The organism is Bradyrhizobium genosp. SA-3, assembly GCF_004212635.1.
Classification (GTDB): Bacteria; Pseudomonadota; Alphaproteobacteria; order Rhizobiales; family Xanthobacteraceae; genus Bradyrhizobium.
On sequence record NZ_PSRT01000080.1, the window covers coordinates 1 to 41,163 of the forward strand.

Genomic DNA, 41,163 nt, shown 5'->3' on the forward strand with positions numbered 1-41,163 from the left:
TCTGGTTCGGATCGAAGGCATCGCCGCGGCGGCGCGTGCCGGGGGCGCCGGGCGCCGGCTGCTCCTGAGCGATCGGCGCGGGAGCGGCGATCTGCGGCTGCTCGTAATTCGGCTGCACGGCCTGCTGCTGCGGCTGCTGCTGGCGATAGCCCGGCGCGACCTGGCTTGGCGCGATCTGGGCGGGCGGCATCGCCGCGACGTTGGGCGCCTGTCCGGCTTGCGCGCCGCCTTCGAGCGCCCGCAGCCGCTCCTCGAGCTGGCGGTTGCGATATTGCAGCTCTTCGTTCTGGCCGGTGAGCTGGCGCAGCTGGTTCTCCAGCCGCTCGATCCGCATCTCGGGGTCGGCATCATCCGACTGCGCGACGATCGATTGCGCAAGTGCGGGCGAGCACAAAGAGAGCAGCGCGGCGATCGCCGCGGTGCCGGTAAAGACCTTAAATCTGGATGACATCTTGCCCTGACGACAACAGCGAAATGGCCTGCGACGGAACATTCGACGCGCCACACATTGAAGTGGAGTACGCCAAAAATGTGACTGGTACCAAGGGGTTTCTGTCACAGAATGCTGAAACGAAACCGGCGCCCGAGAGGGCGCCGGCATCATCCAGTTCTGAAGCTGAACGGCACCTGACTGAACGTCAGGAGCTCGCGTTCAGGACGGTGACGGCGCGCCGGTTTTGCGACCAGCAGGAGATGTCGTTACAGACGGCGACCGGCCGCTCCTTGCCGTAGGAGATCGTGCGCATGCGGTTCGGATCGATGCCGCGCGAGGCGAGGAACGAACGCACCGACTGGGCGCGGCGGGCGCCGAGCGCGATGTTGTATTCGCGGGTGCCGCGCTCGTCGGCATGACCTTCGATGGTGAAGCTGTAGCGCGGATAGGTCTGGAGCCACTGCGCCTGCTTCTCCAGGGTCACGATCGCCTGCGGGGTCAGATCGGTCTGGTCGCTTTCGAAGAACACGCGGTCACCCACGTTGACGACGAAGTCCTGCTGGCTGCCCGGCGTCGCCGCGTTGGCCATCGCATCCGTCGCAGCATTCTTGTTGGCGCAGGCGCCCATCGACAGCGCGACGGCAAGCACCGCGGCCAGCTTCAATCCCTGGAGGATACGCATAGGATGTTTCATTCCGGAGCCTCCACGCTCGCGTTAGTCCACTGCTGTCCGGTCTACAGGGGGTTGGTTAAGCGAACGTTCCGTCAACCTTGACGGAACCTTGCCTCAGCCGATCAAATGCCCCCAACCAGCGAAAAGCACCCATGATGGTTAATGGGTTGTAAATGTGGCGCGAGGGTGAAGGCAAGCCGCGCCAGCTAGCAGAAGCACTGTTTTTTGCTGGGGATTCTAGGCCGAAAGGCGTACGGCGGCCCGAGACGTCGCTTCGGAATCAGGCGTGAACGGCGTCCGCCACGAACACCGGCCGCTGCGGAACGGACCGTTGCGGCGCCTGGCGCTGGCCACCGCGCCCGAACAGCATCCGCCGCTCGAAGGCGGTCGACCGCATGATCGGATAGCGCTCGAACACCTTCTTGCGGAAGGTCGGGAAGTCCGCCGCCATCAGCCCGAACGGCTTGGTGAGACCGGGAACCAGCCGGGGCTCGGCGATGGTCTGGTGCAGGAACACCCGGCGGTAGAAGGCCTGATGCTCGGGGCGCACGATCGCAAGGCCGAGATCGGCATTGAAATGCTCGCAGGCCATGTAGGCGAGGCGCGTCGTCAGATAGGGCAATTCCGGGACGCGTTTGACCTGGTCGGGATCGGCGACGAAGCGGGTCGGGTCGATCATGACCTCGCCGCGATCGAGCCGCGGCAGCAGGATCTCGGGGAAGACGTCGGCCGAGGTGGACTCGCGCCATTCAGAGGTCAGCACGCTGATACGTACGGAGCTACAGAGCTCGCCATTGAGATAGACGCCGAAGGTCCACGCGTTCGGCAGCTCATCGTAGCGGTCGGTGACCCGTGCGTCCGCCGATTCCTTGACGGCGCCCTCGCGCCGATAGGCGCGGTAGCGGAGATTGTAGATCTCCTCCTTCTCGTCTGCCGTCTCTGCGAGATGATAGTCGAGGTCGGTGAGGAGTTCTGCCCCTCGCCCAACAGCCGAAATGACCGCTTTGGCCGAGGACTGCATCCCAACTCCTTACCCACACCGCTCACTGCAAACGCGCGCAAGAAAGGAGGATTTCACCAGAACAACTTCCACGCGCGTGATGAATTATTAACAGCTTCTTAACGTCTATGCAAAGCAATCGAACGGTTAGGGTTAACCGCCGTAGCACTACGGTGGCGGCAACAGACTGAAACGACAGGAAATTTTTTGAGAGGCGGTCTTAAGCGAAGGAGCGCGAGAAGGCGACCTGGAGCGCGCTGTCACCCCGGCGTCCATGCGAGGCGTTGAGGAGCTGGCGCATCCGCACCGCGGGCACCGGACGGCTGAACAGATAGCCCTGCCCCTCGGAGACGGTGCCGTCGGCGCTGATCAGCTCGAGCTGCTCGTTGGTCTCGATGCCCTCGACCACGACGGCCATGCCGAGGTCGGCGGACAGCCGCGCCACGCCGCGCAGCAGCGTCAGCGGCCGGTCGGTGTCGATGCCTTCGAGGAAGGAGCGGTCGATCTTCACCTTCTGCATCGGGAAATTGTGCAGATAGCTGAGGCTGGAATAGCCGGTGCCGAAATCGTCGAGCGAGATGCGCACGCCGAGCGCATGCAGTTGCGACAGGATGTCGTGCGTGAGCTGGGTGTTGCGCAGCAGCGAGGATTCCGTGATCTCGATCTCCAGGCGATGGGCCGGAAGCCCCGAGACTTCGAGCGCGTAGCGGATTTCGCTCAGCACGTCGCGCTGGTGGAATTGCTGCGGCGAGAAGTTGACGGCGACGCTGACGGCCTCCGGCCACTTCATGCATTCCATGCAGGCGCGGCGCAGGATCCAGCGGCCGAGATCGACGATCAGGCCCATGTCCTCGGCGACCGGGATGATGTCGACCGGCGAGACCGTGCCGCGCACCGGATGATTCCAGCGCAGCAGCGCCTCGCAGGTGGTGATCTTGCCGGACTTCAGATTGACCAGCGGCTGATAGAACAGCTCGAACTCCTCGTTGGCGAGCGCCTTGCGCAGGTCGAGCTCGAGGATACGGCGGGCCTCGACGGTCGCCGCCATCTCGTCGCGGAAGAAGCAGAAGGTGCCGCGGCCGTCGGCCTTGGCGCGGTACAGCGCCATGTCGGCGTTCTTGAGCAGCGTATCGGCGCTGGTGCCATCCGGCGAGGTCAGCGCGATGCCGACGCTGGCGCCGATCTCGACCAGATGGTTGTCGATGCGATAGCGCTCGCTCAGCCGCTCGACGATGCGGCGGGCGAGACTAGCTGCATCTTCGGGCGAGGAGATGTTCTGCTGGAACACGACGAATTCGTCACCGCCGAAGCGGGCGACGAAATCCTCCGGCCGCAGCATCTCGCGCAGGCGGTTGGCGACCGCACACAGCAGCTGGTCGCCGCAGGGATGGCCGAGCGTGTCGTTGACCTGCTTGAACTGGTCGAGGTCGACGAACAGCAGTGCGGAGAGCCGTGCGGCGCCATGCGAATTGGCCAACAGCCGCTCGATCTCGTCGCGGAAGCTGACCCGGTTGGGCAGCGCCGTAAGTTCGTCGTAGCGGGCGAGATGGCTGATCCGGGCTTCGGCGCTTGTGCGTTCGGTGATGTCTTCCAGCAGCAGCACCGTGCCGCCGCCGGTCATCGGCTGGAACGTCCAGGCCAGCGTGCGGCCGCGCGCCTGATCCGGATCGGCGGTGACGATCTCGCAGATTCGCGCCTTCTCGATCTCGGACAGGATCTGATTGCCGCTCTCCGCCGAGATCGACCCGGCCGCGACGCAGGCCGAGGCGATGTCGGCGGCCGTGGCGCCGCGCTTGACGAGGTCCTCGGGCAGCGCCATCAGCTCGCTGAAGCGATGGTTCATCACGGCGAGGCGCCGATCGGCGCGAAACATGCACAGGCCGTGCGGCATGTTGTTGAGCGCAGTGTCGAACTGGCTGGCCAGCGCGGATTCGCGGAAGCTCGAGGTCAGCGCCTTGACGAAGATCGCGTGCAGGCTGAGGTTGATGTTCTTCAGCGCGATGAAGAACAGCACGAGCAGGATCGCGAGCCCGATATAGTAGAATCCGCCGTGCAGCAGCAAGGCGAGCGACATCGGACCGCAGGCGAGCGCGACGTGCCACTGCACGACCCTGGGCTGGCCGTAATTGCGGGCGGCGCCGCCGGCGGTGTAGCCGACCGTAACGGCGACGCAGAGCATGTTCGCGACCGCGTCGTCGTTGTTGAAAATCACGACGAAGCACCACATGCCGATGACCGCGGCATAGACGAGCGCGCCGAACCAATAGCGCGGCTCCAGATGCTTGGCCTGCTGGAACGTCAGGCCCGGCACGCGGTTTTCGTAGGGCCGCATCTGAAACGCGCGCCCGGTGCCGATGGCAATGATCAGAAACGCGATCGGCCACAGCAACACGTCGCCGGTCTTCAGCGCAGTCATCACCGCGGCCACGGCCGCGGAAGCCGAGCCGAGGAAGATAGCCCAGAAATTCTGCACCATAGAGTTGATGAGAGCGGCGTAGAGTATCGGCTCCAGCTCGTCTCGATCACTCTGCTTCTGGTCGGCCAGCTGCATTGGCTAGTTACGCGTCCTGTTTGGCGCGTAGTCTTACCCAGCCCAGATGAAGCCTTTCTGAGGGAACATCGTTAAAGTCGAGTTGTTTTTCGGCAATAGCGAACCTGTTTCTGCTGATATTTCAAGCAGCTAGGTAAGTCTTGCCGAGCGCAAGGTGAAGGAAAGCTTGCTTTCCTCACCTAACGCGAAAAAATCGGCGCTTTTTTTCGACAACATCGCGCGTCTGAACACGCAGTCTATTGACCCGCCGTCGAGGACAATAGCGGCGACCATGCCGGGTCGGAGGCGAAGCCCGGCGTCGGCACCTTCAGCTCGTTGCGACCGGAGATGTCGACGGAGTACAGCGACGGCCCGCCATTGCCGCCGGGGTCGCGGAAGAACATCAGCACGCGGCCGTTGGGCGAGAAGGTCGGGCCCTCATTGTGGAAGCCGGAGGTGAGCAGCCGCTCGCCGCTGCCATCAGGCTTCATGACGCCGATCGAGAACTGCCCACCGCCCTGCCTGGTGAAGGCGATGTAATCGCCCTTCGGCGACCACACCGGAGTCGAATAGCTGGCGTTGGTGTCGTCCTTGGAGAAGGAGATGCGCTGCGCCTGTCCTCCGCCCGCGCCCATCACGTAGATCTGCGACCTGCCGCCACGATCGGACTCGAAGCAGATGCGGGTGCCGTCCGGCGAGTAGGACGGCGAGGTGTCGATCGCCGGCGTGTCGGTGAGGCGCGTGGTCGAACGCGAACGCAGATCCATCACGAACAGGTTGGAATTGCCGCCCTGCTGCAGGCTCATGATGACGCGCTGGCCGTCCGGCGAGAAGCGCGGCGCAAAGGTCATGCCGGGGAAGTTGCCGACGATCTCGCGCTGGCCGGTCTCGATGTTGAAGAGATAGACCTTCGGATCGCCCTGGCCGAACTCCATGTAGGTGATCTCTTGCGAGCTCGGCGAGAAGCGCGGCGTCAGCACGAGGTCGGAGCCGCGCGTCAGATAGCGCACATTGGCGCCGTCCTGGTCCATCATCGCGAGCCGCTTGACGCGGCGCTCCTTCGGCCCGCTCTCGTCCACGAACACCACGCGGCTGTCGAAATAGCCCTTCTCGCCGGTCATCCGCTCGTAGATCTGGTCGGAGATGATGTGGGCGATGCGCCGCCAATATTCCGGCGAGGTGAAATATTGCTGGCCGGCGAGCTGCTGACCGGAGACCACGTCCCAGAGGCGGAATTCGGCCTTGAGCCTGCCGTCCGGCTGCCGCGTCATGCGGCCCGTGACGAGGGCCTGCGCGTTGATGGTCTTCCAGTTCTGGAATTGCGGCGCGACGTCGATGTTGCTGATGCGCTCGATGAAGGCGGCCTGGTCGATCGGCGCGAACAGGCCTGAGCGCTTGAGATTGTTGGTGATGACCTGCGTGACGCCGTTGCCGACGTCGCCGTCGGACGGCGAGCCCGGCAGGAAGTTGGTGATCGCGATCGGGACCGGCTGGAATTCCGTGGGATCGATGCGAAGGCGTGGCTGCCCCTGGGCGAAACCGTGTCCACCCCCGAGCATCGCGAGTGCCGATCCGGTGACGGTCATGAAACGGCGGCGGTTCATCGAACGGGCATCATTCATCACAAAATTCTTTTGTTCGGATGTCACAACATATCTTTCAGACCGAAAGTCATCGGAATGAGCTTCCAGCTCTCGTACTGCTGCTTCGGCATGAACGAATAGACCTGGCACTGCACGATGGCGCGCTTGGCGCTCTCCGCCACCGCCTGGGCGATCGACCGCGACGGTCCTCGCACCGCGACGACGATCGGCTCGGCCGCCAGCGATCCGTCAATCTTCATGGGAATGTCGATGTCGGCTTCATACTGGTCGGCGTCTTGCCCGTTATAGGTCGGCGTGAAGCAGCGCTTGACCGCGCCCTGGAATGCACCGCGCCAGGTCGCGACGTTGTTGGCGGCAGTCCCGGTCGCCGATCCCAGCGACGCCGACGCATTCAGCGCCGAGCCGGCGAGTTCGTGCCGGGTCGCGGAACGCTTGTCGAGGTCGCGCTGGATCTGCGCGGGGTCGAAGGTGCGCTCCTTCGGTTTCGGCTGCTGCTGCGGCTGCACCGCCGCGACCTTCTGCTCGACCGGCTTGGGCGGCGGCTTCTTGGTGTCCAGCTTCTTCTGGAGCTCGGCGATCGGATCTTCCTTGGCCGGATCAGGCTTCTTTTCCTGCGGCTTCGGCTCTTCCTTCGGCTTTGCCTCGGCGACAGGCTTCGGCGGCTCGGGCTTCTTCTCGACCGGTTTCTCGACGGGTTTTGGCGGCGGCTCGGGCGTCGAGTTGGTCTTGATCAGCTCTTTCTTCTCGGTGACCTTGCCGACGGCGTCTTCCTCGGGCTTTGCTTCCGCGATCTTCTCGACCTTGGGCTTCGGCTCTTCCTTCTTGCCGGTCTTCTGCCCCGCCATCATCTTGGCGAGCTGATCGGTGGAGATGATGTCGACCGGAAGCGACTCCTCCGGCGCGATGTAGGCCTTGCTGCTAAAGGTGACGAGGCCCCATCCCAGCACGAGGACGTGGAGAGCAATCGACGCAACGAGTGTTTTGTCGACCTTCACCTTCACGGCTTACCCCTGATCCGCTTCCGTGACGAGAGCGAGCTTCTTGAAGCCCGCGCCGGACAGCAGGCCCATCACCCTGGCGACCGTCCCGTAATCGGCCTTCTTGTCGGCACGGAGATAGATGCGTTCCTCGAGCCCGCCGCGGGCGTCCGTGATCGCCTTGAGCTTCGGCACCAGCTCGTTGATCGCGATCTCGGCGTCGTTGATGAACACCTTGCCCTTGATGTCGACCGACATCTGGATCGGTTTCTGGTCGTTCTGCTCAAGGCTCTTGGCCTGGGTCTGCGGCAGATCGAGCGGCACGCCGACGGTGAGGAGCGGTGCCGACACCATGAAGATGATGAGCAGCACCAGCATCACGTCGACCATCGGGGTGACGTTGATCTCGGCCATGACCGGCTTGCGCCGGCTACGGCGCCCGCCGCCTCCGGACGAACTCGCGACGTTCATGCCCATGGTCTGATGCCCAAATTGCCCTTCACACTATACATGCCGTCATACATGCCCTCCGTCAGCCCCGCTCGTCGATCTGACGTGACAGAATGGCGGAAAATTCATCGGCGAAGCCTTCGAGCCGCTGGGCCTGCCGATTCACCTCGGACGTGAACTTATTGTAGAAGATAGTGGCAGGAATGGCGGCGATGAGACCGACGGCGGTCGCAAACAGCGCCTCCGCGATGCCGGGGGCCACCACCGCCAGAGAGGTGTTTTTCGACGCCGCGATCGACTGGAAGCTCGACATGATGCCCCAGACCGTGCCGAACAGGCCGACGAAGGGGCCGGCGGAGCCGACCGTCGCGAGCACCAGGAGCCGGCGTTCCAGCCGCTCGACCTCGCGCGCGATCGAGACGTTCATCACCTTGTCGATGCGCATCTGCAAGCCCGCGACCGAGCGGGCATGGCTCTCGAAGGAACGCTTCCATTCGCGCATCGCCGCCACGAAGCAGGCCGCCATGGAATGGGTCGGCTTGGCCGAAAGCGTGCGATAGAGCTCCTCGATCGACTCGCCGGACCAGAAGGCCTGCTCGAAACGATCCATCGAGCGCCGTGTGCGCGCGTAAAGAAAGATCTTGTCGATGGCGATCGCCCAGACCCAGACCGAACAGGACAGAAGTCCCAGCATCACCGCCTTCACGATCCAGTGAGCCTGCCAGAACAGCGCAATCAGCGACACGTCGGCGGAGGCAGCAACCGGAAGGGCTGACTGAGCCACGTCGGCCGGATTCATAAGCAGTATCCTCTCAAGGCGATCGTTACCTAATGTCCTTCGGCCAGCAAATGGCTGCCGGTGTCCTCTAACAGCCGCGCTAGAACCCGCGCGGCCGGCAAGCCCGCTCAAAGCCTTGTCTTTTTGGGGTGCAGGGCTCGTCCAAAGGCTCTCCAAAGCCGGCCGCCTGCATTCCCCGCCAAGATGTCAAAACTAAGGGCCTCGACACGGCTTCGGGCGCGACTGTCCGCAATTACCAGAGCCCGGCGTTGGTTAATGCGGGGTTACCGGCAGCGAATTTGGCCGCGGGAAAGGCAGGCAGCGCAGGGGGATGGGGGCGGCGGGGTCCGCTGCGTCCGGGACGCGAGAGTTCCGCTTCCTCCCGCAGACAGCACGAGGAGGGGCCGCTCCATGCCTGCAGGAACCAGCCCTCGCCCGGAAAAGTTGTCCCGGAAATTCATCTTTGGCGAGGTTTTGCCATGAGCATCAACCCCAAAACGACCGCCGCGATCGGCGATCACCCCCTGCACCCCATGCTGATTCCATTCCCCGTCGCCTTCCTGGTCGGCGCGCCGATCGCCGACCTGGCCTTCATCGGAACCGGCGATGCTTTCTGGGCCCGCGCTGCGATCTGGCTGATCGGGGCCGGCATCGTCATGGCGCTCGTCGCTGCCGTGGCCGGTTTTACCGACTTCTTAAGCGAGCCCCGAATCCGCAGCCTCGAAGATGCCTGGTATCACATGGTCGGCAATCTCGCGGCGGTCGTGCTGGCGCTGGTCAATTTCTATCTCCGCTACGCGCAAGGCACTGAAGCTGCGGTGAAGCCGTGGGGCGTGGTGCTGTCGCTCATCGTCGTCGGCATCCTCCTGTTCACGGGATGGAAGGGCTGGGAGATGGTGCACCGGCATCACGTCGCGGTGCTGGACGCGCCAGGCCAGACCAGCTCGGAGCCGGTCATGCCGCCTCATGGCGGCGAGAGCCACCGGCGGGCCGCCTGAGCGAGGCGCGCATCAAGCGGTCAGCGCCGCAGCGCCGCTTTCCGTGGGACTACGTGCTTGCATAGCAGGCATTCACGACCATATGCTCAATCATCGAGCTTCGGCCGACTGCTTTGGCCGGAATCTCCTGGCAAAGCATCTCGTTCACGACCCCGCGGTGGCACGCCATCAGCGGGGTTTTTCGCAGGCGGCCGACTTTAGCTCGGCCGGAGCGAATCCCGCATCCTCTTGGTTCAAGGTCCTTCCGAAAACATGTCGCCCAATACCGCCGCCGACGACCAGCACGACGACATCATGTATCCCTCCGCCCTGCCGTTTCTCCTGGTCCATCTCGGCTGTTTTGCGGCGATCTGGTCAGGCATCGATTGGCAGGCCGTCGCGATCTGCGTCTCACTTTATTGCGTACGGATGTTTGCGATCGGAGCCGGCTACCACCGTTACTTCTCACATCGGGCGTTTGCGACCAGCCGGGTGTTTCAGTTCATCCTGGCCTGCCTCGCGCAGAGCAGCGCGCAGAAGAGCGTTTTGTGGTGGGCGGCCAAGCATCGGCACCATCACCTGCATTCCGATACCGAGACCGACGTGCATTCGCCGCGTCACCGCGGCTTCCTCTACAGCCACCTCGGCTGGATTTTTTCGCGGCAACACGACACGACCGATCTCGCGAAGGTCGGCGATTTTGCCGCCTACCCGGAGCTGATGTGGCTGCATCGGCTGGAGCTGCTGCCGGCTTTCGCGCTTGCAGCGCTCTGCTTCCTGGCGGCGGGCTGGTCAGGTCTCGTCGTTGGCTTCCTCTGGAGCACGGTGCTGCTCTATCACGCGACCTTCTGCATCAATTCCCTCGCCCATGTGCATGGACGCAAGCGTTACGTGACGGGTGATGATTCCCGCAACAACTGGCTGCTGGCATTGTTCACGCTGGGTGAGGGCTGGCACAACAATCACCACGCCTACCAGAGCAGCGTGCGACAAGGCTTCCGCTGGTGGGAGATCGACGTGACCTATTACGTCCTGAAAGTCTTGTCGTGGATCGGCGTCGTCTGGAACATGAAGGCACCGCCCGAACAGGTGCTGCGCAACGAGCAGCCGCTCGGCGCACGGGTCATCAATCGGGCGGCCCGCGAGCTTGCCGGACGGTTCGATGCGCAGACGCTCGCGCACGCGATCTCCTCGGCGCGGCGCCGGGCCGACCTCGCCCAGCTGCAACTGCCGACGCTGCACGACATCCTCAATCGCGCACATGAAGGCGTCGATGCGCTGACGCATCTGCATCTGCCGAAGATACCGACCCGGGACGAGTTTCTCGCCGAGGCCAAGGCGATGTTCGCGCGAACACGATCGCTCAACGAGATCGTGGACCACGCCTACGAACACTTCCTGGCGTCGGTTCGCGCGCAGCTCGCGACCACGACCTGAACGTCGCGACTGACCGCCGCGCGCGTCCAAAACCAAACCGCCCGCCTGCGGGTTGCGCAGGCGGGCGGCTCGGGGCCATCAGGACTTTGGGGGCATGCGCCTGAAGGCTTTGAGAGGTTTCAGTTGCCGGATCAGCCCTGCTGCTGGTCAGTGGGCGGCGGGGTCGGACGCGTCTTGTGCTGCGCCATGAACTGGTCGAACTCTTCCTTGTCCTTGGCGTGACGCAGCCGGCTCAGGAAATCCTTGAACTCGCGCTGCTCTTCCTCGAGCCGCTGCAGCGTCTCGGCGCGATATTCGTCGAAGGCGCGGTTGCCGGATGACGGCGGGCCGAAGCCAAAGCCGAAGCCACGGCGCTCCATGCGATCGCGCATGCGGTCCATCTTGTACTGCATCCTCTCCATCTTGTTCTGCCAGCGATCCTGGTGGCTCCAGCACGACATTCTTCTGCTCCCGAGTGTGAAAAAGAGAAGGGCAAGTCCGATCGGCCACCAGATGATGAAGCCGAGAATGGTCACGGCGATCCAGCCGGGATGCCAGGGCGTCTCGAGCATGTGAGGACGTTGGTACTGTTGGTATTGGTCCGAGGGGCCGCGCCATCGATTGACATCAGCGGTGTAGGCCATTTCCCATCTCCATCACGGCATCAGCGCCGTTGTGAATGTAAATAACATTTACATAGCTAGAACATCCCGCGATTTTGTCAAGCCGGCCGCAAGACAGGCCCGCGGAATTATTTGCGCAACTTTATTTCGGCTTGCCCCAAGGACCGCCGGGCGGCACCCCAGAACCGGAGGACGCCTCCGGTGGCACCGGCGGCGGCTCGGCGCTCTTCGCTGGCGGACGGCGGTCGGTCGGGAAGCCGAGGCCGCGCAGATAGATTAGCACCTCGGCCTCTAACAGCTCGTCCGGCGACATCGGCAGTTTTCGTCGCGCGGCGTCGCCACGCGAGAACAGCGAGGCCACGCCATGTGCCATCGACCAGATGTGCAGCGCCATCATCATCGCGGGCGGGCGGGGCGTGCCGGGTGGCGTCAGCGCGGCGAGGCGCTCGGCGGCGGCGCGGATGACGCCGAATGCGCGTTCGCCCGCGGCCATCAAAGCCGGATTGGCATCGACCGGCAGGCCCGATTCGAACATCGCGTTGTAGAAGGCGGGCTCCTCGCGGGCGAAGGCCAGATAGGCCTTGCCGACGCGTTCGAACGCGGTGACCGTGTCGGGACGCCCGTCGTCCCAGGCCGCAGTGAGACGTGCCTCGAACTGCTCGAAGCCGCGCTGGGCGATCGAGGACAACAGCTCGTCGCGGTCGCGGAAATGCCGGTAGGGCGCCGCCGCGCTGACCCCGGCCATGCGCGCGGCATCGGCAAAGGTGAAGCCAGCCGCGCCTTTCTCGGCGATCAGCCCGAGAGCGGCCTGCAACAGGGCTTCCTTCAGATTACCGTGGTGATAGCCGCGCTCCGCGCGGCCTTGCTCCTTGCGCCAGCTCATGTGAACGGCTTTTACATGAGCCGGGCGTGAAGGTCACTAGCGGGGATGAGGCGTAATCATCCCCGTACTTCCACGGTCATGCCGGGCCGATGCATCAGCATCGAGCCCGGAAACGCGTTCGCCCGAAGCTACATCTGCGGAAGGGGCAGCACGGGCATGACTTCGATCGCCTCGCCCGGGAAGATCGCGAAGTGCGGATGGTTCTCGAACAGCTTGGCAGCTTCCTCTTGCGAGGCAGCCCGCACCACAGTGAAGCCGGTCAGCGCATTGCTGACCTCGGTGATGCCGCTCGCGTCGATCCTGCGGGTCTTGCCGAGCGGGCCGCCGATCTCGACGATGACGGCCTTGTGCTTCTCGACCCAGCCGTGCCAGGCGGCCATGCCCTCCTGTTCCCTTGTTTTCCGTTCGGCCTCGGGCAGCGCGCGCCAGGCCGCCATCTTCGGGCCGTTCATGCTGCCGAGATAGACGGCGAGGAATTTGTGTTCGGTGTTCATCGGTTCTCTCCTTGTTGATCGATTGACGTCAGCCACGATTTCATCGCGAGCCGCTGTGGCTACCTCTTCAGGTCGTCGAATCCGGCGGCGGCCTGCTGCACGTCGGGCGGAAAGTCGCCCATCTCCTGCACCTGCCGGATCTCGATGATTTCGTTCGGCGAGGCCGGGCACTTCTTCGCCCAGGCGATCGCCTCGGCGCGTGAGGCGACCTCGATCATCCAGTAACCACCCAGGACTTCCTTGGCTTCAGTGAAGGGCCCGTCGGTCACGATAGGCACGCCGGTCGCAAAAGAGACACGCGCGCCCATCGAGGGCGGATGCAGGCCGTCGAGCGTGATCAGCACGCCGGCATCCTTCAGCGCCTCGTTGTAGCGCATCATCGCGGCAACGCGTTCTGGATCGAGCTGCACATCCGGCGGCGCGCTCTCGTAACCGAGCGGGATCATGAGCATCATGAATCGCATGGTGGTTCCTTGTTGCTCCTGGTCATTGCGGGGCGCGACGAAGTCCAGCCGGCCCGCATTCCCCTGTAAGACGAACGGCCTCTCGCCGCCCCGACAGCGGCGCAGAAAATATTTGGAGGCCGCGCCAGTGCGGCTGCGGCAGGCGCATTCGGGCCGGATCGGGATCGATAGGTTCGGCCTGGGGCCTTTCTTGCCGGAACGAAAGCGAAGTAAAAGGAGCCGGCGCTCACGCGCCCCCCTTCCCCGACACAGGACAGATCAGCCAATGCCGCCAGCCCCGCAAAAAGTCGCCCTCGTCACCGGAGCCGCGCGTGGCATCGGGCTTGCGACCGCGAAGAAGTTCCTCGCCGAGGGTTGGCGCGTGGCGCTGCTCGACATCGAGGGCGAGCTGCTCGGCCGCGCGGTCGCCGAGATCGGCCAAAGCGAGGCGACGCTGGCGCTGACCTGCGACGTCTCGGACAAGGCGGCGGTCGGCGCGGCGATGACCGCGGTCGAACGGCGGTTCGGCCGGCTGGATGCGCTGGTCAACAATGCCGGCATTGCCGTGTTCGCGCCGCTGATGGAGACGTCGGAGGCTGACTGGCGCCGCGTGCTCGAGGTCAACCTCACTGGCCCGTTCCTCTGCACCAAGGCGGCGGTGCCCTTGATGCGCGACGGCAATGGCGGCGCCATCGTCAACATCACCTCGATCTCGGCGGTACGCGCCTCGACGCTGCGCTCGGCCTACGGCACCAGCAAGTCGGGGCTGGCGCACCTCACCAAGCAGCTCGCGGTCGAGCTCGCCTCACTCAATATCCGCGTCAACGCGGTCGCGCCGGGTCCTGTCGACACCGCGATGGCGAAGCAGGTGCACACCAAGGAGATCCGCGCCGACTATCACGACGCCATTCCGCTCAACCGTTACGGCCTGGAAGAAGAGCTCGCGGAAGCGATCTACTTCCTGTGCTCGGCAAATGCGAGCTACATCACCGGCCAAATTTTGGCCGTTGATGGCGGCTTCGATGCGGCGGGTATCGGCCTGCCGACGCTGCGCGGCCAGCGGCGCAACGGGTAGGCGCGGGATTTGTAGGGTGGGCAAAGGCGCGCAAGCGCCGTGCCCACCATCTCTCCCGATTTGCGCCATAGGTGGGCACGCTTTCGCTTTGCCCACCCTACGATGTCGAGAGTTCGGAGAGTGCCATGCAACGCGCTGCTTTCACCAAAGTCTTAATGCTCGCGACAGCTCTGCTCGCCTCTGCGCCCGCGGCCGCCGAGATCCGCATCATCCAGTCGCCGGGCGGAGCGGTCGGGCCGTTTCTCGACCTGTTCGAGAAGGTGCGCGAGAGCGGCGAGCGCGTGGTGATCGACGGTCCTTGCCTGTCCGCCTGCACGCTGCTCCTCAGCATCGTGCCGGGCGAGCGCATCTGTGTCACCAAACGTGCGGTGCTCGGTTTCCATGCCGCGCGCTCGGTCGACGGGCGCGGGCGCTTCTATGCCGAGCCGGAAGCATCGGTCGCGGTGCTTGCCGCCTATCCCGGCCCGGTGCGTGACTGGATCAGCCGCCGTGGCGGCCTCACCTCGCGGTTGCTCTTGCTGAAGGGGCGTGATCTCGCCGCGATCTATCCGCGCTGCCGCTGACGAATTTGGCAGCCGCCGCTCTAATGGCCCTTGGCTTAGCTGGTCCGAGGCCATACGGCGGGTTCCCGTGCGCGCACGCTATGTGCGCACCGGGGTTATTCGCCATCACGCGCTGGCTGCCTTCAAAAGAGAGTCTGGATCACCGGCACCAGCTTCATGCTGGCGCAAATGAGCATCCCCCAAAGAGCAAAGTTGATCTGTAGCGCCGTCGCCATCGGTCGCTCCCCTTCCAAGTGACGTCCATCCCAGTTTGTAGATTTTATGAATCACAAATAGCGATTCTAACGTGCAGATCACAGCCCAATATTGCGTCAATTGTTGTGCGATGCGGTCCGCATCGTTTCACGAAGCGGCCTCACTGCTCGCGCAAAGTGATGCGAATCGTGAGTTCATTGCTCGGCCATGCCGGCCAACTGGTTTGCCTTAAGTTCCATTTCACCGACGCGATGCAAGTTTTCCCACGCGGATCTTGCCCATCGCGCACCGAACTTTGGGTCCGGCATGATGCGACATGGCTTGATCTTGCTCACTTTCTGCACAACGCTGCTTGGATGTGCAGTCGCACCGGCGCAGGAGCGTCGTCCGATCGCATGGGACGGCCTCGGCCAAGACCCCAACAAAGGCCCGAACCGCCCTCATATGGCGAAGCGGCGCGCAACGAACCCCGCGCCCGCGGCAAGTGATCCCAATCAGGAGCGGGAACGAGTGCTCGGCACCTTGCGTCCGTACTCCGACGCGTGGTGGGCGGTCCATGACGAGATCGAAGCGGAGAACGACAGGCAGCTCGGCACCAAGCTCGTGATCTGCCCTCGCTGCGTGCAACCGTCGCCGCCGGACGGGGACGTGACCGGATCAACCCGGTGAGAGGGTAAACGGCCGATCCGCGCCTGACGGAAAGACTCTACACTCCCTACGACTCATTATGTGTCCCCTCTCCCGCGGCTTTGGAGAGAGGGGATCACATTTCAATCAATCATGTGAGCGGTCGCGCCCGTCACATTCCTTCCGCCGGGCAGTTCACCATCCAGGGAATGCCGAACTTGTCGACGCACATGCCAAAGCCCTTGGCCCAGAACGTCTTGCTGAAGGGCATGGTGACGCTGCCGCCGTCGGCGAGCGCATTGAACTTGCGCTCGCCATCCGCGGGGTCCTTGACCGTGATGGAGATCGAGAAGCCCTGCGGCTTGTGAAAATGCTCGGGCGGCGCATCGGAGCCCATCAATACGCTGCCGTCGGGCAGTGACATCCGCGCATGCATGATCATCTTCTCGCGACCTGGCGAGGCGGGCACCTCCGGCGGCGCATCCGATGCGCGCATCATTGCATCAATCTTGCCGCCGAGAACCTTGGCGTAATGGTTGAACGCCGCTTCGCAGGTGTCCTGATAGAACAGATAGGGATTGAGCATCGTTTCTCTCCTTTTCATTGGTAGTGAGGCCTATTGCTTCTCGGTGAGCTTCTTCAGGCTGGCGAGTCCGGCCTCGAAATCCTTGCCGATCATGCTGTCCATGTTGATGAACACTTGCATCACTTTGGACAGGAAGGGGGCCGGACCGGACATCGCCCATGTGACCAGTGTGGCATCGCCTTGCGGCACAAAGGTGAACTCGGCGCTGTTATGGCCTTCGAACGGGCGCTCGAAATCGAGCTTGATGCGGAGCCTCGAAGGCGCGTTGGCCTCGAGGATCTCCATGTGACCGGCGCCAACATTGTTGTTCCCGTCCCAGGCATATGTCGCGCCCTTGCCTTCCGCGGTTCCTCCGAAGGTCCGCTTCATGGCGGGATCGCGGCTCTCATAGGGTGACCAGGCGGTCCAGCGGCGGAAATCGGCCACCACCGGATAAATCGCATCGGCCGGCGCTTTCACGGCGAGACTGCGCTCGACGCGGAATGTGTCGGGTTTCGTCAGGGCAAAGACGAGCACGGCCGCAATTCCGGCCGCGAGGACGATGGCAATGACGGCAATGGCTTTCAGCATGGATGGCTCCCGGGATACGGGCGTAGGACGAACGAGGGAGACCTCGGCCGACAAGACCGAAACGAAATTTTTGGCGGCTTCTCTCACCGGTCATTCCGGGGCAGTCCGCAGGACTGAACCCGGAATCTCAAGATTCCGGGTTCTCTCTTCGGGCGCTCTGGAATGACGCGAAGCCGCGTCACTTCGCCTTGGCGCTTTCCTTCGGCTTCGGCTGGCTGTCCCGGATCAGGCGATCGAGATGCATGCGGATGTGGGCGGCTTCCGCGGAGGTGTTGGCGAGCGCAATGGCGCGGTCGAAGGCGATGCGGGCCTCGTCGTTGCGGCCGAGCTGCATCAGGAAGGCGCCGCGCACGCCGTAGAAATGGAAATAGTTGGCAAGCTTCGGCGCCAGCGGCTCGATCAGCTCGAGTGCGGCCTGCGGTCCGCGCACCTTGGAGACCGCGACCGCGCGGTTGAGCGTCACCACCGGCGAAGGCTGCACCACTTCGAGCGCGCCGTAGAGCAGGTCGATCTGCGTCCAGTCGGTCTCCTCCGGCGCCGATGCGCGCGCATGCAGCGCGGCGATCGCCGCCTGGATCTGATAGGGCCCGCTGCGGCGGTGGCGCATCGCCTTGTCGATCAGGGCGAGGCCCTCCGCGATCATGGTGCCGTTCCACTGCGAACGATCCTGGTCCTCCAGCAGGATCAGCGACCCGTCCGCGGCAAAGCGCGCGGCGCTGCGCGCATGTTGCAACAGGATCAGCGCCGTCAGGCCCATGATCTCCGGCTCGCTCTGGAACAGCCGCAACAGCAGCCGCGCCAGGCGGATCGCCTCCTCGCACAGCGGCTTGCGAAGCTCTGCGGTATCGCCGCTCGCCGAATAGCCTTCGTTGAAGATCAGGTAAATCATCGCCGCGACGCCGGCGAGCCGCTCGGATCGCTCGACCGCGCCGGGTGCTTCGAAGGGTACGCCGGCGTCAGCGACCTTCGCCTTGGCGCGCGTGATGCGCTGCTCCATCGCAGCTTCCGAGACCAGAAAGGCGCGCGCGATCTGCTTCACCGTGAGACCGGAGACGATGCGCAGCGCCAGCGCGATCTGCTGCGTCGCCGGCAGTTGCGGATGGCAGCAGATGAACATCAGCCGCAAAATGTCGTCGCGGTAGTGCGAGCCGTCGAGCCGCTCGGCAAGCGCCCCTTCGGCGTCGTCGAGATCGGAGATCGCCTGGTCGTCCTCCGGCAGCGGCTGCTGCTTGCGGGCGCGGCGGACCTCGTCGATCGCGACGTTGCGGCCGACCATGATCAGCCAGGCCGCGGGATCGCGCGGCGGCCCGTTCTGCGGCCAGGTTTTCAGCGCGCGCAGACAGGCGTTCTGAAAAGCCTCCTCAGCGGTGTCGAGATCGCGGAAATAGCGCAGCAGCGCGCCGACCGCCTGGGGGCGCGCCGAGGTCAGCGCTGTCTCGATCCAGGCGGTATCGGCCTCGCTCACGTCAAATTCCCTCCGGGCCTGAACACGCCGACGGGACGCACCTCATAGGCACCGCCGGGATTGGCAGCGCCGAGCTCGCGCGCGACGTCGAGCGCGTCGTCAAGGTTCTTGCAGTCGACGATATAGAAGCCGAGCAGCTGCTCCTTGGTCTCCGCATAGGGGCCATCAAGCACCAGCGGCGGGTCTTCCTTGCGCAACGTCGCCGCCGCAGTGGTCGGCAGCAGCCGCGCCACCGGCCCGAGCCGGCCCTGCTGTGTGAGCTTCTCCTGCACCACGGCGAGCTTCTTCATCACGGCCTCGTCCTGGTCCTTGCTCCAGGAGCCGACGAAGTCCTCATCGTGATAGCAAAGAATGGCGTAAAGCATGGGCGACACTTTCCTCGTCTGTTCTAAAGACGCGCCAATATGCCCCGCCCCGACAGGGCTGCGGAAAAAATTTGCAAGAAAAATCCGGCAGATCGTGCCAAGGAGGGCCTTCTCAAGCGGAACTCGATGAGGCACTTCGAATGACCAAAGGCACACTGGCCGTCCTGATCAACAGCACGCAGCAGAACTGGCTGCCGGAGCGCTGGAAGGCCCGGTTCGACGCGGTCTGCGGCGGCCGCCGCGTGGTGCTGCTGCCCGATTCCGCCCTTGATCCGGCCGAGGTGCACTATGCCGCCGTGTGGAAGCCGGTGCCGGGCGATCTCGGTGCGTTCCCCAATCTGCGTGCGATCTTCAATCTCGGCGCCGGCGTCGACGCGCTGATGGCCGACGAGAGCCTGCCCGATGTGCCGCTGGTGCGCGTCGCCGTGCCCGACCTGACCAACCGCATGACCGAATATGTCGTGCTGCATGTGCTGATGCACCATCGCCAGGAGCTCTATTTGCGCCAGTGCCAGCGCGAGAAGCGCTGGGAGCCGACATATCAATGGCCGGCGAGCGCGGTCACCGTTGGCGTCATGGGGCTCGGCACGCTGGGCACTGATGCGGCCGATGTACTGCGCCGGCTCGGCTTCCGCGTCACCGGCTGGAGCCGCAGCCCGCGCACGATCGAGGGCGTCGAATGCTTCCACGGCACGGACGGAATCGACGCGTTCCTGCGCGCGACCGACATCCTGGTCTGCCTGCTGCCGCTGACGCCGGACACGCATGGCATCCTCAACCGCGACGCCTTCACCAAGCTCAACCGCAACAGCCCGCTCGGCGCGCCGGTGCTGATCAATGCCGGCCGCGGCGGCTTGCAGAACGAAGCCGACATCCTGGCCTGCCTCGACGACGGCACGCTGGGCGCCGCCTCGCTCGACGTCTTCGTCCAGGAGCCGCAGCCGGCAGACAGCCGATTCTGGACCCATCCCAAGGTGCTGCTGACCCCGCACAATGCGGCCGACACCGACGCGGACGCGATCTCGGCCTACGTCGCCGAGCAGATCGCGCGGTTCGAGGCGGGCGGCGTGCTGGAGAACGTGGTGGATCGGGTCAGGGGGTATTAGGGCTCGCCTGGTTGGAAGAGGCACGACCGCGCCTCACCCTTGATGTCGTCCTGGCGAAAGCCAGGACCCAATTACCCCACGGAGAAGTTGCGGCGTACTTCCTGGGCTAATGGGTCCTGGATCTGCGCTCCGCCCTGGACAACGCTACGCGTTGCCAAGAGCTGCGCTTGTCCAGGACGACGCAAACATACTCGGATGTCGTCCCGGCCTAGTGCGCAATTGCGCACGGGGGGCTGGGACCCATACCGCGGCATCTATCGATTGTGGTCGGTATCAGTACCAACACCGAGTCTTCGCCAAACGACGGCCTGTGGTTATGGGTCCCGGCCTCCGCCGGGACGACACCGTTGGTTTGGCAATCGCCCGCACACCGCAACCACCATCCTCCTCCCCCGTTCACCCTCTCTTAGCGAGAAGTTGATAGGCGTTGTTAATCAACGCTCAACGAATGAGTCGGACATGCGGGCAAACCTCGGCCTCAGGATGCGGATCACGGTTGCGCTGGCGGTGACGGCGGCGGCGACCGCCCTGTTTGCCGTGCTCGGGGCGATGTGGATCATCGCCGGGATCATCGACCGGGCCGACCAGCGCGAGCTGCGCAGCCATTACGATGCGCTGCAATCGCGCATCGCCGAGGAATCGCATCGCGCCGCCGCGATGAGCGCCGTAGTCGCGTCGATGCCGGCGACGCAAGAGGCCATGGCGAAGCAGGATCGCGAGGCGCTGGTGCGCCTGTTCGGACCGGTCTTTGCCGCGACCAAGTCGGACTACGGCGTCGATCAGTTCCAGTTCCATGTGGCGCCGGCGACCTCGTTCCTGCGGGTACACCAGCCGCCGAAATTCGGCGACGACCTCTCCGGCTTTCGCAAGACGGTCGTCGTCGCCAACCAGGACCGCAAGGTCGTGGTCGGTCTCGAGGGCGGTGTGGCCGGCCTCGGCATCCGCGGCGTGGTGCCGATCGCGCAAGCCGGCAAGCATCTCGGCACGGTCGAATTCGGTCTGACCTTCGGCCAACCTTTCTTCGACGACTTCAAGGCCAACCGCCATGTCGACGTCGCCTTCCATCTCGCCGACGGTTCAAGCTTCAAGCTGTTCGGTGGCACGCTGAAGGGCAAGAGCTTCTTCGATGCGGCCGATTACGGCCGCGCCACCGGCGGCGACTTCACGGTGCGGCAGGCCAAGCTCGACACGACGCCGGTCGCCGCGTTGCTCGGACCGATCAAGGATTTTTCCGGCAAACCGCTCGGCGCGGTCGAGCTGGTGATGGACAATGCCGACTACGAGGCCTCGGCCGACCGCGCCTGGATGCTCGCAATCGGGATCGCCGCGCTCGGGCTCGTGCTGGCCGCGATCGTCGGCTATCTCATCGCTCGCAGCATTTCGCGCCCGATCATCTCGATCACGAGCGTGATGCGCGAGCTCGCGGACGGGCGTCTCGACGTTACCATTCCAGCCAGCAAAGCGAATGACGAGGTCGGCGCAATGGTGAAGGCCGTCGCGGTGTTCCGCGACAATGCCGTAAGCTTTAGCAAACTCCAGGCCGAGCAGCTCGAGGCCAAGGCACAGTCCGAAGCGGAGAAGCGGCGCGCTTTCGGAGCGCTCGCCGACAATTTCGAAGCCAGCATCCGCGACGTCGTCACCACGGTATCCTCGGCCGCAGTCGAGATGGAGCACACCGCGCGCTCGATGTCCGAGATCGTCGAGCAGTCACGGCAACAGACCCGCACGGTGTCTTCGGCCTCGGCGCTGGCCTCAGAGAACGTCCAGACGGTTGCGGCCGCCGCGGAAGAATTGTCCTCGTCCATGACCGAGATCAGCCGCCGCCTCGCCCATGCGACCGAGGTCGTCGGCAGGGCTGCGAGCGACGGGGAGCGGTCGAATGCACGCGTGCAGAGCCTTGCCGACGCCGCGCAAAAGATCGGCGACGTCGTCTCCTTCATCAACGGCATTGCGGGACAGACCAATCTGCTCGCGCTGAACGCGACGATCGAGGCGGCGCGCGCGGGCGAAGCCGGCCGCGGCTTTGCCGTGGTCGCCTCCGAGGTGAAAGCGCTGGCGACCCAGACCGCGAAGGCGACGGAGGAGATCGGCGCGCAGGTGACAGCGGTACAGGGAGAGACCATCGGTGCTGTCGACGGCATCCAGTCGATCTGTGCGACGATCCGCGAGGTCGACGAAATCTCGGCCGCGATTGCGGCGGCCGTCGGTCAGCAAGGCACGGCGACACAGGAGATCGCCCAGAACGTCCAGCAGGCCGCGGCTCGCACCGGCGAGGTCTCGCAAACATCTCCGGCGTCACCGCCGGTATCGCGGCGACCGGCACCGCGGCTGAGGAAGTGCTGGGATCGGCGATCGAGCTGTCAAAGCAGTCGCAGCGGCTGCGGGACGAAGTGGACCGCTTCCTCGCGCATATCCGCGCGGCGTAGCTGGGCGCGGGATTGCGCCACAACAATAGTGTCGTCCTGGCGAAAGCCAGGACCCATTACCCCAAGAGGAAGTTGCGAGTGACGGCGGCAACTCCGAGTCTTCACCAAACCACATGCGGTGGCTATGGGTCCTGGATCTGCGCTCCGCTTCGCTGTGCCTGTCCAGGACGACGTCGGGGAAGTAGCTCGCGTTACAAACTCCGTGTCATCCCGGCGGAGGCCGGGACCCATACCGCGTGATTCATCGATTGGGCGCGGTGAGAGTAGACTCGTCATCAAAAGTCTTCGCCTAACCACTCCCTGTGGCTCTGGGTCCCGGCCTCCGCCGGGACGACGTCGGAGAGAGATGGTACTGCTTCACGCGCACCGCGGCGGCTTAGCCCTTGGCCCCCACCATCACGTCGATCGCGCCGCTGACGATCGCCTCCAGCTCCTTGCGCGGGACGCGGGCGCGGGAACGGATGGCGATCGTGTGCACGGTCGCGGATGCGACTTGCGCCAGCACCGACGGGTCGGCGCTATCAGGCAGCTCGCCTTTCTCCTTGGCGCGGTGGAAGCAATTGGCAAAGGCCTTGTCGAGCTCGGTGAAACCTTCGAGCACCATGGCGCGGATCTCAGGATCACTCACCGCCTCGGAGGCCGCAGTCACCACCGTGAAGCAGCCGCGCGGACCAGTGTCGCCCGAGAGATAGATGTTCAGCGCGGAAGCGAAAATGCGCTCGAGCCGCTGGCGTACCGGCATCTCCTGACGAAAGATCTCCACCATCGATGCGCGCGCTTCCTCGCGATAGCGCCGGTAGCTCTTGATGTAGAGCTCGCGCTTGTCGCCGAAGGCGCCATAGAGGCTCGGGCGGTTCATGCCGGTGGCTTCGCTGAGATCGTCGAGCGAGGTCGCGGCAAAGCCCTGCTTGCGGAACAGGTCGAGCGCTCTGCCGAGCGCGACATCGGGCTGGTATGCACGCGGCCGGCCGCGGCGCTTGGGTCCGTTGGCAGCAGCTGGCGGTTTCGATTTTTGTACCATTTCGCAAATTAATCCTTGACCTACCCCATATTATGCAAGACAGTACAAAAATCAATCTGGCCAGGTTGAGCGACACCCAAAGGAATTGCCCAAGGAGGCTACAGATGGATCTCTATTTCTCGCCGCTCGCCTGCTCGATGGCGACCCGCGTCGCGCTGTATGAAGCTGGCGCCGAGGCGAACTATCTCGAAGTCGATCCGCCGACGAAGACAGTGCTGAACGACGGCTCCGACTTCCGCACCGTGAACCCGATTGGCCTGGTGCCGACGCTGCGCACCGACGAGGGCGTGGTGCTGACCGAGAACGCCGCGATCCTGCAATATGTCGCCGACCGATTCCCGCAATCCGGCCTCGGCGCCGCCGCGGGCATCGAGCGCACGCGGCTGCATCAATGGCTCTGCTTCATCGGCACCGAGCTGCACAAGGCCCTGTTCGTGCCCGTGCTCGACCGCAAGGCGCCGCAGGAAGCCAAAGCGTATGCCTTGGAGAAGAACCTGTCGCGGCTCGACTATCTCGACAATCATCTCAAGGGACGTGAATTCCTGCTCGACCATTTCAGCGTCGCCGACGCCTATCTCGTCACGGTCATCAACTGGACCATGGCGACGCCGCCGATCGAGCTCGCGAAATGGCCGAACCTGAAGACCTATTACGAGCGCCTGCGTCAGCGGCCCTCAATCGCGAAGGCGATCGCGGAGGAGTTCGAGCTGTACAAGGCCGAGCAGGCGCGGAAGAAGGCGGCGGCGTAAGCCTGAAGCATCGAAATGCCGTTCCGGCCGCTCAGCCGGGACGGCACGAATCTATCCGTAAAGCACCCGCGGCAGGATCGTGACGATGCCGGGCCACAATGTGAGCAGCAGCACGAAGCCGATCATGATCATGAGATACGGCATCGTCACGCGCGCGATGTAGCCGAGGCCGTCTTCGGTCAGGCCCTGGATCACGAACAGATTGAAGCCGACCGGCGGGGTGATCTGCGCCATCTCGACGGCGAGCACCAGGAAGACGCCGAACCAGACCTCGTCGAAGCCCGCCGCCTTCACGATCGGCAGCACGATCGGCAGCGTCATCACGATCATCGAAAAGCCGTCGAGGAAGCAGCCGAGGACGAGATAGAAGACGACCAAAGCCACGACCAGCATGAAAGGCGACAGGCCAAGCCCCTTGACGAAGGCAGCCACCGCCTGCGGGATGCCGAGGAAGGCAGCCGCGTTGCCGAGGATCGAGGCGCCGAGCACGATCAGCGCGATCATCGAGCAGGTGACGACCGAGCCGATCAGCAGGTCCCTCATCACCTGCTGCGACATCGCTCCTTGCGCCCAGGCGACCAGCGCCGCACCGAGCACGCCGACAGCTGCAGCTTCCGACGGCGTCGCAAGCCCGCCATACATCGATCCGAGCACGCAAGCGATCAGGAACAACGCCGGCGCGAGATCCTTCAGCGCCGCGAAGCGCTCGCTCCACGGTACCTGCGAGAGCTTTGCTTCCGTCTCGGGCACCATGGTGCCGTTGAGGCTGGTGTGCAGCATCACCCAGGCCATGAAGGTGGCGGCCAGCAGCAGACCAGGCAGCACGCCGGCGGTGAACAGCTTCAGGATCGAGACGTCGCCGAGCACGCCATAGATGATCATGATGTTGGACGGCGGAATCAAAAAGCCGAGCGTGCCGGCACCGGCGAGCGAGCCGATCGCAATGTCGCGGGAATAGCCGCGGCGCAGCAGCTCGTTCAGCGACATGCGGCCGATCACCTGCGTGGTCGCGGCCGACGAGCCCGAGATCGCCGCGAAAATGGTGCAGCCGATCACGTTCACATGCAGCAGGCGGCCGGGCAAAAGCCCGGCCCAGGGCGCGAGCCCCTGAAACAGCGAGCGCGACAGGCGGGTGCGAAACAACAGTTCGCCCATCAGGATGAACAGCGGCAGCGCCAGCAGCTCCTGGGTGGTCAGGATGTTCCAGGCGTATTGCGGCAACAGCTTGTCGAGCGGGATCGAGCGGAACATCGCGAGCAGCAGCGTCGCGGTGAGCGCCAGCGTCAGGCCGATCCAGACGCCGCAGGCCAGCAGCGCGAACAGGATCGCAAACAGGGCGACGACTTCGATGGTCATGTGATCCGCTGTCCGGGGATTGGCGCGTGGGCGATCATTCGACGGGCGAGGCCTTCATGCGGTGATCCTCCAGCGGCAGGCCGAGCATGGCCTGGATCGCACGTGCCAGGAACTGAAGCGTCAGCAGCAGCATGCCGAAGGTGACGACGGCTTGCGGAAGCCACAGCGGCGTATCGCTCGAGGTCGAGACCTGGCCGCGCACATAGGCGCCAAAGGCGAACTTCGCCATCGCCGAGGTCAGGAACGCCATGAAGGCGAAGCCGGCCGCCGCCGACAGGATCTCGAGCGCACGCTGCACCAAGGCTGGCGCGTTCTTGAGCAGCAGCACGACACGGATGTGACCGCCGACGCGCAAGGTCATGGCGGCGCCGAAGGTGAAGGACGCCGCCATCAGATAGGACGAGTACTCCCAGGCGATCGAGATCGACGGTGGGAAGAATGAAAAGAAGTTCGAGAGGAAGCGCGTGGCGACCTCGCACAGCATCAGCAGTGTCAGCATCAGAAGGCAGCCGCCGCCGATCCAGCCGTCGAGCCGGCCGAGGCGGTCGATGCCGTCGAGCAGGATGCGCAGCGGCGCCGGCGCCGCTGCATTGAGACTCTGCGGAGCCTCGGGCGAGACGCTCACCACGACGCCACCCTCAGCCACGCTTCATTTCGGCGAGATAGGCCCGCACCGGCTTGTCGGCTGCCGGCACGCGCTTGAGGAACGCATCGAGCTGCGGTGCGGTCTTGCTGCGGATGGCCGTCATCATCGCGTCCGAGACCGGCACAACCTCCATCCCGCCCTCCTTGAGACGGTTGAGGCTGTCGACGTCGGCCTTGAGCGAGTTGGCCCAGAATGCCGGCTCCATCTTCGCCGCGGTATCCGTAACGAGCTTCTGTTGATCGCTGGAGAGAGCCTTCCAGGAATCGAGATTGACGGTGAGCATCTGCGACGACCAGACGTGGTTGGTCGGGTAGATGTATTTCAGGAATTCCCAGAATTTTCCGTCGACCCCCGACACCGCCGAGGTGGAAACGCCCGAGACCGCACCCGACGCCAGCGCGGGAATCGTCTCGCCCCAGGGAATCATCACCGGCGCCATGCCGACCACGGCCAGCATGTCGACGGCGTTCTTGTCGGGCACGCGGATCTTGATGTTCTTCAGGCCCTCGACGTCGGCGACCTTGACCTTGAGGTGCAGATATTGCGTCGGCCACGGCACGATGTAGAGGATCTTCTGGTTGTTGCGGCCGGCGACCTTCTCGTATTCCGGCCGCACATATTTGTGCAGCACCTTCAGCTCGTCCATCGAGCCGCACAGGAAGGGGATGCTCTCGACGCCCATGAAGGGCTCGTCGCCGACCTGCTGGATGTTGAGGACGTCGGCGAGCGGCACCAGGCCGTCGCGTACGGCGCGCAGATGCTCGGGGCCCTTGAAGCCGAGCTGGCCGCCGGCCTTCACGGTGATCGCGACCGAGCCGCTGCTCTGCTTCTTCACCTCTTCCGCGAAGGCCAAAGCGTTCTGGGTGTGGAAATTGCCGTCGGGCCAGACCGTTGACATGTCCCAGCTGACCGTCGCCGCCCGCGCGCGGGTGGAGATGTGACCAGCGGCGAGCAGCGTCGCTGCGCCCGCGGTGAAGTTTCGTCGCGTGATCATTGCTCCCCTCCGTTTACCAAGCGTACTGACGCGTCACCGCACGTACCCATAAACTGCAACTGCATTGTCTGAAGACACGAAGCCGCTCTCGACGTCGTCCTTCACCGCCGCGCGCTCGCGCTTGCCGGGATCGCCAATGCCGGCGCCGCCCGGTGTCAGCACCACCAGCCGGTCGTCCGGCGGCACCTGCTGAAAGCCTTTTCCACGCAGCTTCTTGCCGGATTTGAGGCCGACATAGCCGGCCTCGCCGTCCCGGCCGCCATCGCGCCCGCGCGGCGGATGATCGATGCGATCGAACGCCGCCAGGATGTCGAACGGCGCATCGACGCCGCTACCGACCTCGATGATCTGACCGAGCCCGCCGCGGGTGCGCCCTGCCCCGCCGGAATCCGGACGCAGCTCCTTGCGCCAGAAGATCAGCGGCGTCTGCGTCTCTGCGATCTCGACCGGCGTGCCGCGCACGCCGCTGGGATAGGCGGTGGCCGACAGCCCGTCCTTGCCGAAGCGCGCACCGGTGCCGCCATTGGAGGTCACCGCCATCGAGAACCCGTAATTGCCGCCGGCGCCGCTTCGCGTCTGTCCGCGGACGTTCAGATTCCACAAACACGAGGTACCCTCGGCCGGCACGCGCTCCGGGATGATCTGGCGCAAACAGCCGAACACGACGTCGGGCAGCATCTGGCCGATGACGTGACGCGAGGCGACCGGCGCAGGCTTCGGCGCATTGAGGATCGCACCCGCCGGCGCCGACACCGTCAGCGGCGAGAGCGAGCCGGCATTGTTCGGGATGTGCGAGGCGACAACGCAGCCGAGGCCGAACACGGTATAGGCCGTGGTGTAGGACAAGGGCACGTTGATGCCGAAATTGGAGGCAGCCGAGGTGCCGTCGAAATCGACGTGGATGCCTTCGTCCGAGATCGTCAGCGTCGCGGCGAGCGTCACCGGCGCGTCGTAGCCGTCGACCACCATAGTATTGCGCCAGCTGCCCTTCGGCAGTTTTGCGACCTCGGCAAGCACGGCCTCGCGCGAGCGGTCGCAGATGTAGTCGCCGAGCTCGTCGAGCGTGTCGATGCCGAACTCGGTCATCATCTCGACCAGGCGCTCGCAGCCGACGTCGTTGCAGCCGGCCAGCGAATAGGTGTCGCCCTCGGTATCGATCGGCAGCCGCGTGTTGGTCCGGATCATCGCCATCAGCGTCTCGTTGACGACGCCCTGGTCGATCAGCTTCAGCATAGGGATGTAGAGCCCCTCCATGAACACGTCGGTGGCATCGGGCCCGAAGCCGATGCCGCCGATGTCCATGAGATGGCTGGTGCAGGAGAACAGCGCGACAGGCTTGCCGTCCTTGAAGCAGGGCGTGGTGACGACGAAATCATTGAGATGGCCGGTGCCCATCCAGGGATCGTTGGTGATGTAGGCATCGCCCTCGTTCATCGTCTCGATCGGAAAATAGGCAATGAAATGCTTGACCGATTCCGCCATCGAGTTGACGTGGCCGGGCGTGCCGGTCACCGCCTGCGCCAGCATGCGGCCCTTGAGGTCGAACACGCCAGCGGAGAGATCGCCGCATTCGCGCACGATCGGGCTGAACGCGGTGCGGAGCAGCACCTGCGCCTGCTCCTCGACCACGGCGATCAGCCGGTGCCACATGATCTGGAGATCGATCAGGCTCGCGCCGCTTGCCTTGCTCATGATCAGGCCGCCTTTCGTTCCATGACGATGCTGCCGGCACCGTCGATATGAGCATCAAAACTGGTCGAGACGAAGGTGGAGGTCTCGTCCTCCGCGATCACGGCCGGGCCCGCAATGGTCGCGCCGGGCGCCATGTCCTCGCGGCGATAGAGCGGGATCTCGATCACCTCGCCTGCGCGGCCGTCGAAGAACTTGCGGCTGCCGACTGCCTTTCCGGCGGACTTGCGCGCGATGGCCGCGACCGCGGGTGGATTGCGCGCCTCGGTGGTCGCGAGCACCGACCAGCTCAACACCTCGATCGCGGCCCCCGGGATCGGTCGCTCGAACATCGCGGCATAATCCGCCTCGAACTTCTGGCGCAGACCGGCGAGATCGGCGGTCGCCAGCCGCCGGTTCGGCAGCTCGACCGAGATCTCATGGCCCTGACCGACATAGCGCATGAAGGCGGCGCGGCGCTCGCGCACCGGCGCACCGGCGGCGCCGGGTTCGACCAGGGCGCGCGCTTCGGTCGCCATCTCCTGCAAGAGATCGGAGACCGCCTCGGTGTCGAAATCATCGAGCCTCACGTAACGACTACGTACCAATTCATAGGCGATGGGCGCAGCCAGGAATCCGACGGCCGAGCCGACACCGGCATTCGAGGGCACGATCACGCGGGAGACGCCGATCTTCTCGGCGACGCGGGCCGCATGCAACGGCGCAGCCCCACCGAAGGCGATCAGCGTGTGCTGGCCAACCACGGCACCGCGCTCGACCGCATGCACGCGCGCCGCGCTCGCCATGTTCTCACAGACGACCTCGTGCACGGCATAGGCCGCGGTTTCCGCCGACAGGCCGAGCGGCTCGCCAACGTCGCGCAACAACGCCTGCTTCGAAAGCTCCGGATCGAGCTTGATCGTGCCCGCCGCAAACGCGTCGGGATCGATCATGCCGAGCGCAACGTCCGCATCCGTTACGGCCGGACGCTGGCCGCCGCGGCCGTAGCAGGCCGGCCCCGGCTCGGACGAGGCGCTCTCGGGCCCCACGGTGACGCGCTTCATCGCGTCGACATGCGCGATCGAGCCGCCGCCGGCGCCGATCTCGACCATCTCGATCACGGGGATGCGCACCGGCAGGCCGGAGCCTTTGAGGAAGCGCGCGGCACGGTCGACCTCGAACACGCGCGAGGTCTCGGGCTGGTACTTCTCGATGAGACAGATCTTTGCGGTGGTGCCGCCCATGTCGAAGGACAGCACCTTGCTCTCGCCAAGACGCGCCGCGATCTGCGCCGCGAAGATGGCACCGCCGGCAGGGCCGGATTCAACGAGACGCACCGGGAAGCGCCGCGCCGTCTCGATCGAGGTGACGCCGCCGCCGGAGGTGACGAGATAGATGGCGCCGCGGAACTGCTCGACCTGCAAGGCGTCCGCCATGCGGGCGAGATAGCCGTCGATCAGCGGTTGCACATAGGCGTTCGCCACCGCGGTGGAGGTGCGCTCATATTCGCGGATTTCCGGACACACTGCCGACGACACGGTCACGGAGATGCCGGGCATCTCCTCACCCAGAATCGCGGCGGCGCGCCGCTCGTGCTCGGGATTGGCGTAGGAGTGAAGGAAAGCGATCGCGACGCTCTCGACGCCTCGCTCGCGCAATTTTGGCGCGAGCGCGCGCACCGCAATCTCGTCCAGCGGGAGCCGAACGGCGCCATGTGCGTCGATGCGCTCCGGCACGGTGAAGCGCAGGCTGCGCGGCGCCAGCGGCTTCGGCTTGTCGATGCTGAGATCATATTGGTCGTAACGGCTCTCGGTGCCGATATCGAGCACGTCGCGAAAGCCATCCGTCGCGATCAGCGCCGTCCTGGCGCCGCGGCGCTCGATGATGGCATTGGTGGCGAGCGTGGTGCCGTGAATGAAGACGTCGATGTCGCTGATATGAGCGCGCGCGTCGGCGAGGATGAGGCGCATGCCCTCCAGCACTGCCTGCTCCGGCCGCTGCGGCGTCGTCAGCACCTTGCGCGTCTTGCGCGCCTCGCCCACGTCCAGCACGATGTCGGTGAATGTGCCACCGATATCGACGGCAAGCCGCACCTCGGCTCCCTCAAGCATTCCAAATTCTCCGCGCTGATCGTCATAACTCAGGGTGAAACTGAGCAATTTTCATACCAGCGAACGTGCCGGTCGAGAAGGCGGTTTTGCGTGGCACCTATGCAGCATTGCCAAGTTGGCTTGGACGACCTCCCTTGCAAATCAGGGCCGGTTGTTCGACCGGCCCTGATGACGACGCTTTGCGGAAGCCACATCGCTCAGGAGCGGCTCGGCAGTGCGCGCATGAATTCGACGAGCGCGGCGCTGACTTCGCCTGGCCGCTCCTGCTGAGTCCAATGGCCGCACCCTGGAAGCATCTGGACCTTTCGCAAGCCGGGAACGAGCGTCTTCAGATTTGCGAGTAATTGGTCCGTTCCGGGGAAAGTCAGCAGGAAGTCACGATCGCCCGCCATGTAGAGCGCGGGTATGGTGACCTGAAGGCCCGTCAAGGCACCCGTGATTTCCCAATTGCGATCGAGGTTACGGTAATAGTTTAGCGCGCCGCGAAAGCCGCTTCGTCGAAACTCCTCTCCGTAATAGTCGACGTCGCTTTCGCTAATCCAGGATGGCAACGTTGCCGGCGCACCGGGTCCTTGCAGGAAGCCGCCACCCTTCGGGACCATCGCAAGGTTCGTCGGTGTCCCGCCGGCCGCGCGAGCCGCGGCCACGCCGTCACCGGACGCGCCAAACAGCATGTTGCGAAGCGTCGCGCGCGGATCGCGTCCAAACTCAGCCTCCGCAGGACCCGACTCCTGGAAATAGAGCTGATAGAATTGCGCAGTCTCGGTGCGCGGCATGAGACTGGTAGGTGGCGCCTTGGCGCGCGGCCGGAACGGGACGCTGAGCGCGGCGATGGCCCTGAAGCGATCAGGGCGCGTGAGAGCCGCCTGCCAGGCAACGCTGGCGCCCCAATCGTGCCCAACGATGACGGCAGCCGGCACGCCCAATGCGTCGAGAATGCCGACCATGTCTCCGACGAGATGCAGGATCGTATATTGGTCGATCGCCTGCGGCGCGTCGCTCTTTCCGTAACCGCGCATGTCGGGAGCGACGACGCGGAAACCGGCGGCGGCAAGGTCGCCGATCTGATGCCGCCAAGAATACCACGTCTCAGGGAAGCCGTGGACCAGCAGCACCAGAGGCCCTTCACCCTGCTCGGCAATGTTGAGGCGGATTCCGTTGGCTTCGATGATGCGCTGCTTGATCCCAGTCATTCTTTCACCTCGTTCCGAACTTGCCGCAAAAGCGCTTGATGACATTGCGCGGGGCGCCGCCTGCAATGCGAGCGGAGCCAAGGCCGCAGCCAGAAACCGGCGTCTGTCCATGTGCATTCCCCTCGGGCTAGGCCTTCGCAGCAGGCGCAAGCAACTCGGACTGTCGCTCGCGAACGAACTGTTGAAATGTCTTCGGCTGTGCACCACCGATTTTTTCGATGGTATCCGTCGCAACGAAACGCGCAGCTTCGGCCGGGAGCCGGGCGGCCCGCAGCGATTTCCAGAGCGAGGAGAGGTGCTCGACCGCGTGCGCATTCCAGCCTCGCGACAGGACTTCGCTGCGCCACTCCGCGTCGGTGATTTCCTCGTAGTGGACGTCCCTGTCGAAGACGTGCGCGAACGCCCGGACGACGTCGCCGACGGAATTGACGCTCCCGATGATGGGATAGGCGGATCCCGCGACCTGCTTGGGGCCAACGAGGAGACCCGCGGCGACCCGCGCCACGTCTTCGGCCGAGATCAAGGGCAGAATGGTGCTCTCGTCACCTAACGGCAGGCGGATTGCACCGCGCTCCGGCAGGTTCGCGCCGACAAGACGAGCCACGTTCTCGTAGAAGACGGTGGCCCGCAAATGCAGCGGGCCGACGCCTGCCCATTCGAAAACCTGTTCGGACAGATAATTCTGCCGCATGCGCGGGGTCGGTGCATCGATCGATGACTGATACATCACGAGATTGACAAGCCGCGAAATACCATGCCGGCGTGCTGCGAAGGCCATTGCCGCGGTTGCTTCTGCCAGTCCGTCCTGGACGGGATAGGCAAAATAGATCGCTGAGACGTCCTTTGCCGCCTGTTCAACGGAGCGGACGTCGAGGAAGTCGCCGACGAAAATCTCTGCGCCGAGCGACTTGAGCCTGTCGGCACGACTGTCGATTTGGCGCACGAGCGCGCGGATCTGATGGCCGCGCCGGAGCAACATTTCGGACACGTGCCGGCCGGTCTGACCTTGGGTGCCCCCTGCGGCGGAGGTCACGAGGATTGTCTCTCTCATCGTCTCGGTCCTTTCCTGTTTCACTACATTCTGGTACGATGCGGTACCACGCGAAACGGATATGGTACCGATTGGTACCAAGTCAAGAGGAAGATTGCGTCGATGAGTCCGAAGATGGAGCCGCCCGAGGAAAACGCCGATGGACTTGAGGCCCGGAAGCGGATACTGAACGCAGCGCTTTCCGCGTTCATGGAAGGTGGCTACGCGCAGACGAGCACCCTGGAGATCGCGACGCGTGCGCGCGTTTCCAAACGCGAGCTCTACTCGCTGTTCGGCAACAAGGAGGCGATGCTGGTCGCATGCATCACCGAACGCGCCCAGCGGCTCAAGGCACCGGCGGACCTTCCCACGATCCGCAGCAGGGACATGCTGGCAAAAGTGCTTGCCGCGTTTGGGACGAAGCTATTGACGGAAACGACCGACCCGGTCGTCGTCGCCGTGTTTCGGCTGGCCATATCCGAGGCCGTACATGCACCAAGAGTTGCTCATGCGCTAGATACCGTCGCCCGCAAGCCCATCCGCGATTCACTGCGGATGATCATGGCGAACGCCAGATCAACAGGTCTTCTTGCCGGTGACCCCGACGCGACGACCGAGAAATTTCTTGGATTGTTGTGGGGAGATCTGATGACGGGCCTGCTGCTACAGGCCACCAATCGCCCGAGCACTAACGAGATCGCACGGCGAGCAAGTGAGGCGTCGACCGCGCTCCTGAAGCTCTATCCGAAGTCCGGCTAGCCTCCATCTTCAGAGCAGGAATGCGAGCGCCGCCTCGCAGCGATCCTCGACCTTCAGCGTCAGGAGATCGTCGGCACGGGTGCGGCCGAGATTGACCGCCGCGATCGGAATATTGCGCTGCGCGGCAGCCTGCACGAAGCGGAATCCCGAATAGACCATCAGCGAGGAGCCGACGATCAGCATCGCGTCGGCCTGCGCCAGATGATCCTGCGCCGTGGCGACGATGTCGCGGGGGACGTTCTCGCCGAAGAACACGACGTCGGGCTTGAGGATGCCGCCGCAGGCCTCGCAGACCGGCACTTCGAAGGACGAAAAATCCTCGTGCTCCAGATCAGCGTCGCCATCAGGTGCATCGGCGGCATCGAGCGTCAGCCAGGCCGCATTCGCGCGACCAAGCGCGTGCTGAAACTCATCGCGCGGCGTCTTGCGGTCGCAGCCCATGCAGCGGACCAGATCGAGCCGGCCGTGCAGGTCGATCACCTGCCGGTGGCCGGCGGACTGATGCAGCCGATCGACGTTCTGGGTCAGCAGCATCCCGCACCGACCGTTCGCCTCGAGCCGGGCCAGCGCATGATGCGCATCGTTCGGCTTCGCCTGGCCGAACCGCCGCCATCCAATCAGACTGCGCGCCCAATAGCGCTGGCGCGTATGCTCGTCCGACATGAAGGCCTGGAAGTTGACCGGCTGGGTCCGCTTCCAATTGCCGTGGCTGTCGCGATAGTCGGGAATGCCCGAATTGGTGCTACAGCCGGCGCCAGTCAGCACGAACAGCCGTTCGTGCCGGCCGATGAAATCCTGGAGCGGAGGGTTTGCCAGCGGAGCATTTGTCATGGCGCATGATGTAGTCCGCGCGGGCGGGTTTTGCCAGATCACGACAGTCCGCAGCGCACGGCAGCCCGGATAGGCGGCTATCTCGGGGACCGGCGCCCTGTACTATCGAGGAGACGAGTTTTCTCTTCTGCTGCAATGCGGGCGGCTTGCTGCAATGTCAGCCGAAATTCGTCCCGCTTCTCGTGCACCGAGGCGATCGCATGCCCGACCGCGACTCCGAGGCCGATCAGTGCAGCTTCGGAAAGTTGCAGGCTTGCCTCGATGGTTTCCGGCACCGCATCGGTTGCGCCGATCGCATAGAGGTGGCGGGCATGATCGGCGTCCCGCGCACGTGAGACGATCAGCACGTCCGGCCGCACCGCGCGAATCCGCTCGACCACGGCATCGATCGCGGCTCGCGACTGAATGGTAATGATCACACCGGTCGTCTGCATCAGGCCGCAGGCTTCCAGAAAGCCCGGTTCTGTCGCATCACCAAAATAGACCTTGTGACCATCGCGGCGGTCGCGCGCCACGGCGACTGCTTCGTTATCGACCGCGATGTAGTTCAGGCCGTGGCTGGTCAGCAGCGAGCAGACGACTTTTCCAACGCGGCCGTAGCCGACCACGATGGCCTGCGCCCGGTCGCCGGGCGGCCGAACCGTCAGTTCGGGATCGAGGGTGCGTTCGCTCCCCAGTTTCGCGGCCAATCGTCGTCCGAGCACGCCCAAAAGCGGCGTCAATGCCATTGTCACGGCGGTGATGGCGACGGCAAAGCTCGACGCGCGAGCTTCGATCAGGCCGAGCGCCGCCGCCATCCCGATGCTTACGAAGGCGAATTCGCCGACTGGACCCAGCAGGAAGCCGATCTCGATCGCCGACGGCCACGAGAGCCTGAAGAGGCGGCCCAGGATGATGAGCACGATCGCCTTACCGGCCAATACGCCGACAACGGCGGCCAGCAACCAACCAGGCTCGCGCATGAACACGCGGAAGTCGATGGCCATACCGACGGTGAAGAAAAAGATGCCCAGCAGCAGGCCCTTGAATGGCTCGATGGTAGCCTCAATGGCCTTGCCGTACTCCGTTTCCGCCAGCATCAGTCCTGCAACGAATGCTCCGAGCGCCATCGACAGGCCGGCTTGGTGTGCGGCAATGCCTGCGCCGACGATGACGAACAAGGTCGCCGCGACGAACAACTCCGTCGAATGGGTGCCCGCAACCATCTGGAATAGCGGACGCATCAGCAGCCGTCCGATCAGAATGAGAAAAGCGACCGCGACTGCGGCCTTCAAGACCGCACTGGAGATGTGCGTCACGACGGAGCCGCCGCTGCCTGCGCCGAGCACCGAGACGAGCACCAGAATGGGAACCACTGCAAGGTCCTGGGCCAGCAGCACCGAGAAGCTGGCGCGTCCCGCAGTGGTCGCAAGCCGTCTCTCGGCGGATAGAAGCTCAAGCACGATCGCCGTCGAGGACAGCGCAAGGCTCGCGCCGAGGATCACTGCGGTGTCGGAATTCTGCCCCGCGAGAAGCGCCGCGCCGAAAATGATCGCGGAGGTCGCCAGCACCTGCAGGCCGCCAAGCCCGAACACCAGGCGCCGCATCGTCACGAGCCGCCTGAAAGACAGCTCGAGCCCGATCAGGAATAGCAGGAACACGACGCCGAGATTGGCGATGCCTTCGACGTTCTGCGCGTCCGCCACGGTGAACCAGTACAGGAACGGGAGTTCTCGAACGAGCGAGCCGAGTCCGAGCGGGCCGAGGATGGCGCCGGCACCGAGATAGCCCAGCACCGGATTGATGCCCCAATGGCGGACGATCGGCACCACCACGCCGGCGGTGCCGAGGACCACCAGCGCGTCACTGTAGGCATTGATGTTTATGGTTGTGGTCACGAGCCCATCATGTGTCGGCGCTTGCCAATAGCGGCAGCGTCGTCCACGGTCGATAGCACACGGCGCCGCAGACCCCTACCCGGCGCCAACCGCCAATTTCTCGCTGTGCATCGGTGTCCAGGTAGGCCCGGCGAGAAGGCTTGCCTTGCGACGACGATCTGGTCGTCGCGAGCCGGGTCGGGCCGCCACCGATGCGCACGTTCCCAAGCTGACGTTCAGCTCGCCCAATTCTCCCGGAATTCGGGGAACAGCGTCAGGCCTCCGCAGGCATAGATGGTCTGCCCGGTGATGTAGCTCGCATCATCCGAGGCGAGAAAGGCGAACACGGCGGCGATCTCTTCCGGGGTGCCGACGCGGCCGAGCGGAATGTGGGACGTGACGACGCCGCGCTTCTCGGGATCGCCGGTCCAGGCCGTGTTGATCGGCGTATCGATCGCGCCGGGACCTACCGCATTGACGCGGATGCCTTGGCCCGCGAATTCCAGCGCCAGCGTTCGCGTCAGGTTGGCCATGCCGCCCTTGCTGACGGAATAAGCGAGATAGCCGGGCTTCGGAATGATCTGGTGGACGCTGGAGCAATTGATGATGCTGCCGCCTCCGCCGCGGGCGACGAAATGCGCGAGCGCCTTCTGGGCGCAAAGCACGGCGCCATTCAGATTCACGTCGATGATGCGGCGATAGGTTTCGACGTCGAGCGCTTCGCTCGGCGATTCCCGCTGGAAGCCGGCATTGTTGACGAGACAGTCGAGGCGCTTCCAGCGCGCCAGGATCGTCTCGAACATCGCGGCGATGTCCTGCTCGTTGCCGATATCGGCCTTGACGATGATGTGATCGAGCCTGCCGTGGCCACGATCGCTCGACGCCGTCCGCGCCAGCGCGAGCGTCTCCTCGGCCCTTTGGGGGTGATCGAAATAATTGATGGCGACGGTCGCGCCTTCCTGGGCGAGCCGGATGGCGACGGCGCGGCCGATGCCTTGTGAAGCGCCGGTCACCAGCGCGTATTGGCCCACGAGACGCGAGGGAAAGGAGGTTGAGCGATTGGTTTGTGGCATGAGTTCTCTCCGGGATGCCTGATCATCGACGGAACCCGCCCTTTGTTCCATCTCTCAACGCATTGCTGTGATTCATTTGGCGTGGCGGGCGACCGTCAAGGTCAGGATCTGGTAGAGGATGATGGCGCCAAAGGTTGCGGTGCCGATTCCGCCGATCGTGAACGCACCGAATTTGAGCGTGAGATCGCCGGCGCCTGCGGTGAGCGCCACCGCGACGGTAATCAGGTTCGCGGGATTTGCGAAGTCGACTTTGTTCTCGACCCAGATCCGTCCCGCCATTGCCGCGATCAACCCGAACAGCACGATCGAGAGGCCGCCGATGATAGGGCCGGGGATCGACAGGATGAGCGCGCCGAATTTAGGCGAGAAGCCGAGCAGGATCGACACCGTGGCCGCGAACGCGAACAACAAGGTGGAATAGACCTTCGTCGCCGCCATGACGCCGATGTTCTCGGCATAGGTGGTGACGCCGGTGCCGCCGCCGCAGGCCGCCACGATGGTCGCGAGGCTGTCGGCAAACAGGGCGCGGCCGAGATAGGCATCGAGGCTCCGGCCCGTCATCGCGCCGACGGCCTTGATGTGACCGAGGTTCTCGGCGACGAGAATGATCGCAACCGGCGCGATCAGGAAGATTGCATCGGCATGGAAGCTCGGCGCGGTGAAGTTGGGCAGGCCGAACCACGGCGCGGCCGAAAGTTGCGTGAAGTCGATCGGCTTGCCGAAACCGAGTCCGTTCGCGAACAGCAGGTACAAGAGATATCCGCCGATGGCACCGACAATGATCGGCAGGCGGCGCCACAGGCCTGGCGCGGCAACGGCAACCAGGCCAATGATCAGAACGGTCGCAAGCCCGATCCAGGTGTCGAACGCGCCTCCGCTCACCGCCTTCACAGCCACGGGCGCGAGATTGAGGCCGATTGCGGCGACAACGGCGCCGGTGACCGCCGGCGGCAGCAGCCTCTCGATCCAGCCAACGCCCGACCACATCACGATCAGCGCAATCAGGCCGTACAGCACTCCGGCTCCGACGATGCCGCCGAGCGCAACTGACAGGTTCGGGTTCGGCCCCTGCCCGGCATAACCGGTGGCAGCGATGACGACCGCGATGAATGCGAAGCTCGAGCCGAGATAGCTCGGCACGCGCCCCGCGACGATGACGAAGAAGATCAGCGTGCCGATGCCGGAGAACAGGACCGCAACATTGGGATCGAACCCCATCAGCAGCGGCGCGATGATCGTTGAGCCCGACATCGCGACGCAATGCTGGAGACCGGAGACAATGGTCTGGCCCCAGGACAGCCGCTCCTCCGGCATGATCACGCCCGAGGTCTTCAGTTTCCAACGCGGAAAATAGCCTTGCGTTTGCTCGTCGGAGCCTGTTGCAGTCGACATGTTTCCCCCGAATTGCGATGCAGCGGTCGATCTTCGTGCGATCCGACAAAAATGTGATTGTCGCTTCCGCAGCGGCCATCACATGATGCAAATCAAGCAAGATCAATACGTTCCGGGGCCTACAATATGACACAAGTCGCGATCCAGCCAGCCGTCCTCCGCCGGCACCAGCCCTGGTACATGATCCTCTACGTCCAGGTCCTGATCGCGATCGCGCTCGGCGTGCTCATCGGCTACTTCTATCCAAATCTCGGCAAAGCCTTGAAGCCGCTCGGCGACGGTTTCATCGCGCTGATCAAGATGATGATCGCACCGGTGATCTTCTGCACCGTGGTGCACGGCATCTCCTCGATGGGCGATCTCAAGCGCGTCGGCCGCGTCGGGCTGAAGTCGCTGATCTATTTCGAGACGGTCTCGACCGTCGCGCTCGCGGTCGGTCTGCTCGTCGGCGAGATTCTCCAGCCCGGGCACGGCTTCAACATCGATCCCGCCACGATCGATCCGAACTCGGTGGCGACCTACGTCACCAAGGCCAAGGAAGAAGGCATCGTCGCCCATCTGATGGCGATCATCCCCGACAGCTATCTGGGCGCCATCGCGCGCGGCGACCTGCTTCAGGTGCTGTTGATCTCGATCCTCTCGGGCTTCGCCATCGCTTTCCTCGGCAAGGCCGGCGAGCCCATTGCGGACGCGATCGACAAGGCCGCAAAAATGTTCTTCGGCATCATCCGCATCATCGTGCGCGTGGCGCCGATCGGCGCCTTCGGCGCGATGGCGTTCACCGTCGGCGCCTACGGGCTCGGCTCACTGCTCAACCTCGCCGCCCTGATCGGCACATTCTACCTGACCAGCATCCTGTTCGTGCTGATCGTGCTGGGCGCGATCGCCCGGCTCGCCGGTTTCTCGATCCTGCGCTTCATCGCCTACATCAAGGACGAGCTGCTGATCGTGCTCGGTACCTCGTCCTCGGAGACGGTGCTGCCGCAGATGATCCAGAAGATGGAGCATCTCGGTGCCTCGCGCTCGGTGGTCGGCCTCGTCATCCCCACCGGTTACAGCTTCAATCTCGACGGCACCAACATCTACATGACGCTCGCGACGCTGTTCCTGGCGCAGGCCACCAACACCCATCTGACGATCTGGCAGGAGCTCGGCATTTTGGGCATCGCCATGATCACCTCGAAGGGTGCGTCAGGCGTGACCGGCGCCGGCTTCATCACGCTCGCCGCGACGCTCTCGATCGTGCCTGATATCCCGATCCAGTCGATCGCGATCCTGGTCGGCATCGACAAGTTCATGAGCGAATGCCGTGCGCTGACCAATCTGATCGGCAATGGCGTCGCCTGCGTCGTCATCAGCCTCTCCGAAGGCGAGCTCGACCGCGACGCGCTGCACGAGACCATGGCCCACCCGCTGGAGATCGGCGAGGCACTGGAACCGGGCGGTGGCGCGTGAGCTCACGTAGCGTCTCGACCTCGGGAGACCGAGTGAGCAGTGCACCCGGTTCCCGTCGCGGTAGTTTCCCGGAGTAGAAAATTGGTGCCGCACGCGTCACAACAGCGGCGTTGGGATCACTGATTGATACTCATTCTTTCCACCCGACGCGCTGGGGGCAGCGCGTCGGGTTTTTGTTGTTCGCGGCAAGGAGCGACGCGCCGGGAATGGCGCGCCGCCTCTTCCGGCAACTCCGCCCGTCGCGAGACGCGATTAGCCCTTGAGCGCGGTCACCACCACCTCGATCAGCGCATTGCCGCCGAGGTCGGCGACGCCGACGGTGGCGCGGGTCGGCAGATTGTCGCCGAAGAACTCGGTCCAGGCCGCGTCCATCTCCTTCTTCTTGGACAGATCCGTGACGAAGATCGAGGTGCTGACCACGCGCGACTTGTCGGTGCCGGCTTCCTTCAGATAGCCGGCGATCTTGCCGAGGATGTTGCGGGTCTGGTCACCCATCGAGACCGAGGTGTCGTCGGCGATGGTGCCGCCGAGGAAGACGAAGCCGCCTGCCTCGACGGCGCGGTGCATGATCGGCGTGCGGATGCTGCGGGTGATGCTCATGATGTCCTCTTGTTAGAGCGTGGAAGGAGTTGAGTTCGGCTGAGGGCCACGAAGGAGGTGCGCCCCCTCTCCCGCTTGCGGGGGAGGGCCGGGGTGGGGGTGTCTCCGCATTGGGACTTTCCCCGTGTGGAGAGAGAACCCTCACCCGGCGCTCCGCGCCGACCTCTCCC

General features: G+C 64.4%; 37 protein-coding genes and 2 pseudogenes. 10 read left to right on the forward strand and 29 right to left on the reverse strand.

The annotated features are described in order from the left end of the window. The 8 genes and pseudogenes from CWO91_RS25750 to tolQ all read right to left on the reverse strand — a co-directional run. Nucleotides 1–451 (reverse strand): annotated as a pseudogene (locus CWO91_RS25750) (tol-pal system protein YbgF); the annotation flags it as partial. Between the two features lie 187 nt (nt 452–638). Further along, complete coding sequence (pal, locus tag CWO91_RS25755; protein ID WP_018641585.1) at nt 639–1,127, reverse strand: peptidoglycan-associated lipoprotein Pal; 489 nt, start codon at nt 1,125–1,127, stop codon at nt 639–641. A 259-nt stretch (nt 1,128–1,386) separates the two neighbouring features. Then, a complete protein-coding gene (locus tag CWO91_RS25760) occupies nt 1,387–2,127 on the reverse strand; it encodes an N-acyl amino acid synthase FeeM domain-containing protein (protein ID WP_128936516.1) in 741 nt (246 codons plus the stop codon). Nucleotides 2,128–2,326: 199 nt separating this feature from the next. Beyond that, on the reverse strand, nt 2,327–4,657 hold the full coding sequence (locus tag CWO91_RS25765) for a putative bifunctional diguanylate cyclase/phosphodiesterase (protein ID WP_130217425.1): 2,331 nt from the start codon (nt 4,655–4,657) through the stop codon (nt 2,327–2,329). A gap of 236 nt (nt 4,658–4,893) precedes the next feature. Next, a complete protein-coding gene (gene tolB / locus CWO91_RS25770) occupies nt 4,894–6,258 on the reverse strand; it encodes a Tol-Pal system beta propeller repeat protein TolB (protein ID WP_245471363.1) in 1,365 nt (454 codons plus the stop codon). Nucleotides 6,259–6,281: 23 nt separating this feature from the next. Further along, the gene (locus CWO91_RS25775; protein WP_130217429.1) at nt 6,282–7,241 is read right to left on the reverse strand and encodes a protein TolA; all 960 of its coding nucleotides are present in this window, start codon (nt 7,239–7,241) and stop codon (nt 6,282–6,284) included. Between the two features lie 3 nt (nt 7,242–7,244). Next, complete coding sequence (tolR, locus tag CWO91_RS25780; RefSeq protein ID WP_028173005.1) at nt 7,245–7,694, reverse strand: protein TolR; 450 nt, start codon at nt 7,692–7,694, stop codon at nt 7,245–7,247. Nucleotides 7,695–7,749: 55 nt separating this feature from the next. Then, a complete protein-coding gene (tolQ, locus tag CWO91_RS25785) occupies nt 7,750–8,466 on the reverse strand; it encodes a protein TolQ (RefSeq protein WP_028180156.1) in 717 nt (238 codons plus the stop codon). A gap of 458 nt (nt 8,467–8,924) precedes the next feature. On the opposite strand from tolQ, the gene CWO91_RS25790 reads away from it, so the two are divergent. After that, nucleotides 8,925–9,443, forward strand: coding sequence for a DUF2231 domain-containing protein (locus tag CWO91_RS25790; protein ID WP_128940115.1), 519 nt, complete (start codon nt 8,925–8,927; stop codon nt 9,441–9,443). Nucleotides 9,444–9,695: 252 nt separating this feature from the next. Then, a complete protein-coding gene (locus CWO91_RS25795; protein ID WP_130217431.1) occupies nt 9,696–10,859 on the forward strand; it encodes an acyl-CoA desaturase in 1,164 nt (387 codons plus the stop codon). A gap of 131 nt (nt 10,860–10,990) precedes the next feature. Here CWO91_RS25795 and CWO91_RS25800 read toward each other — a convergent pair whose 3' ends face one another. The 4 genes from CWO91_RS25800 to CWO91_RS25815 form a co-directional block, all read right to left on the reverse strand. Continuing rightward, entirely contained in the window at nt 10,991–11,482 is a 492-nt protein-coding gene (locus tag CWO91_RS25800) for a DUF2852 domain-containing protein (RefSeq protein WP_130217433.1), read from the reverse strand. A 121-nt stretch (nt 11,483–11,603) separates the two neighbouring features. Further along, nucleotides 11,604–12,344 (reverse strand): TetR/AcrR family transcriptional regulator, encoded by a 741-nt coding sequence (locus tag CWO91_RS25805; protein ID WP_130217435.1) that lies wholly within the window; start codon nt 12,342–12,344, stop codon nt 11,604–11,606. 128 nt (nt 12,345–12,472) lie between these two features. Beyond that, a complete protein-coding gene (locus CWO91_RS25810; protein WP_130217437.1) occupies nt 12,473–12,838 on the reverse strand; it encodes a YciI family protein in 366 nt (121 codons plus the stop codon). 59 nt (nt 12,839–12,897) lie between these two features. Next, nucleotides 12,898–13,302: a YciI family protein gene (locus tag CWO91_RS25815; protein ID WP_130217439.1), complete on the reverse strand. Its 405-nt coding sequence runs from the start codon at nt 13,300–13,302 to the stop codon at nt 12,898–12,900. Between the two features lie 265 nt (nt 13,303–13,567). On the opposite strand from CWO91_RS25815, the gene CWO91_RS25820 reads away from it, so the two are divergent. The 3 genes from CWO91_RS25820 (at nt 13,568) to CWO91_RS25830 (ending at nt 15,783) form a co-directional block, all read left to right on the forward strand. Continuing rightward, nucleotides 13,568–14,356: an SDR family NAD(P)-dependent oxidoreductase gene (locus tag CWO91_RS25820; RefSeq protein ID WP_130217441.1), complete on the forward strand. Its 789-nt coding sequence runs from the start codon at nt 13,568–13,570 to the stop codon at nt 14,354–14,356. A gap of 125 nt (nt 14,357–14,481) precedes the next feature. After that, on the forward strand, nt 14,482–14,919 hold the full coding sequence (locus tag CWO91_RS25825) for a hypothetical protein (RefSeq protein ID WP_130217443.1): 438 nt from the start codon (nt 14,482–14,484) through the stop codon (nt 14,917–14,919). 501 nt (nt 14,920–15,420) lie between these two features. After that, complete coding sequence (locus CWO91_RS25830) at nt 15,421–15,783, forward strand: hypothetical protein (RefSeq protein WP_130217479.1); 363 nt, start codon at nt 15,421–15,423, stop codon at nt 15,781–15,783. Nucleotides 15,784–15,913: 130 nt separating this feature from the next. Here the strand turns inward: CWO91_RS25830 and CWO91_RS25835 are convergent, their stop codons facing one another. The 4 genes from CWO91_RS25835 to CWO91_RS25850 all read right to left on the reverse strand — a co-directional run bounded on the left by CWO91_RS25835 (nt 15,914) and on the right by CWO91_RS25850 (nt 18,727). Continuing rightward, nucleotides 15,914–16,327, reverse strand: a complete 414-nt coding sequence (locus tag CWO91_RS25835; protein ID WP_128936529.1) for a VOC family protein — start codon at nt 16,325–16,327, stop codon at nt 15,914–15,916. Nucleotides 16,328–16,357: 30 nt separating this feature from the next. After that, nucleotides 16,358–16,897, reverse strand: coding sequence for an SRPBCC family protein (locus tag CWO91_RS25840; protein ID WP_130217445.1), 540 nt, complete (start codon nt 16,895–16,897; stop codon nt 16,358–16,360). A 178-nt stretch (nt 16,898–17,075) separates the two neighbouring features. After that, the gene (locus CWO91_RS25845; RefSeq protein ID WP_130217447.1) at nt 17,076–18,362 is read right to left on the reverse strand and encodes an RNA polymerase sigma factor; all 1,287 of its coding nucleotides are present in this window, start codon (nt 18,360–18,362) and stop codon (nt 17,076–17,078) included. Beyond that, the gene (locus CWO91_RS25850) at nt 18,359–18,727 is read right to left on the reverse strand and encodes a YciI family protein (RefSeq protein WP_128936532.1); all 369 of its coding nucleotides are present in this window, start codon (nt 18,725–18,727) and stop codon (nt 18,359–18,361) included. Before CWO91_RS25850 ends, CWO91_RS25845 begins: the two co-directional genes overlap by 4 nt. A 140-nt stretch (nt 18,728–18,867) precedes the next feature. Here CWO91_RS25850 and CWO91_RS25855 point away from each other — a divergent pair, with 140 nt between their 5' ends. Then, nucleotides 18,868–19,833 carry a 2-hydroxyacid dehydrogenase gene (locus CWO91_RS25855; protein ID WP_130217449.1) on the forward strand — a complete coding sequence of 322 codons (966 nt, stop codon included), beginning with the start codon at nt 18,868–18,870 and terminating at the stop codon, nt 19,831–19,833. 459 nt (nt 19,834–20,292) lie between these two features. Next, a pseudogene (locus tag CWO91_RS25860) lies at nt 20,293–22,259 on the forward strand (cache domain-containing protein). A gap of 376 nt (nt 22,260–22,635) precedes the next feature. Here the strand turns inward: CWO91_RS25860 and CWO91_RS25865 are convergent. Beyond that, a complete protein-coding gene (locus CWO91_RS25865; protein WP_130217451.1) occupies nt 22,636–23,280 on the reverse strand; it encodes a TetR/AcrR family transcriptional regulator in 645 nt (214 codons plus the stop codon). A 104-nt stretch (nt 23,281–23,384) separates the two neighbouring features. Between CWO91_RS25865 and CWO91_RS25870 the strand changes: the two genes are divergently transcribed. Then, the gene (locus CWO91_RS25870; RefSeq protein WP_130217453.1) at nt 23,385–24,029 is read left to right on the forward strand and encodes a glutathione binding-like protein; all 645 of its coding nucleotides are present in this window, start codon (nt 23,385–23,387) and stop codon (nt 24,027–24,029) included. Nucleotides 24,030–24,080: 51 nt separating this feature from the next. Here the strand turns inward: CWO91_RS25870 and CWO91_RS25875 are convergent, their stop codons facing one another. The 7 genes from CWO91_RS25875 to CWO91_RS25905 all read right to left on the reverse strand — a co-directional run bounded on the left by CWO91_RS25875 (nt 24,081) and on the right by CWO91_RS25905 (nt 33,048). Further along, entirely contained in the window at nt 24,081–25,385 is a 1,305-nt protein-coding gene (locus CWO91_RS25875) for a TRAP transporter large permease (RefSeq protein ID WP_130217455.1), read from the reverse strand. Between the two features lie 34 nt (nt 25,386–25,419). Continuing rightward, on the reverse strand, nt 25,420–26,013 hold the full coding sequence (locus CWO91_RS25880) for a TRAP transporter small permease subunit (RefSeq protein ID WP_130217481.1): 594 nt from the start codon (nt 26,011–26,013) through the stop codon (nt 25,420–25,422). A gap of 10 nt (nt 26,014–26,023) precedes the next feature. Further along, entirely contained in the window at nt 26,024–27,025 is a 1,002-nt protein-coding gene (locus CWO91_RS25885) for a TRAP transporter substrate-binding protein (protein WP_130217457.1), read from the reverse strand. A 33-nt stretch (nt 27,026–27,058) separates the two neighbouring features. Next, on the reverse strand, nt 27,059–28,717 hold the full coding sequence (locus tag CWO91_RS25890) for a hydantoinase B/oxoprolinase family protein (protein WP_130217459.1): 1,659 nt from the start codon (nt 28,715–28,717) through the stop codon (nt 27,059–27,061). Nucleotides 28,718–28,719: 2 nt separating this feature from the next. Beyond that, complete coding sequence (locus CWO91_RS25895; RefSeq protein WP_130217461.1) at nt 28,720–30,804, reverse strand: hydantoinase/oxoprolinase family protein; 2,085 nt, start codon at nt 30,802–30,804, stop codon at nt 28,720–28,722. A 197-nt stretch (nt 30,805–31,001) separates the two neighbouring features. Next, the gene (locus CWO91_RS25900) at nt 31,002–31,997 is read right to left on the reverse strand and encodes an alpha/beta fold hydrolase (protein WP_130217463.1); all 996 of its coding nucleotides are present in this window, start codon (nt 31,995–31,997) and stop codon (nt 31,002–31,004) included. Between the two features lie 127 nt (nt 31,998–32,124). After that, nucleotides 32,125–33,048, reverse strand: a complete 924-nt coding sequence (locus tag CWO91_RS25905; protein WP_130217465.1) for an NAD(P)H-binding protein — start codon at nt 33,046–33,048, stop codon at nt 32,125–32,127. 102 nt (nt 33,049–33,150) lie between these two features. Between CWO91_RS25905 and CWO91_RS25910 the strand changes: the two genes are divergently transcribed. Then, entirely contained in the window at nt 33,151–33,786 is a 636-nt protein-coding gene (locus CWO91_RS25910) for a TetR/AcrR family transcriptional regulator (protein WP_245471365.1), read from the forward strand. A 9-nt stretch (nt 33,787–33,795) separates the two neighbouring features. On the opposite strand, the gene CWO91_RS25915 is transcribed toward CWO91_RS25910, so the two are convergent. From CWO91_RS25915 to CWO91_RS25930, 4 genes are all read right to left on the reverse strand, one after another. Next, nucleotides 33,796–34,617 carry an NAD-dependent protein deacetylase gene (locus CWO91_RS25915; protein WP_130217467.1) on the reverse strand — a complete coding sequence of 274 codons (822 nt, stop codon included), beginning with the start codon at nt 34,615–34,617 and terminating at the stop codon, nt 33,796–33,798. 77 nt (nt 34,618–34,694) lie between these two features. Beyond that, nucleotides 34,695–36,494 (reverse strand): cation:proton antiporter domain-containing protein, encoded by a 1,800-nt coding sequence (locus CWO91_RS25920; protein WP_130217469.1) that lies wholly within the window; start codon nt 36,492–36,494, stop codon nt 34,695–34,697. A gap of 215 nt (nt 36,495–36,709) precedes the next feature. Next, complete coding sequence (locus CWO91_RS25925) at nt 36,710–37,546, reverse strand: SDR family oxidoreductase (protein WP_130217471.1); 837 nt, start codon at nt 37,544–37,546, stop codon at nt 36,710–36,712. A 72-nt stretch (nt 37,547–37,618) separates the two neighbouring features. Next, nucleotides 37,619–38,938: a solute carrier family 23 protein gene (locus tag CWO91_RS25930; RefSeq protein WP_130217473.1), complete on the reverse strand. Its 1,320-nt coding sequence runs from the start codon at nt 38,936–38,938 to the stop codon at nt 37,619–37,621. Between the two features lie 126 nt (nt 38,939–39,064). On the opposite strand from CWO91_RS25930, the gene CWO91_RS25935 reads away from it, so the two are divergent. After that, entirely contained in the window at nt 39,065–40,393 is a 1,329-nt protein-coding gene (locus CWO91_RS25935; protein WP_130217475.1) for a dicarboxylate/amino acid:cation symporter, read from the forward strand. Between the two features lie 252 nt (nt 40,394–40,645). On the opposite strand, the gene CWO91_RS25940 is transcribed toward CWO91_RS25935, so the two are convergent. Next, complete coding sequence (locus CWO91_RS25940; protein WP_130217477.1) at nt 40,646–40,993, reverse strand: RidA family protein; 348 nt, start codon at nt 40,991–40,993, stop codon at nt 40,646–40,648. Between the last annotated feature and the right edge of the window lie 170 nt (nt 40,994–41,163).

Coding starts and splice junctions, on each gene's coding strand:
- CWO91_RS25790 (WP_128940115.1), top strand. CDS start 8,925: ATGAGCATCAACCCCAAAACGACCGCCGCGATCGGCGATCACCCCCTG.
- CWO91_RS25840 (WP_130217445.1), bottom strand. CDS start 16,897: ATGCTGAAAGCCATTGCCGTCATTGCCATCGTCCTCGCGGCCGGAATT.
- CWO91_RS25830 (WP_130217479.1), top strand. CDS start 15,421: ATGATGCGACATGGCTTGATCTTGCTCACTTTCTGCACAACGCTGCTT.
- CWO91_RS25900 (WP_130217463.1), bottom strand. CDS start 31,997: ATGACTGGGATCAAGCAGCGCATCATCGAAGCCAACGGAATCCGCCTC.
- CWO91_RS25910 (WP_245471365.1), top strand. CDS start 33,151: ATGAGTCCGAAGATGGAGCCGCCCGAGGAAAACGCCGATGGACTTGAG.
- CWO91_RS25890 (WP_130217459.1), bottom strand. CDS start 28,717: ATGAGCAAGGCAAGCGGCGCGAGCCTGATCGATCTCCAGATCATGTGG.
- CWO91_RS25915 (WP_130217467.1), bottom strand. CDS start 34,617: ATGACAAATGCTCCGCTGGCAAACCCTCCGCTCCAGGATTTCATCGGC.
- CWO91_RS25850 (WP_128936532.1), bottom strand. CDS start 18,727: ATGCTTTACGCCATTCTTTGCTATCACGATGAGGACTTCGTCGGCTCC.
- CWO91_RS25815 (WP_130217439.1), bottom strand. CDS start 13,302: ATGCGATTCATGATGCTCATGATCCCGCTCGGTTACGAGAGCGCGCCG.
- CWO91_RS25940 (WP_130217477.1), bottom strand. CDS start 40,993: ATGAGCATCACCCGCAGCATCCGCACGCCGATCATGCACCGCGCCGTC.
- CWO91_RS25925 (WP_130217471.1), bottom strand. CDS start 37,546: ATGCCACAAACCAATCGCTCAACCTCCTTTCCCTCGCGTCTCGTGGGC.
- tolQ (WP_028180156.1), bottom strand. CDS start 8,466: ATGAATCCGGCCGACGTGGCTCAGTCAGCCCTTCCGGTTGCTGCCTCC.
- CWO91_RS25855 (WP_130217449.1), top strand. CDS start 18,868: ATGACCAAAGGCACACTGGCCGTCCTGATCAACAGCACGCAGCAGAAC.
- CWO91_RS25800 (WP_130217433.1), bottom strand. CDS start 11,482: ATGGCCTACACCGCTGATGTCAATCGATGGCGCGGCCCCTCGGACCAA.
- CWO91_RS25760 (WP_128936516.1), bottom strand. CDS start 2,127: ATGCAGTCCTCGGCCAAAGCGGTCATTTCGGCTGTTGGGCGAGGGGCA.
- CWO91_RS25885 (WP_130217457.1), bottom strand. CDS start 27,025: ATGATCACGCGACGAAACTTCACCGCGGGCGCAGCGACGCTGCTCGCC.
- CWO91_RS25930 (WP_130217473.1), bottom strand. CDS start 38,938: ATGTCGACTGCAACAGGCTCCGACGAGCAAACGCAAGGCTATTTTCCG.
- CWO91_RS25905 (WP_130217465.1), bottom strand. CDS start 33,048: ATGAGAGAGACAATCCTCGTGACCTCCGCCGCAGGGGGCACCCAAGGT.
- CWO91_RS25835 (WP_128936529.1), bottom strand. CDS start 16,327: ATGCTCAATCCCTATCTGTTCTATCAGGACACCTGCGAAGCGGCGTTC.
- CWO91_RS25865 (WP_130217451.1), bottom strand. CDS start 23,280: ATGGTACAAAAATCGAAACCGCCAGCTGCTGCCAACGGACCCAAGCGC.
- CWO91_RS25765 (WP_130217425.1), bottom strand. CDS start 4,657: ATGCAGCTGGCCGACCAGAAGCAGAGTGATCGAGACGAGCTGGAGCCG.
- CWO91_RS25825 (WP_130217443.1), top strand. CDS start 14,482: ATGCAACGCGCTGCTTTCACCAAAGTCTTAATGCTCGCGACAGCTCTG.
- CWO91_RS25875 (WP_130217455.1), bottom strand. CDS start 25,385: ATGACCATCGAAGTCGTCGCCCTGTTTGCGATCCTGTTCGCGCTGCTG.
- tolB (WP_245471363.1), bottom strand. CDS start 6,258: ATGAATGATGCCCGTTCGATGAACCGCCGCCGTTTCATGACCGTCACC.
- tolR (WP_028173005.1), bottom strand. CDS start 7,694: ATGGGCATGAACGTCGCGAGTTCGTCCGGAGGCGGCGGGCGCCGTAGC.
- CWO91_RS25870 (WP_130217453.1), top strand. CDS start 23,385: ATGGATCTCTATTTCTCGCCGCTCGCCTGCTCGATGGCGACCCGCGTC.
- CWO91_RS25820 (WP_130217441.1), top strand. CDS start 13,568: ATGCCGCCAGCCCCGCAAAAAGTCGCCCTCGTCACCGGAGCCGCGCGT.
- CWO91_RS25805 (WP_130217435.1), bottom strand. CDS start 12,344: ATGAGCTGGCGCAAGGAGCAAGGCCGCGCGGAGCGCGGCTATCACCAC.
- CWO91_RS25895 (WP_130217461.1), bottom strand. CDS start 30,804: ATGCTTGAGGGAGCCGAGGTGCGGCTTGCCGTCGATATCGGTGGCACA.
- CWO91_RS25810 (WP_130217437.1), bottom strand. CDS start 12,838: ATGAACACCGAACACAAATTCCTCGCCGTCTATCTCGGCAGCATGAAC.
- CWO91_RS25935 (WP_130217475.1), top strand. CDS start 39,065: ATGACACAAGTCGCGATCCAGCCAGCCGTCCTCCGCCGGCACCAGCCC.
- CWO91_RS25795 (WP_130217431.1), top strand. CDS start 9,696: ATGTCGCCCAATACCGCCGCCGACGACCAGCACGACGACATCATGTAT.
- pal (WP_018641585.1), bottom strand. CDS start 1,127: ATGAAACATCCTATGCGTATCCTCCAGGGATTGAAGCTGGCCGCGGTG.